This window comes from Levilactobacillus angrenensis (genome assembly GCF_003946085.1).
GTDB classification, from domain to species: Bacteria; Bacillota; Bacilli; order Lactobacillales; family Lactobacillaceae; genus Levilactobacillus; species Levilactobacillus angrenensis.
This window is the reverse complement of record NZ_RHOB01000019.1, coordinates 1-42813: the sequence shown is the minus strand read 5'-3', so window position 1 is coordinate 42813 and position 42813 is coordinate 1. Positions and strand designations below refer to the sequence as shown.

At 50.6% G+C, this 42813-nt stretch carries 41 protein-coding genes; 9 read left to right on the top strand and 32 right to left on the bottom strand.

The window, feature by feature from the left end:
* Window positions 1-240: transposase (locus tag EKM83_RS10600; RefSeq protein ID WP_164505654.1), on the top strand; the 240-nt coding region annotated here is incomplete at its 5' end.
* Window positions 241-345: 105 nt separating this feature from the next.
* Here EKM83_RS10600 and EKM83_RS10595 read toward each other — a convergent pair.
* The 4 genes from EKM83_RS10595 to rnz all read right to left on the bottom strand — a co-directional run bounded on the left by EKM83_RS10595 (window position 346) and on the right by rnz (window position 4679).
* The gene (locus EKM83_RS10595; RefSeq protein WP_125577246.1) at window positions 346-864 is read right to left on the bottom strand and encodes an adenine phosphoribosyltransferase; all 519 of its coding nucleotides are present in this window, start codon (window positions 862-864) and stop codon (window positions 346-348) included.
* A gap of 22 nt (window positions 865-886) precedes the next feature.
* Window positions 887-3202 (bottom strand): single-stranded-DNA-specific exonuclease RecJ, encoded by a 2316-nt coding sequence (gene recJ, locus EKM83_RS10590; RefSeq protein WP_125577244.1) that lies wholly within the window; start codon window positions 3200-3202, stop codon window positions 887-889.
* Window positions 3203-3339: 137 nt separating this feature from the next.
* On the bottom strand, window positions 3340-3729 hold the full coding sequence (locus EKM83_RS10585) for a lipopolysaccharide assembly protein LapA domain-containing protein (RefSeq protein ID WP_125577242.1): 390 nt from the start codon (window positions 3727-3729) through the stop codon (window positions 3340-3342).
* Window positions 3729-4679 (bottom strand): ribonuclease Z, encoded by a 951-nt coding sequence (rnz, locus tag EKM83_RS10580; RefSeq protein ID WP_125577240.1) that lies wholly within the window; start codon window positions 4677-4679, stop codon window positions 3729-3731. Before rnz ends, EKM83_RS10585 begins: the two co-directional genes overlap by 1 nt.
* A 209-nt stretch (window positions 4680-4888) precedes the next feature.
* Here rnz and EKM83_RS10575 point away from each other — a divergent pair, with 209 nt between their 5' ends.
* Both EKM83_RS10575 and EKM83_RS10570 read left to right on the top strand, forming a co-directional pair.
* Window positions 4889-5167 (top strand): hypothetical protein, encoded by a 279-nt coding sequence (locus EKM83_RS10575; RefSeq protein WP_125577238.1) that lies wholly within the window; start codon window positions 4889-4891, stop codon window positions 5165-5167.
* 13 nt (window positions 5168-5180) lie between these two features.
* The gene (locus EKM83_RS10570; protein WP_125577236.1) at window positions 5181-5930 is read left to right on the top strand and encodes a hypothetical protein; all 750 of its coding nucleotides are present in this window, start codon (window positions 5181-5183) and stop codon (window positions 5928-5930) included.
* A 193-nt stretch (window positions 5931-6123) separates the two neighbouring features.
* Here EKM83_RS10570 and obgE read toward each other — a convergent pair whose 3' ends face one another.
* A complete protein-coding gene (gene obgE / locus EKM83_RS10565; RefSeq protein WP_125577234.1) occupies window positions 6124-7419 on the bottom strand; it encodes a GTPase ObgE in 1296 nt (431 codons plus the stop codon).
* Window positions 7420-7506: 87 nt separating this feature from the next.
* Window positions 7507-9324 carry an excinuclease ABC subunit UvrC gene (uvrC, locus tag EKM83_RS10560; RefSeq protein ID WP_125577232.1) on the bottom strand — a complete coding sequence of 606 codons (1818 nt, stop codon included), beginning with the start codon at window positions 9322-9324 and terminating at the stop codon, window positions 7507-7509.
* 153 nt (window positions 9325-9477) lie between these two features.
* On the opposite strand from uvrC, the gene EKM83_RS10555 reads away from it, so the two are divergent.
* The gene (locus tag EKM83_RS10555) at window positions 9478-9666 is read left to right on the top strand and encodes an SPJ_0845 family protein (protein WP_125577230.1); all 189 of its coding nucleotides are present in this window, start codon (window positions 9478-9480) and stop codon (window positions 9664-9666) included.
* 138 nt (window positions 9667-9804) lie between these two features.
* Here EKM83_RS10555 and EKM83_RS10550 read toward each other — a convergent pair whose 3' ends face one another.
* The 8 genes from EKM83_RS10550 to rpsO form a co-directional block, all read right to left on the bottom strand.
* On the bottom strand, window positions 9805-10104 hold the full coding sequence (locus EKM83_RS10550) for a nucleoside triphosphate pyrophosphohydrolase family protein (protein WP_125577228.1): 300 nt from the start codon (window positions 10102-10104) through the stop codon (window positions 9805-9807).
* A gap of 2 nt (window positions 10105-10106) precedes the next feature.
* Complete coding sequence (gene yihA, locus EKM83_RS10545) at window positions 10107-10700, bottom strand: ribosome biogenesis GTP-binding protein YihA/YsxC (RefSeq protein ID WP_125577226.1); 594 nt, start codon at window positions 10698-10700, stop codon at window positions 10107-10109.
* A gap of 180 nt (window positions 10701-10880) precedes the next feature.
* Complete coding sequence (gene clpX, locus EKM83_RS10540) at window positions 10881-12137, bottom strand: ATP-dependent Clp protease ATP-binding subunit ClpX (RefSeq protein ID WP_125577250.1); 1257 nt, start codon at window positions 12135-12137, stop codon at window positions 10881-10883.
* A gap of 210 nt (window positions 12138-12347) precedes the next feature.
* Window positions 12348-13652, bottom strand: a complete 1305-nt coding sequence (gene tig, locus EKM83_RS10535) for a trigger factor (RefSeq protein WP_125577224.1) — start codon at window positions 13650-13652, stop codon at window positions 12348-12350.
* A gap of 267 nt (window positions 13653-13919) precedes the next feature.
* On the bottom strand, window positions 13920-15110 hold the full coding sequence (tuf, locus tag EKM83_RS10530; RefSeq protein ID WP_125577222.1) for an elongation factor Tu: 1191 nt from the start codon (window positions 15108-15110) through the stop codon (window positions 13920-13922).
* Window positions 15111-15308: 198 nt separating this feature from the next.
* Window positions 15309-16247: a hypothetical protein gene (locus tag EKM83_RS10525; protein ID WP_125577220.1), complete on the bottom strand. Its 939-nt coding sequence runs from the start codon at window positions 16245-16247 to the stop codon at window positions 15309-15311.
* Between the two features lie 70 nt (window positions 16248-16317).
* Entirely contained in the window at window positions 16318-18180 is a 1863-nt protein-coding gene (locus EKM83_RS10520; RefSeq protein WP_125577218.1) for a ribonuclease J, read from the bottom strand.
* Between the two features lie 205 nt (window positions 18181-18385).
* Entirely contained in the window at window positions 18386-18655 is a 270-nt protein-coding gene (rpsO, locus tag EKM83_RS10515; protein ID WP_125577216.1) for a 30S ribosomal protein S15, read from the bottom strand.
* Window positions 18656-18933: 278 nt separating this feature from the next.
* On the opposite strand from rpsO, the gene rpsT reads away from it, so the two are divergent.
* Entirely contained in the window at window positions 18934-19188 is a 255-nt protein-coding gene (gene rpsT, locus EKM83_RS10510; RefSeq protein ID WP_125577214.1) for a 30S ribosomal protein S20, read from the top strand.
* Between the two features lie 230 nt (window positions 19189-19418).
* Here rpsT and holA read toward each other — a convergent pair whose 3' ends face one another.
* The 17 genes from holA to pdhA form a co-directional block, all read right to left on the bottom strand.
* The gene (holA, locus tag EKM83_RS10505; protein WP_125577212.1) at window positions 19419-20447 is read right to left on the bottom strand and encodes a DNA polymerase III subunit delta; all 1029 of its coding nucleotides are present in this window, start codon (window positions 20445-20447) and stop codon (window positions 19419-19421) included.
* Window positions 20444-22705, bottom strand: coding sequence for a DNA internalization-related competence protein ComEC/Rec2 (locus tag EKM83_RS10500; RefSeq protein ID WP_225418660.1), 2262 nt, complete (start codon window positions 22703-22705; stop codon window positions 20444-20446). Before EKM83_RS10500 ends, holA begins: the two co-directional genes overlap by 4 nt.
* Window positions 22705-23184, bottom strand: a complete 480-nt coding sequence (locus tag EKM83_RS10495; protein WP_125577210.1) for a ComE operon protein 2 — start codon at window positions 23182-23184, stop codon at window positions 22705-22707. The genes EKM83_RS10500 and EKM83_RS10495 overlap by 1 nt, the downstream gene beginning before the upstream one ends.
* A gap of 47 nt (window positions 23185-23231) precedes the next feature.
* Window positions 23232-23936 (bottom strand): ComEA family DNA-binding protein, encoded by a 705-nt coding sequence (locus EKM83_RS10490; protein ID WP_125577208.1) that lies wholly within the window; start codon window positions 23934-23936, stop codon window positions 23232-23234.
* 161 nt (window positions 23937-24097) lie between these two features.
* Window positions 24098-25147, bottom strand: coding sequence for a SepM family pheromone-processing serine protease (locus EKM83_RS10485; protein ID WP_125577206.1), 1050 nt, complete (start codon window positions 25145-25147; stop codon window positions 24098-24100).
* Entirely contained in the window at window positions 25148-25633 is a 486-nt protein-coding gene (coaD, locus tag EKM83_RS10480) for a pantetheine-phosphate adenylyltransferase (RefSeq protein ID WP_125577204.1), read from the bottom strand. It abuts the gene before it with no gap.
* Window positions 25630-26193 (bottom strand): 16S rRNA (guanine(966)-N(2))-methyltransferase RsmD, encoded by a 564-nt coding sequence (rsmD, locus tag EKM83_RS10475; RefSeq protein ID WP_125577202.1) that lies wholly within the window; start codon window positions 26191-26193, stop codon window positions 25630-25632. The genes coaD and rsmD overlap by 4 nt, the downstream gene beginning before the upstream one ends.
* Window positions 26190-26483, bottom strand: coding sequence for a YlbG family protein (locus EKM83_RS10470; RefSeq protein WP_125577200.1), 294 nt, complete (start codon window positions 26481-26483; stop codon window positions 26190-26192). Before EKM83_RS10470 ends, rsmD begins: the two co-directional genes overlap by 4 nt.
* Window positions 26484-26505: 22 nt before the next feature.
* Window positions 26506-27660: an FtsW/RodA/SpoVE family cell cycle protein gene (locus EKM83_RS10465; RefSeq protein ID WP_125577198.1), complete on the bottom strand. Its 1155-nt coding sequence runs from the start codon at window positions 27658-27660 to the stop codon at window positions 26506-26508.
* Between the two features lie 682 nt (window positions 27661-28342).
* Entirely contained in the window at window positions 28343-30187 is a 1845-nt protein-coding gene (typA, locus tag EKM83_RS10460) for a translational GTPase TypA (protein WP_125577196.1), read from the bottom strand.
* 136 nt (window positions 30188-30323) lie between these two features.
* Window positions 30324-31115 carry an inositol monophosphatase family protein gene (locus EKM83_RS10455; protein WP_125577194.1) on the bottom strand — a complete coding sequence of 264 codons (792 nt, stop codon included), beginning with the start codon at window positions 31113-31115 and terminating at the stop codon, window positions 30324-30326.
* Between the two features lie 2 nt (window positions 31116-31117).
* A complete protein-coding gene (locus EKM83_RS10450) occupies window positions 31118-31408 on the bottom strand; it encodes a UPF0223 family protein (protein WP_125577192.1) in 291 nt (96 codons plus the stop codon).
* Complete coding sequence (locus EKM83_RS10445) at window positions 31408-32316, bottom strand: Rossmann-fold NAD(P)-binding domain-containing protein (RefSeq protein WP_125577190.1); 909 nt, start codon at window positions 32314-32316, stop codon at window positions 31408-31410. Before EKM83_RS10445 ends, EKM83_RS10450 begins: the two co-directional genes overlap by 1 nt.
* Before the next feature lie 203 nt (window positions 32317-32519).
* Entirely contained in the window at window positions 32520-33947 is a 1428-nt protein-coding gene (gene lpdA / locus EKM83_RS10440) for a dihydrolipoyl dehydrogenase (RefSeq protein ID WP_125577188.1), read from the bottom strand.
* Between the two features lie 7 nt (window positions 33948-33954).
* Window positions 33955-35271, bottom strand: coding sequence for a dihydrolipoamide acetyltransferase family protein (locus EKM83_RS10435; protein ID WP_125577186.1), 1317 nt, complete (start codon window positions 35269-35271; stop codon window positions 33955-33957).
* An 80-nt stretch (window positions 35272-35351) separates the two neighbouring features.
* A complete protein-coding gene (locus tag EKM83_RS10430) occupies window positions 35352-36329 on the bottom strand; it encodes an alpha-ketoacid dehydrogenase subunit beta (protein WP_125577184.1) in 978 nt (325 codons plus the stop codon).
* Between the two features lie 2 nt (window positions 36330-36331).
* Window positions 36332-37447, bottom strand: a complete 1116-nt coding sequence (pdhA, locus tag EKM83_RS10425; protein ID WP_125577182.1) for a pyruvate dehydrogenase (acetyl-transferring) E1 component subunit alpha — start codon at window positions 37445-37447, stop codon at window positions 36332-36334.
* Window positions 37448-37728: 281 nt separating this feature from the next.
* On the opposite strand from pdhA, the gene def reads away from it, so the two are divergent.
* Window positions 37729-38289: a peptide deformylase gene (gene def / locus EKM83_RS10420; protein WP_125577180.1), complete on the top strand. Its 561-nt coding sequence runs from the start codon at window positions 37729-37731 to the stop codon at window positions 38287-38289.
* A gap of 545 nt (window positions 38290-38834) precedes the next feature.
* Here def and EKM83_RS10415 read toward each other — a convergent pair.
* Window positions 38835-39338 (bottom strand): hypothetical protein, encoded by a 504-nt coding sequence (locus tag EKM83_RS10415; RefSeq protein WP_125577178.1) that lies wholly within the window; start codon window positions 39336-39338, stop codon window positions 38835-38837.
* 201 nt (window positions 39339-39539) lie between these two features.
* On the opposite strand from EKM83_RS10415, the gene EKM83_RS10410 reads away from it, so the two are divergent.
* The 3 genes from EKM83_RS10410 to EKM83_RS10400 all read left to right on the top strand — a co-directional run bounded on the left by EKM83_RS10410 (window position 39540) and on the right by EKM83_RS10400 (window position 42635).
* The gene (locus tag EKM83_RS10410; RefSeq protein WP_125577176.1) at window positions 39540-39758 is read left to right on the top strand and encodes a DNA-directed RNA polymerase subunit epsilon; all 219 of its coding nucleotides are present in this window, start codon (window positions 39540-39542) and stop codon (window positions 39756-39758) included.
* Entirely contained in the window at window positions 39755-41434 is a 1680-nt protein-coding gene (gene rnjA / locus EKM83_RS10405; RefSeq protein WP_125577174.1) for a ribonuclease J1, read from the top strand. Before EKM83_RS10410 ends, rnjA begins: the two co-directional genes overlap by 4 nt.
* 241 nt (window positions 41435-41675) lie before the next feature.
* The gene (locus tag EKM83_RS10400; protein WP_125577172.1) at window positions 41676-42635 is read left to right on the top strand and encodes a diacylglycerol/lipid kinase family protein; all 960 of its coding nucleotides are present in this window, start codon (window positions 41676-41678) and stop codon (window positions 42633-42635) included.
* The last annotated feature ends 178 nt before the right edge of the window (window positions 42636-42813 follow it).

Here is a 42813-nt window from a genome sequence, read left to right as displayed (position 1 = left end):
GAAGTTGAGAACGTCAGTCCTCAACTTCTAACAACCATTAAAACCTTCATTCAGAGAAAGCAACTCATTCAAAATATGACACAGTGCTCAATCTCTAATGGCCCCATTGAAGGTGTTAATCGCAAGATCAAGCAGATCAAACGAACCGCTTATGGCTATCGAAACTGGCTAAACTTCAGCTACCGAATCCAAATCGAATTCAAAATCAAGGTTCAAAAAAGAGGCCCAATTCGCAAGTGAATTGAACCTCTGGAAATATCCTCATCAACACCCGTTGACAAAGAGCCAAAAAAGGTGCCAACCACGAGAAATCCCCCGTGGCTGGCACCTTTTGCATCTCTTAAATTAGTATTCCATCAAGCTGAAGATGTCGTAACCCTTGAGCTTGTCGCGACCATGCAGGTCCTTGAGCTCGATCAGAAAGGCCGTTCCCACGACGATACCGCCGAGGTCTTCCACCAGCTGAATCGTGGCGCCAATGGTCCCACCAGTGGCCAATAAGTCATCGGTGACCAAGACCTTTTGGCCCGGCTTGATGGCGTCTTCGTGCATGTAGAGCGCGGATTGACCATATTCCAAGTCGTAGCTAGCCTTGACCGTCTTGCGTGGCAATTTCCCTTGCTTACGTGCAGGGGCAAAACCGATCCCCATTTCGTAGGCAACAGGACAGCCGACGATGAAGCCCCGGGCTTCGGGACCCACGACCATTTCAACACCCTTGTTCTTGGCATACTTGACGATTTCGTCAGTGGCGGCATGGAACGCTTCGCCGTCTGCCATTAATGGGGAGATGTCCCGGAACATGATGCCCTTTTCTGGGTAATCCGGAACGCTTGCAATGTATTTCGTAAAATCAGTTGCCATAAGATAAAGTTGCTCCTTTATTTTAGTCCAATGAGGCCTGCAGACGTTGCAAGAGGGTTGCGGTCGGACAAGCTAATAGCTCGCTTTCCGTCTGCATTTGCTGTTGTCTGAGTTGGTAACTCGGAGCGGTAGCCAAGTCCTTGTGCTCCGGGTGCGCCACGCCATCCATGATTCCGTGATCGATCGTGATGAAGCCACATTCGAAGAATACCTGAATCATGAAGACCAGCTGGGTCCGTGGAATCTGTAAGAAATTGGCCAATTGGTCCAGCTGATGGCCTATATCGACTTGTTGATGTGTTGCAATGAACTTAAACAGTTTAGCATATTGCGCGCGAGTTGGCATCCCTAATTGCGAAAGACTTTCTTTCTTGTACAAATAAGCTGTCACTTGCGTCGGCTTGAGTTGCTGTAAAACGCTGGTCAGATCCGCCGTAGCGTCCGGACAATCCACGATAAAGACTGGCGTGTCCGCCGCTACCGGCTGCTGGGCCGTGCCATCGAACAACAGTGCCGTCGCACCAGTTGGCAGTTGGCCCGCCAATTGTTGGTAAACGTTACGATGGAAGAACACGTAGACCCCGAAGGCCTGAAACATGGCCCGATGAAGCTGGGTCGTCCGCGCATCAACGACTGGCCGGGCCACCTGCTTGAGGTCCTTGACCATCACCTGCAGGGAATGCCGCCCTTGCCAAACATTGTCTTCAATGGCGCCTAACACCTCGACCGCTTCAGGGTCTGCCGTTAACGCCGGCACGTTTTTCCCGGCACCAAATTGGATGGCATTGAGCTGATGTTGGTCCTGGGTCAATTGAAATTTCAAATGGCTATGGTCTTGGCCAATGGCCTTGATCTGGGTCAACGTGGCTGCTTTAAAGGCAAATAGCGGCTGGGGATTATCCGGCCCAAACGGCGCTAATTTGGCCAGCTGTTGGTAGAAATCCATCGTCACGTCTTTAACGGGCAAGGCCGCTGCCACCAACAATTCGCTCGGACCGCTCTCCGTTAATTTTTGTTCAGCAGCCTCAGCATCTAAGGCGTCCGCCAAGGCCCCTAATTGGTCCTCAGGGACGGTCAAGCCGACAGCCATGTGATGGCCCCCAAACGCCGTCATCAGGTCTCTGTGACCATCTAACGCCGTAAAGAGGTTGAATGCGTCAACACTCCGACCCGACCCCTTGGCCCGGCCACCTTGAATATTCACCACCAGTGTGGGTTTCCCCGTCGTTTCGACAACCTTGCTGGCAACGATGCCCAGCACGCCTTCGTGCCAATCATGACCGCTGATGATCAGGGTTGGTCGCTGGGCGTGGTCGGCATCGGCTGCTTGCGCTAACGCCGCGGCGCTGATGTCTTTCACCAGGTCTTGGCGGTGATGATTCTTCGCTTCGGTTTCCTTTGCCAGTGCCGTGGCCCGGTCATCATCTAGCGTCGTTAACAGCTCCACGGCCGGACTCGCATCATCCAATCGACCGAGGGCGTTCAACCGCGGGGCGATACCAAAGCCAATGGATTGTTCCGTCAACTCGGCTGGTTTTAACCCGGCCCCTTGCATCAGCGCTTGTAAGCCCGGTCGTTCATCTTGCGCCAGCAGTTGCAGGCCGTAATAGACCAGGACGCGGTTCTCGTCGATCAGCGGTACCAAATCGGCCACCGTGCCAATCGCCGCGAGATCCAGCAGGTCTTGGGGGATCTCTTCGCGCAAGGCCTGGGCCACCTTGAAAGCCACTCCGGCTCCCGACAGGCCACCGAAGGGATATTCGGCTCCCGGATAACGGGGATGGATGATGGCATAGGCGTCTGGCAAGTCTTGGGGCAGCTCATGGTGATCGGTCACGACCACGTCGACACCGGCTTCATTCGCGGCCGCAATGGCGGCGTTACCGGCGACCCCATTGTCCACGGTCACGAAGAGTTGGGTGCCCGCCGCGATCAATTTCTGAAAGGCGGCGACGTTAGGACCGTACCCGTCCGTAAACCGGTTGGGGATATAGTAGTTGACCTTAGCGCCCATTTCATTGAGCGTTTCGTAGAGAATCGACGTACTCGTGACCCCATCAGCATCGTAATCGCCATAAATGGTGATCTGCTGGTCTTGGCCAATCGCGTCTTCAATCCGTTCGACCCCCTTGGCCATGTCGTGCAACAAGTTGGGGTCATGGAGTTGTTCGGGACCCGGGTTCAAAAACGCCTGAATCGCCTCTGCCGTCTGATATCCCCGATTGACTAAAATCTGGGTAATCGTCGGCGGCGTCCCCGTCTCTTCGGCCAGCTTGAGCGCCTCTTCTGACGGCTGGTTCACGTCCTTAATGTTCCAGCGATACTGTGCGGCAATCACCAACAACCATCCTTTCTATCCTTTATTTCTGACCAACCGTTGAAAAACAGAAACGGACGCCACAGAAATTAGTGCTGGTAACTCGCTAACTTCCGCAACGCCCACTCGTTTCAACGTTGACCTGTCACTGAACTGTTTTATTTGGTGGCTAACTTCGCCTGCAAGTCAGCCACCTGCGCGCGAAGTTCTTTGATCTGCTTTTCTTGTAACCCGGCTGCTTGTTTGCTGTTCGAATTCTGCAGCCGCTTGGTCAAACGATCATTTTCAGCTTGGAGCTCAGCCAGATGTTCACTGCTGGTCTGTTCCAGCTCCTTGTAAGCGCGGTTGTGCTGAACGGCATTGATGGTCGAAAATAAAATCATCAACACCGCCCCAATCAAAATGGACACCAAGAGAATCAAGATCAGTGGCCAGTGGACCGTGGTGAACCCAAAGGAAACGGGGACACTCTCCACGTTTAAAATCGCAAATACCGCCACTACGATGACCAATAAAATGCTGACCACAATCCGCCACTGATTTTTCATCACTTAGCACCCGCCTTGATTAATTTTTGAAATGGCACATCGACCGCGTCAAAGTCCTTGACGACCTTGGTATTCTTGAAGACTTCACGAGCCTGATGCTGTAGATCTAACGCCATTTTCCCCGTATACCGCGCGGAAATATGGTTCAAGAGTAACAATTTAACGTGCATGCGCTTAGCCAACTCGGCCGCTTGAATGTTGGTCGAGTGGTAATATGACCGCGCCAACTTACTTTCACCCTTGGCAAACGTACTTTCGTGGACCAAGACATCCGCGTTACGCGCCAATTTTTCTTCGCCAGGCGTCTGCCGGGTATCGCCTAAGATGGCCACGATACGACCAGGCTGCGCAGGGCCTAAAAAGTCTTGCCCGTTGAGCGTCCGACCATCCGGTAAGGTCACGGTTTGACCCGCCTTGAGTTGCCCATAAACTGGGCCTGAAGGAATCTTGGCCGCCTTGAGTTTCTCGACCTGCAATTCGCCGGGATGATCCTTTTCTTCGACCCGGTAGCCGAAGCATTCGATCCGGTGGTCGAGGTGCTGAGCGTAAACCCGGAACTTGGGGTCCTCGAAGACCAACCCGTCCGTCGTCAATTCTTGATAATGAATCTTATAAGATAACTTGGTCTCAGACACACGCAGGCTGACCTCGACAAAGTTACGAATCCCCTTGGGGCCGTAAATCGTCAGAGGCTCGTTACCGCCCTGAAATGACCGACTACTTAATAACCCTGGTAGGCCAAAAATATGGTCACCGTGTAAGTGTGTAATAAAAATTTTATCGATTTTACGAGGCTTCAACGTCGTCCGTAAAATTTGGTGCTGGGTCGCTTCACCCACGTCAAACAACCAGACGGAATTCCGCTCGTCCAGCAGGCGCAGGGCCGTGCTGGTCACGTTGCGGAACTTTCCTGGTGAACCGGCGCCGGTCCCTAAGAATTCAATTTCCATATTTTTTTCGTTCCTATCCTGTTTTTAAGTCCAAGCACTATTTTAGGGGATTTTCGCCCAAACCGCAACTTTTCCTTCCCCGATTCTGGTAAAACCTGTCACGGGTGGTGGGCTGGCCCACGAATTTTAAATTTTCCGGGTGCCAGCCTGGGGTTCGCCGGGAAAATTCGGTATACTGGGGTAAAGTCACTAACTGGGGAGGGAGTTCTTTGCGCCTCATCGATTTTAACCGTTCTACCATTGATCTACATCCGGCGCTTCAGCTATTTTGGGAACACGACCACGTGACCACGCCCATCGTCGACATCTTGCCGGCCACCCACCAGCGCATCCTGCTGCGTAGTGGCGCAGGTCAACCGTTGACCCTGGACCAATTACGAACGCGTTGCCAACAAGCTGATCCGCACGCCAATCTGTTCATGGCGGCGACCACCCCGATTCGCCTCTACGGCTATCGGCTCGTCCCCCACCAAATTTTATTAGGTTGAAAGGAGTTTTATCATGCGTTTGCATTCATCACTTGCCCTGTTGGGGCTGAGTCTTCTAGTTTTCGGCCTGGCTGGGTGCCAATCTAACGCCGACCAAAGTACCGCTAGCTTTAAAAATCATTCAGAAAAATCCAGCAGCTACAGCGCACCGAAACCGGACGCCGCTGTTACCGGATCATCATCGACTAAAAAAGAGGCCCAGACTTACCAACCCCAGACGGCGCAAACCAAGAGCGCCCACTACGTTAAGTCCGGCAAATTAAAGACGACCGGCCAGTACACATACGATAAGGTCGGCACCAAGCTCCAACTCGACCAGGTCACCCACCCCCAGACCACGATCAAGAGCGGGCCGCTGACTTATAAAGTCACCACGGTTCGCGTGATCAAAAACACAGCGAAGACGGCTGCGGCCAAACGGATGGCGGCCCAAGCCCTGAACTTAGCCAGCATCAAGAGCCCTTATTACACGATTCAATTGAAGTTCACCATCACCAACCGCGGCAAACGCGACGTGACCACCGATGGCATCAAGACGCTGCGTCTCAGCAAGAGCCGGCAACTCAACTCAGCTGGTCAGCTCAGTGACGCCAGCGCCGGTAAGACCATCCCCGCTCACGGTCACCTGACGACCTTTGCGACCGGCCTGGCTAGTGAGAAACGGCAACCAACCTTTAAGACGGTCAAGGTGGCCTTCGCCGCGGCTTACGCGGACAGTAAACAAGTCGTCGCACCGACCGGCTGGTTGAAACTGACCCTGTGACCTGGTCTCTGTTGACCACCTAGCGTGCCAACGTCAACTTCTCATGTTAAAACGAGTCGTTGACAGCTTCGCAGATTGAACTGGCCGCCTGTTGTCGCACTCTTTAGGAAAATCAAAAAATCGTCATCAAGGACGGGATTCGTTCCCATCGTTTGATGACGATTCTTTTTTAAGATTCATTTGCGTCGCCGGCCTAAGCCATGTACTCGAAGGTGAAGTCGTCAATCTTGACCAGGTCACCGTTCTTCGCGCCATGTTCACGCAACGAATCGTCGATGCCCATGCCCCGCATTTGCCGCGCAAACCGCAAGAGGCTTTCGTCGTGGTTGATATCGGTCATCTGGAACAGCTTCTCCAGCTTGGCACCGCCTAAAATCCAAGTGCCATCCTCGTCTTGATCGATGGTAAACTCGGCCTCTGGCTTGAACGTGTATTCCGCCGTCGTGGCCACTTCTGGCTGCTTGACTGGGAACTGTGGCGTTTCGGCCAAGATGTCCGCGGTCCGCCCCAGTAAGGGGGTTAGCCCATCATGCGTCAAGGCAGAGACGGCAAAGATCTCTGGCGTTTCAGCCAGTAATTGATCTTGCTTCAAGTCTTCCTTGAATTGGGCTAAGTTGGCCGCAGAATCCGGCATGTCCATCTTGTTGGCCACCACGATTTGTGGTCGTTTCAAAATATCCGGATCGTAGGTCTTGAGTTCCTCATTGATCTTCTCGAAGTCCTCGTAAGGGTTTCGCCCTTCCAAGCCACTCATGTCGATCAGATGCAAGATGACCCGCGTCCGTTCCACGTGCCGTAAGAATTGGAAACCTAAACCGACCCCGTTAGCGGCCCCTTCGATCAGCCCGGGCAGATCGGCCATCACAAAGTCACGGCCGTCCGGTAACCGGACCATCCCCAAATTCGGGACCAACGTGGTAAAGTGGTATTCCGCAATCTTGGGCTTAGCACTGGTGACCGTCGACAACAGCGTGGACTTCCCAACTGAGGGGAACCCAACTAAACCGACATCGGCCAAGACCTTTAATTCCAATTGTACTTCGAACTCTTGTCCCGGTTCGCCGTTTTCAGCGATTTCTGGTGCTGGGTTCTTGGGTGAAGCAAAATGAATGTTGCCCCGACCACCACGGCCACCTTTAGCAATGACGGCAGAACCGTCACTTTCCACTAGGTCAGCCATGACGGCGCCCGTTTCCAGGTTAATGACCGTCGTGCCTTGCGGGACCTTGATGATGGTATCCTCAGCACCGCGACCAGTCATAGACTTGATGGCCCCATTGCCACCGTTTTTAGCCTTGAACTTTCGGGAATACCGGAAATCCATCAGCGTCCGTAAGCCTTCGTCGACTTGGAAGATGATGTTCCCACCACGACCACCGTCACCGCCGGCTGGGCCACCGTTCGGCACAAATTTTTCCCGACGGAAGGCCACCATGCCATTCCCGCCGTTACCGGCCTTCACGTTAATTTTAACTTGATCTACAAACATAATTTTATTCCTCGTTTTCTAAACCAGCGTGTGCTGCTTTCTCAGTGTGACTCCTGCTAGCCAGTATACCGGCAAACGGCCGCCACGTCAAAGATTGGTTGGCGTCCGTGGACTTTTTATTTCGGCCGTCTCCGCTGCCAACGTCACGTGGATGGTTTGCGCCACGGTTTGACTGATGCCCAGTTGCCGCAGATCATCGACGTCCGCTTCCCCGATCTTCTTGGTCGATCCGAATTTGCGTAAAAGCTTATTACGGGTCTTCGGACCAACGCCGGGAATCCGGTCCAGTCGCGAGCTCAGTGAGTGCTTGGTGTGCACTTGCCGGTGGAAGGTAATGGCAAAGCGGTGGACCTCATCTTGAATCCGCTGAACCAGGTAGAAGCCCTGGCTCTTAGGGTCGAGGTGCACGTGATGGTCATCGGGACCGAACAACAGGTCAGCCGTCTTATGGTGGTCGTTTTTGACCATCCCGGCGACTGGAATGTGCAGGTCAAATTCATCGGCTAAGACCTCCTTGACGGCATTCATTTGAATGTCGCCCCCATCCATCAAAATCAGGTCCGGCATGGCGGCATGCTCCTTTAAGAGCCGGCCATAACGGCGCCGAATGACTTCCAGGGTGCTGGCGGTTTCGTCCGCGTGATCGACCGTGCGCAATTTATATTTCCGATACAACTTCTTATTGGGTTGACCGTCAACGAAGACGACCATTGCCGAAACTAGGTCGGCCCCTTGAATGTGGGAGTGGTCAAAGGCTTCAATCTTGTGGCCCGGGGCAATGCCCAAGGCATCGGTGATTTCCTTCATCGCCCCCGTGGTCTTGCTTTCATCCAGCTCTAAAAGCCGAAATTTCTCGTCTAAGACCAGTTTGGCGTTCTTACCGGCCATCTCTAGCAAATCACGTTTAGTCCCCCGCTGCGGCGTTCTGACAGGCACTTTCAGCAATTCCTCAATCACCTCATGGTCGATGCTGGCGGGCACTAAAATCTCGCGTGGCAGAACCGTATTTTTCCGTTGATAGAACTGGACGATGAAGCTAGCCAGCTCTTCTTCGGCCGAGTTGATGACCGGAAATAGCCGCTTTTCACGCTTCATCAGGCGTGCTTGGCGAATGAAGAAGACCTGAATCGACAGCCAACCTTTGTCCAGGTAGAAATTGAAAATATCCCGGGGCGTGTGGTCATTGGAAATGATCTTTTGCTTTTCCACGGTCGCTTCGATGTAGCGAATCTGGTCGCGCAATTCGGCGGCGCGTTCATATTCCATGTTGCCAGCCGCCTTGGCCATCCGCGTGCTAAGTTCCTTCTTGGCGTGCGCAACGTTACCATTTAAAAAGGACTTGATCTTGCGAATCTGGTGATCGTAATCGGCTTCGGGCACCTCTTTAAAACAGGCGCCTAAGCACTGGCCCATATGGTAGTACAGGCACGGCCGCCCCTGATACCCGGTACACCGGCGCAAGGGATAGACCTTTTGTAAGAAATGCATGGTCTCCTCAGCCGCATACACGTTGGGGTATGGTCCAAAGTAATAGGCCCCGTCCTTGCGAATGTCACTGACCAACAGGAGTTGCGGGTCACGTTCATGGGTAATCTTGATGTACGGGTAACCGGTCCCCCGCTTCAGCTTGATGTTGAAGTACGGTTGATGTTTTTGGATCAGCGTGATTTCCAGCAAAAAGGCCTCTTTGTCAGTCGACGTGATAATCGTTTCAAAGTCCACGATTTCGCTGACCAACTGGGCCGTCTTCCCGGTGTGGCTACTCTTGAAATAGGACCGCACCCGGTTCTTCAAGTTTTTCGCCTTACCCACATAAATAATTTGACTGTTGACGTTTTTCATCAGGTAACAGCCGGGAAGGCCCGGCAGTAACGCTAATTTATGTTCTAAATATTCCGATGCCAAGGAAGATCCCTCCCGTTTTTAATCGATATCATAAGCCTTTAAAGTATAGGACGAATGTCTGTTTGGTGCAAGCAAAACCCCCTGGTCGCTAGAAAAATGACAAATCGGTCTAATTCTGCTATGATTACTGAAAAAGCAAGGAGGTGGTTCGCTTTGGCATTAAAGGTTAAACGTCAAGACGACCTGGATTCCATGTTCGGTAAATTTGCCCAAATGGACCCAACGGATGTGAAGCGCGACAAGTTCTTGAAGCGCAACGATGAACACAAGAACGACAAGAAGGGTAAGGGCTTGATCAAGGATGACCAGATCAAGCACGAGCAAAAACACGAACACGACTAGGTTGTGAAAAGGACCCACACGGCGATTACGCCGCGTGGGTCCTTTTTTACTGTCTGTAAAGTAACTGGCAACATGACAGAGCTGGCCGCCTTACCGTCCATGCTTTAGCCCTAAGTCGCCAGGCACTCGACAACTAGTTTAGTGATTCGGTTGGTACCCATGTGGATACCGTGCGTTCAACCGTTTGATGTTGTCTTGAGCGACCTCATCGAAGTCGATATCGGCCCATTGGGAGATTTGACTGAGGTACCAGAGCACGTCGCCCATTTCCTTGACGATGGCGTCGTGGTCCATGTCCTTGCCGTGAAAAGTGTAGTTCTTGACCAAGTCCACGACCTGTCCCGTTTCGCCAGCTAAGCCTAACGCACAGTTGGTCAGGACTTGCTCGTTGCCGTACAGCGTCCGGTTGGCTGCTTTTTGATATTCGTTAAATTCCACGTTTATTCCCCCCCAAAGGCTTGTTGCTCAATCCAATTCCAAACGGCATCCTTGCCGATCTTCTTGGGTGCTGAGAACATGATGATGTTATCCGTATTTGGCAGGTCCATCGTCTTTTTGATCCGACTGACCGCCTGATTCCACTTGCCATGGGCAATCTTATCACTCTTAGTGGCCACAATCAGCGTTGGCAAGCCGTAATAGGCCAGCCAGCGGTACATCTGGACATCATCTTCGGTTGGGGCGTGCCGGGCGTCTACCAGCGAAACAACGCCCTTTAATTGGTCACGTTGGGTCAAGTAGGTTTCGATCATCGTGCCCCACTTTTCCCGTTCCGTCTTTGAGACCTTGGCGTAACCGTAGCCAGGGACATCCACAAAGTAGAGCTGGTCCTCCACGTTGTAAAAGTTTAGCGTTTGCGTTTTGCCGGGTTGACTCGACGTCCGGGCATAGGAATTCCGGTTGATCAGGACGTTCGTTAGCGAGGATTTACCCACGTTAGAACGACCCACCAAGGCAATTTCTGGGTACCCCGTGGTCGGGTACTGCACGGGGTCGACCGCGCTCATGACGAGTTCTACATGATTGACTTCCATTAGTTAGTCCATCCTCTCCAAAATATCTTTCACCATTCTAACACACAACGCCCCCGGAAATGGGGGAAACCTGTCAGGATTTTTGACCGCATTTGACCCAAGCCCGGTCCCACCAACGTTTGCTTCCCCATAAAAAAAGTGGCCGAAGATTTTCTCCTCGGTCACTTAATTGCTTCTAAATTAGGAAGCCTTTTGATCCTTTAAAACTAATTCAGGTTCCGCGTGATTCGTGACCGTATCGGCCGTGATGATGACCTTCGCCACGTCGTTACGACTTGGCAAGTCAAACATGATGTCACGCATAACGTCTTCGATGATCGACCGCAAGCCCCGGGCCCCAGTGTTGCGGGCAATGGCTAACTTGGCCATCTCCCGTAAGGCTGCTGGCTGGAATTGTAAGTCGACATTGTCTAATGACAACAGCTTTTCGTATTGCTTGACCAACGCATTCTTCGGTTCGGTCAAGATCCGGACTAAGTCGTTTTCGTCCAACTTTTCCAGTGCCGTCAAGATTGGTAACCGGCCGATGAATTCAGGAATCAACCCAAATTGCAGCAGGTCTTCCGGAATGACGTGTTGCATCAGGCTATCACCTGAGGCCAAGACGTCTTGTTCCTTGGTGTCGGCACCAAATCCGATCGTTTGGTCACCCAAACGCCGTTTTACGATGCCATCAATACCGTCAAAGGCCCCACCCACGATAAAGAGGATGTTGGTGGTGTCAATCTGAATGAATTCTTGTTGGGGATGCTTCCGACCACCCTGAGGCGGCACGTTGGCAATCGTTCCTTCCAAAATCTTCAGCAAGGCCTGTTGGACCCCTTCACCAGAAACATCTCGCGTGATGGAGACGTTTTCGGACTTCTTGGCGATCTTATCGATTTCATCAATGTAGATGATCCCCTTTTCGGCGCGGTCCACGTCGTAATCGGCGTTTTGCAGCAACTTCAAGAGGATGTTTTCGACGTCTTCACCCACGTAGCCGGCTTCCGTCAGCGTCGTGGCATCGGCAATGGCAAATGGCACATTGAGAATCTTAGCCAGGCTTTGCGCCAGGTAAGTCTTCCCGGAACCAGTGGGCCCGATCACCGCAATGTTACTCTTCTGCAGTTCAGGACCTTCATCGTCTGCCTGAGCCATTTCGTTGACCCGCTTGTAGTGGTTGTATACCGCTACGGACAACGTGCGCTTGGCTTCCGTTTGGCCAATCACGTACTGGTCAAGCGTTTTGACGATATCAGCTGGCGTTGGCACTGCTAAAGTTTCTTGCGCAGCATCTTGGCTGAATTCTTCGTCGATAATTTCCTTACAAAGGTCGATACATTCGTTACAGATGTAAACACCTGGGCCAGCAACGATCTTCTGCACTTGGTCTTGCGACTTGCCACAGAACGAGCAAACTACTGGGCCATTCGTTTCGTCGGTGTTTTCAAACAATAAACTCACCCTTTCTCTCCAGGCTTAAGCCTTAACTAAATGATTCTTTGGTTCAGTAAACCCATCGAACTAACTGGATTCCCCGTCAATCGTGTACTATACCACAGTTGGCGGTCGCTGAAAATCAATTCGCCTCGTCAGCCTGGAAATAACAGAAAACCGGGACAACAGCGCCTGTCATCCCGGTCAAGTCGTTAACTAATCGTTAAATTAGTCTTCGGCGTCCTTCTTCTTGTCTTGCTTAGCGGAGTCGGCAATCAAGTCAACGGCACTCTTGATGGCGATATCATGCTTCAGCATGTCATCGGAAAGGGCACTGCGAACAGCACTTTCTTCCATACCATATTGGGCAGCCAAGTCCTTGACTTCGGCAGCAACTTCGTCTTCGGAAGGTTCGATCTTTTCAGCTTCAACAACCGCTTCAAGAACCAGGTTGGTCTTGACCCGCTTGTCAGCACCGTCAGTGAATTGCTTACGCAAGTCGTCTTGAGTCGTTCCAGTTAATTGGAAGTACATCTTAGGTTCGATACCTTGTTGTTGCATGTTAGCCAGGTATTGATCCATTTGACGGTCGATATCATCCTTCAACATAGCTTCTGGGATGTCACCAATTTCAGCGTTATCAACGGCTTCGCTGATAGCTTCGTCTTCGATGGCGTCGTGAGCAGCAGCCGTCTTTTGTTCCTTCAGACGGTCCTTCGTCTTGGCTTGTAATTCTTCTAAGCTGTCAACGTCTTCGTCAACGTCCTTAGCGAATTCATCGTCCAATTCAGGCAATTGCTTTTCCTTAACTTCGTGAATGGTAACCTTGAAAGTGGCTTCCTTGTCACGTAAGTCTTCGGCTTGGTAATCCTTAGGGAACGTAACTTTAACGTCCACGTTTTCGCCAGCCTTGTGACCAACTAATTGGTCTTCAAAGCCAGGGATGAAGGAGTTAGAGCCTAATTCCAAGGAGTAGTTGTCAGCCTTACCACCGTCGAATTGCTTGCCGTCAACGTAACCGTCAAAGTCGATCACAACAGTATCGCCCTTAGCAGCGGCTTCGTCTTCCTTCAAGACTAATTCGGCTTGTTGTTGACGTTGCTTTTCTAATTCAGCGTCAATGTCCTTTTGGTAAACCCGCGTGTTTTGCTTCGTAACACTCAGGTTCTTGTATTCGCCTAACTTAACGTCTGGCTTAACCGTTACAACGGCCTTCAAAACCCAAGCCTTACCCTTGTCCATGGATTCAACATCGACTTGAGGTTGGTCTACGGGTTCGATGCCGGCTTCTTTAATGGCAGCATCGTAAGCTTCTGGCAAGACGATGTTTAAAGCGTCTTGGTACAAAGCTTCTTCACCATACATTTGGTTAAAGATTTGACGTGGTACCCGGCCCTTACGGAAACCTGGAACCGCTAAATTCTTCTTGGTACGTTGGAATGCTTTATCTAAGCCTTCCTTGATCTTATCAGGAGCAATTTCAAAGGTTAATTCGCCTTGATTAGCTTCCTTTTTTTCCCACTTTGCAGCCATTAATTTTCCCTCCGAAATGAAAAGATATTACTATTTACAATTCTAGCAATTGCATACTGTATTAGTGTACCTTATGCTACCCAAATTGTAAAATGATTTTTGCTGAAACGCCGTGAACGGCGCGGATTCTTTGCAATATTTTCCTAGAAAAATCACAAATTGAAAGCTCATCTGGTTCGCTGACCCCCGCACCATTTTTAGCCAAAACAAAAGGGCCCGAAAAGTTAACTTTTCGACCCCTCTTGGAGATACGCTAATTAATTAAAATTAGTCGTCAATTTCCGTAACGGTACCGGCACCAACGGTGTGGCCACCTTCACGAACAGTGAACTTCGTACCCTTTTCAATGGCAGCTGGTTGGATCAGTTCAACAGTGAACGTCACGTTATCACCAGGCATAACCATTTCTACGCCATCAGGCAATTCGATAACACCAGTGATATCAGTGGTGTGGAAGTAGAATTGTGGACGGTAGTTTGAGAAGAATGGCGTATGACGGCCACCTTCTTCTTTGCTCAAGATGTAGACTTCACCCTTGAACTTTTCGTGCGTTTGGATCGAGCCTGGCTTAGCCAAAACTTGTCCACGAACGACTTGTTCACGGTTGATCCCACGAAGCAAAGCACCAACGTTATCCCCGGCTTCACCAAGGTCCAACGTCTTCCGGAACATTTCAAGACCAGTAACAGTCGTCTTCAATACGTCGTCATGTAAACCAACGATTTCAACTTCGTCACCAATCTTAACAGTCCCACGGTCGATACGGCCAGAAGCAACAGTCCCACGACCAGTAATCGTGAAGACATCTTCAACTGGCATCAAGAATGGCTTGTCGTTTTCACGTTCTGGCGTTGGGATGTAATCGTCAACGATATCCATTAAGTGAAGGATAACCTTTTCTTGTTCTTCGTCGCCTTCAAGAGCCTTCAATGCTGAACCACGAACAACTGGAATATCATCACCAGGGTAATCGTATTCAGACAACAGCTCACGAACTTCCATTTCAACTAAGTCAACCAGTTCGTCATCGTCAACAAGGTCAGTCTTGTTTAAGAAGACAACGATGTATTCAACACCAACCTGGCGAGCAAGCAAAATGTGTTCACGGGTTTGTGGCATAGGGCCATCAGTAGCGGCAACAACCAAGATAGCACCGTCCATTTGGGCAGCACCAGTGATCATGTTCTTGATGTAGTCAGCGTGTCCTGGGGCATCGATATGCGCGTAGTGACGCTTTTCCGTTTCGTATTCAACGTGGGCAGTGTTGATCGTGATACCACGTTCACGTTCTTCTGGAGCAGCATCGATATCAGCGTAATCTTCGGCCTTTGCTAAACCTTTGTCAGCAAGTACCTTAGTGATTGCAGCAGTTAACGTCGTTTTCCCATGGTCAATATGGCCAATAGTACCAATATTTACATGGGGTTTAGTTCTTTCATAATGTTCTTTTTCAGCCATTAATGAAACCCTCCTGTATTTTATCGCAAGTGCAATTTGTCTTCCGAAGAAAACAAATCACCCTTTGCGTAAAATTATACTACTTCTTTTCAGAAAGGGAAAGCTGGAACCCTCCCAAAAAAGAATCCTTGACCAGTATATATGCTGAAGAATTATTTGTAAACTAAAATTTCACTCATTTTCGAGTTTTTCCGGATTTTAATGGTCAATTGCGCCGAAAAGTTCAGCCATATAGCGGTTCAGCGTCATTTGCCAGCTTTGCATGGTTTTTGTGTCCTGGTCACTGAGTAACGTCGTCAGTGGCAACCCGGCGATGGTTTGGACCCAAGCCACCGGAGCCGTGATGACCCGATCAATAAATGGATAGAGCATCATCAACTGTAACGTCACGGTCTGTTGCAGGTTGGCCGCTAGCACCGGATCCGTTTGCCCTAAATCATTTTGTAAATAATCTTGGATGGCCGTGGCTGCTTGGCTGTCATTGACTGGGCGCAAGTCGCCCGTGGCAACTGGGTAGAGCTGATCATCCAGCCAGTGGAGCTTCACGGTCTGGTCAACCCGCAAACGCATCAATCCCTCCAACAGGTCCGCCCGCAGTAAGGGATGTAAGAAGGGGTCGACCAGCAAGTACTGCACACCTTGCAAGTAGAGCTTAAGCGGCAGTTGGCGTGCACGTTCTAACCGCTGTCGTTGTTCGTTGAAAGGCACGTCGCCGAGATGGTAAAACTGCTTGGCGATGACCCGTTGCGTCGCGGCCAATTCTGTAGTCGCGGCGGCCTCGGCGACTTCAACTTGGGCCAATCCCCCGGCGCGCCAAGCGTCTGCTTGCGCTACCTGACAAAATTCACGAGCGAAAATAAACTGTTGATTCTTGAGGGCTACGTCGAGTCGCAACTGGAAATGCTGCGCGGAATCCAAATAAATCGGATCTTGTTCGGCGGCATATTGCTCGGCCAACAGGTACTTTTGGTCATGGTAGAGACTGGCGACCAAATAACGGTTCAATTCTGGCGTTTGCTGGTCGTGATACAGCGTTTCAAACAAGTCACTGGCTGTTGACCAGTGACGGTCGTCAAAGGCCGCTACGGCCCGTTTAAAGGCGTTATCTCGGGCGGCAGGACTGAAAAAATCTGACATGGTCGTTCCCCCTTCAAAAGCAGAAGTCAAAACGGACCACACCCACTACTAGCGGCTGGCCCGTTTCTCGTTAATCTTGTTTTTCAGCCGTAGCGGCTGGCTTGTTACTGTGCCGACGCTTGCGGTTCCGATGTGGCTTATTGTTCGCCGGTTGGTTAGGCTTAGCCGCCTTGGCCGGTTTCTTGGCCTTGTTCTTTGGCTTGGCCTTTTCTGGATCCGGCTTAGCGGTCTTGCCACCCTCCTTGGCCTTACTCGTGCTTCGCCGGTGATGCTGGTTGACTTCCATGATGACCGGTAAGATCACTGGCCGACGATGCGTTTGCTCGAACAAGTAGTGACTCAGATGTTCTCTGACGTCTTGTTTCAAGTGGCCCCAGTCAAATTCCTTGTTATCCAAATTGTTTTGAACAGCTTTGCGGATAATTTGGGCACTTTCTTGCATCAAGTCCTTGTTGGCCTTCACATAAACGAAGCCCCGTGAGGTAATCTTCGGGTCCGCCACGATTTGTTTCTTCTTGCGATCGATCGTCACGACCGCGATAAAGATCCCATCGTCTGCCAAGACTTTCCGGTCACGCAAGACGATGTTCCCAATATCGCCGACACCGATCCCATCGATCATGGTATCGGTGACATCAATGCCTTCACCTAAGCTCATTTGCCCGTTGGCGTAAGTCAAGACGTCCCCTTTGGCCAAAATAAAGATGTGGTCAGCCGGCATCCCCAGTTCCAACGCGGCGTTGGCGTGGGCGTTTAATAACCGGTATTCCCCTTGGATTGGGACCAAGTATTGGGGCTTCAATAAGTTCAGCATTAATTGCAGGTCCCGTTTGTAAGCGTGACCTGACGAGTTCAGCTCATCCGAAATGGCCTTGACCTCGCCACCAGCCCGGTAAATCATGTCGCGGGTCTGGGCCACCGTCGTGTCCATGGCGTGCGAAGGCGTGGTCGTGATGTAGACTAAGTCGCCTTCTTGAATGTTTAAGTCTTTTTCTTGTTTGTTGGCCATGCGTTGTAAGGCCTTGATAGGTTCGCCCATCTTCCCGGTCTGCAAGATAACCGTTTCACCCGGCTCAAGGTTGTCCAATTGGGCTGGCGTCACCAGTAGGTCATCAGCAAAGGACAATTTGCCTAATTTCATGGCCGTGTTCACGATTTTTTCCAAATCTTGACCCGTCAAGCAAACTTTGCGTCCCGTTTGTTGGGCGGCATCAAAGACTTGTTGGATTCGTAAGATGTTGGACGCCACACAAGCCACGATGACCCGGCCAGTTTGATAGTGGAACGTTTCTTCGATGTCTTCGGCAATCGTTTGCTCAGAAGCATTCATCGCGGGATTTTCAGCATTCGCGGAATCGCTCAATACGGCTAAGACCCCGGCTTGACCGATGGCCCCTAACCGTGCGTAATCCGTTTGATACCCTGGCTTGGCCGTTTGGTCGAACTTGAAGTCCCCGGTGTAAATAATTTGGCCTTCGTCGGTCTTCAGGTCGATCCCCAGTGATTCTGGAATCGAGTGCGTCGTAGCGAAGAAGGAAACGACCACGTCACCAAAGTCAATCTCGGTCTTTTCATCAATGACGTGAAAATCATCATAACCTTTAACACTAGGTTCAGCGGCAACGCCAATCTTCGCTAAAGCAATCGTCATTTCTGACCCAAAGACAGGAACGTTGAACTCACTTAAAAAGTAAGGCAGCGCACCAATGGCATCGGCATGCCCGTGCGTCAAAAAGACGGCAACGATGCGGTCCTTATTTTCCCGTAAGTAAGCCCAATCAGGAATTACCACGTCAATCCCCAAAAGTTCATTTTCCGGATACTTTAACCCACAATCTAAAATGTAAATTCCGCCGTTTACATCGACGGCATACATGTTCTTCCCGTTTTCGCGAACACCGCCAAACGGGATAATCTTAATCTTTGCACTCATAAGTTCACCTCAAGAATCTTCGTATAGTTTTAACAATCCTGACCAATATCGTCAGCATTTTCTGCTGGGTCGCAAAGCCCAGATTCGTCCATAATTAAATCTTTCTCCATTCTACCATACTTTAGCGGTGAGCAGTACTAAGATAACAATTGGGCAAAAGAAAAAGCCCCCAGCCATAATTGGCAAGGGACTCCGGTGCGGCGAATTAACGACGCAGACCTAAGCTCTTGATTAATTCACGGTAACGTTGAACGTCAGTCTTCCGTAAGTAAGCTAATAAGTTACGACGGTGACCGATCTTCTTCATCAACCCACGTTGTGAGTGGAAGTCTTTCCGGTGTTGTTGCATATGAACGTTGATTTCGTTGATATCAGCGGTCAAAACGGCAACTTGGACTTCAGTAGAACCCGTGTCACCTTCGTGACGAGCGTATTGCTTGATGATTTCGTTTTTCTTTGCTTGACTAATAGCCATGGTAAATATACCACCTTTCAAATAAGTGCCCGAAACTGAGTAAGTCGGCGGTGGCCGCCAGGCGAACTAAGTTAGGGGTTTGTGCTTGAGCACAGTTATCTACTATACGGGACTTTCGCGCAAAGTGCAAGTCTTTTCCCATTAACACCTATCAAGTAAAATTACTTTACATTTATCTCGACTAGCTATTGCATTCGTCCCTAGCCTTCTGTATAATAACATACGTTGAAATTAAGATTTCCGGTACTAAGGATTTCTCATTCGGAGGTGAAATTTTCATGCCAATTATCAAATCAGCAATCGAACGTGCCAAGACTAACGTTAAGGCCAACGAACGTAACTCAGCACAACTGAGCACGATGCGGACTGCCGTTAAGCGCTTTGAACAAGCTAAGACCGCTGGTGCCGACAACGCGGAAGAATTATTCCGCCAAGCTAGCGCCGCAGTTGACAAGGCTGCTTCAAAGGGCTTGATCAAGCGGAACAAGGCATCCCGTGACAAGTCACGGATGGCTGCCCGTTTAGCTAAGTAATCAATTAATCAAAACGATTAGATGATGCAATCAGGAGATCGACCATTTTACATGGCCGACCTCCTTTTTTGTTTCACTGATTTTAATGGACAGAATACGGTCATTTCGGGGATTACCGTGTAAACGCTGCTTTCGACCTTAGATCTCTCAGAAAATCAACGAAAAAATAGACCAAGCTCAGTACCAGACGACTATAAGGTGCCGCCACTGAACTTAGTCTAATTGATCTACTACGCCGCCTGCCCCGCAAATTGGGTCATGAACAACGAGAACAACATTTCTGGATCCATGGTCGACGACTTCATTTGTTGCTCGACGCGAAATAGTCCTAGATAGGCGCGATTCAAGTCAGTCAAGCGAAACCGACGTTGGCTCTGCAACGCCAGCTTGATGCGATACGGGTGGACCTTGAGGATGCTGGCGAGCTTGCCTTGACTGTAGCCTTGCTTAGCCAAGACCTTGGTCTGAATCAATAGGCGAAACTGCCCTTGCAAAATCGCATTTATCCGCAAGGGTTCTTCCTTAGCCTGCAAGAGTTCACGGTAAAGCGTCACCGCCCCCGCTGTGTTCTTGGCTAAGACCCGATTGACCAGGTCAAACACATTTTGCGTCAAAGTCTGTCTGACTAGGCCGGTAACGGCGTCTAAGTCAATCGTCTTTTCCGGCAAGGCAAATAGCTCTAGCTTCGGTAGCTCGCTCATCATCAAGGTGAGGTCAGCGTCCGTACGTTGGATCAGTTCATTCAAGGCTGCCGGTGCCATACTATAGCCGTCTTGTTTCAGCTGACTCGTCACAAACTGTCGAACATCACGCTCGGAGAAATTACCGATTTCAATCGTCGTGGCGACCTTCTTCAGCTGCTTGCTGACCTTCTTACGCCCGTCTAATTTTTCATAAGGCGCAAAGAAGACCAGGACCGTACTGGGCATGGGTGAGCCCAAATAGGTTTGTAGGCTGTCGATGTCATGGTCGACCTTTTGTTTCTTAGTCTCCCCCGTTAAAAACTGGGGATTGTCGATGCAAACCACTCGGCGTTCACCAAAGAATGGCGCGGCCATGGCGTCATCTAACGCGACTGCCAATGGCACCGTGTCCATATCATAGCTGGCAAAGTTCATGGTCTGTTCCTCAGTGGGAACGACTTGCTTGAATCCCGCCTTGAGCCGTCGTTGTAAATAATCCGCCTGCCCCAAGATCAGGTACACGTTGGCCAATTGCCCGCCAGTTTTTAAAGTTTTTAAGAGTTCATTAATTGTCACGATTCGTGTGCCCCTTTAAGTTTAGTTTGCCAATAGCCGTGTGCACCGCGGTAAGTGTAGCGAATCATCCCACTGGTCTGGGTGCTGACCGCCGGCACCCGAGCCGCACGTAGCGTCGCCAAGGTCTCCGCATTGGGATGCCCATAGCGATTCTGCCGGCCCGCGGAAATGATGGCCCACCGCGGCCGCAGTTGTGCAATAAAATCGGGTGCGGAGGCCGTTTTACTGCCGTGATGTCCTAATTTTAACACGTCAGCTTGCAGGTGTGCATCCGCCGCTAGCATTTTGCGTTCGCCCGCCTGGTCCAAGTCCCCCATGAATAAGAAACTCAGGCCGCCAAATGTTCCTTGCAGGGCTAGCGAATTTTCATTTTCCGCGGGAGCCGCGTGATACGGATGGCGGACCACCAGTGGCATGGCTTGGCCCACCTGTAGCGGCACCACCGGCGGGAGCTCTCCTCGCAAATGCCGTTGCCATGCCGGTTCCGCCTCCATCCCCGCTGGTACCAGCAGTCGTTTCACGTGTAATTCACTGAGAAATGCCGGCAGGTCACCGATATGGTCCGCATCGTGGTGGGATAAATACAGGTCGTCCACGTGGTCGATGCCCCGGCTTTTGAGGTAATTGATATTGGTCCGCATGGCCGCAAAACTTGGCGGCGTGGTCGGGACCCAGTCCGGTTGCCGAAAGCCCAGATGGCCGCCAGTATCGATCAGACTGATTCGCCGATTCAACGGCTCACGGATCAAAATACTGTCGCCCTGCCCGACGTCAAAATAAGCCACCTCCCCCGTCAGCGGTAAATGAATCGCACCGTAGACCAGGCCATAGCTCGCTAACAATCCCAGTAACCACCGTCGTCGCTGCTGCGGTGGCCGGGTAAAGAGCCACCAGGTCCCCGCCAACCACAGCCAAGCCACCCACCACACCGGTTTACCAAACGGAACGTTTCCAGGCAGTTGGGCCAGCCAGGCCAGACCCACGTCGAATTGCTGGAGGAGCCACGCGCAGGCTTGACTGACGACCGGTAGCCACGGATAACACGCCGTCCCCACCAAGGTCAGCGGCAATAGCGTCACGGGAAATAGCGGGACCACCGCCCAATTGGCTAACAGGGTCAAGCTATGCCACTGAAACACGCCCGTCAGCAAGCTGGGTAAGCCCAATAAGGTCAGACCGCCTTGGCGCCAGGCCCGTGATTCTCCTTGCAACAAGATGAGGCCTAACGACAAGCCATAACTCAGCTGACTCCCTAACTCAAACAACAGGCCAGGGTTCACGAATAGCCCGATCAAGAAGACCCCAGCCCAGGCATCCAACGTCCCGATTGGCCGCCGACACCGTTTACCAGCTAACTGGACGCCGCGCATCAGACAGGCCCGCAGTACGCCACTGCCGCTACCGGCCAAAATGAAATACGCGGGTAAGCCCAGCAACATCCCCCATTCCCAGTGCTCACGCTGAATCCGCAAATGCACACAGATCCACTCCACCGCTGCCAGCAGTAGCGCCACGTGCATCCCTGAAATGGCAAATAAGTGTAGCAAGCCGAGGCGCTGCATCCCCTGTAGCTCCGTCATGGTCTCCGCGGCCTTGGCTCCCGGCAACAGGCCCAGTGCATACACCCGTAGCGCACCGGGCAGCCGTTCACAGTAGTGGATCAATCGGGCCCGCCAGCCGTGCCACCAGTCGCTAAACCATTGCCACCAAGCCGTCGCCGCCACCGTCCGTTGCTGGACCGTCGTGAGTTTAAGCGTATTGACGATTCCCCGGTGACGCCAATAGGCCGCGCCATCGAATTGATTAAAATTTGTGGCGGGCAGGACCCCTTGTTGTTGGCCACTCACCCGCCACAGCGTGGGCCGCGTCAAGCGTTGTAGTGTTCGCAGCTCCGGGGCCGATTTGGCAACCCCGCGAACCGTCAACCGTTCCCCCGTCTGTAGATTTTGGCCAACAAAATAATATAGAGCCCCACGCACCACCACGGCATCCGGTTGGACACGCAAGGTCGCCGATACCTCTTGGGCCGCATCAAACGGGCGCTGCCGCTGAGTCAATTGCTGATCTCGCCACAGCCAAAACGCCCCGAACAGGCCCAGTAGAACCAACGTGGTCACCCAGGTCGGCCGAACACGCAACGTCCACACCCGCGCTAATAGCAACAGGAGTAAAACACTTCCAGCCCAGGGATGGCCGTTCACCGCTACACTCAACGCCGCCACGGGTAACACCATTAAGAAACCGTGGTTGGCCGCCACTAATCCTGTTTCGGTTGGTCAAGCGGCAACGTCGCCAGTAAGGCGGGATCGACCGTGACCTGATTCAGTTCCACGTGCTTCAACGCAATTAATTTCTGCGCGTACGGGTCATTGTGGTAATTACGCATGTACGTGATCTTACGAATCCCCGCCTGTAGCAGCATTTTCGTACACTGGAGGCACGGAAAATCCGTGACGTAGATTTCGGCACCGTCCGTGGCCTCACCAAACTTAGCGCACTGTAAAATGGCGTTCATTTCCGCGTGGATGGTCCGCACACAATGACCGTCCACGATGTAGCAACCCTCGTCTAGGCAGTGGTCGTCACCCGATACCGAGCCGTTATAGCCCGCCGCAATGATCCGCTTGTCACGGACCACCGTGGCGCCGACCGATAAGCGATTGCAGGTGCTTCTGGTGGAAATCACCAGTGCCTGTAGCATAAAGTATTGATCCCAAGGAATTCGTTCGCGTTTCACGTTGATTACCCCTTTACAAATTTTAGTTTTAAGTATACCACCCCTCATCAGGTGGTGAGCTGATCTTGTAAATTCGCCACGGTCTTTTCGCCAAAGCCGGGCACCTGCGCTAAATCGGCCACCGACTGAAAACTGCCGTGTTCCGTGCGATAGTCCACAATCTTTTGGGCCTTCTTGGCACCGACGCCGGTCAGCTGCTGCAGGTCGGTCACCGTTGCCGTGTTCAAATTCACTACGGTCGCACTCCCACTGCTACTGCCGGCGGTGGCGCCACTCGGACTGGTTGCCGGGCTACTGCCACTCGTCGCGGCGGCTGGGCGTTTTTCTCCCTTCAATGGCAAATACAGCTGTTGTTGATCCGTCAGTCGCGTTGCCAAATTAATCTGTTGGCGGTCGGCGCGAGCGACCAAGCCCCCGGCCGCTTTAATGGCGTCGGCCACCCGCATCTCCGGTGAAAACTGATAGAGTCCCGGATGGCGGACCGCTCCTTGTACGTCCACGAAGACTCGCGTATCGTGACTGCTGGCCTGACTAGTTGCCGTTGGTTGGGTCTGATTACCGGTCGCTAACGAATGACTACTGCTCCGACTGCTGGTCGTTGCTGGCGGAATCGCGGCGGGTAAGGCCGCGGGGGCCGGTTGCCGTAACATCAGCCACCCGCCCACCAATAACACACTGAGGCCGCCCAACACTGCTAACAACTGCTGACGCCGTGGCAAGGTCAACCACCAGTCTTGAATTTTTTGTCCCATCACATTGCCCCCTTTACGAATCAACTCCGTAAAAAGTGGCCGATATTTTTTTAGTTTCAAACTTTTTTTCTGATTCCCACCCTAAACGCGAAAAAGAGCTTGAGACAAAAATATCTCAGGCTCTTCGTTTCCTTTAAATAGCTGAAACGTGCACTAACGACTTAACGGTGCGTTTCCAAATATTTCACCGCATCGTTAAAGGTCTTGACCGGCACGACCTTCATGTTTGGCGCGTACTTCTTAGCGGTCGCTTTAGCTAGCTGATAGTTGGTTTGGTGGTGTTCCTCATACTTTAGTAACAGTTTGCTAGGCTTGACGTACGGGGCAAAGAAGACGGTGGCGCCCGCTTTTTTGGCGGCCACGATCTTCTTGTCGATGCCCCCAATTTCGCCGACATTACCGTCACCATCGACGGTCCCGGTACCGGCAATCTTCTGCCCGTGCCGGAGGTTTTGACCGGTGACCTGCGTATAGATTTGCAGGCTAAACATCAGACCACCAGATGGTCCCCCAATTTGTCCCGGGTCGACCGTGACTTTTGGCTTGGCCGTGACCTTGACGTTATCGGTCAGGGTGATGCCAATTCCCGCCTTCTTAGTTGGCAGACGCATCAGTTTGCGAGTCGCGTGGCGGGTCTTACCGTTGTGCTGGTAGGTAATCGTCGCAGACTGACCCACCTTTTGCTTTTGAATGTAGTGTTGGTAGCCGACCATAGAGTTGAAATGGCGGCCGTTGACCTTGGTCACGGTATCGCCCACCTGCAACGTCCCGGCAAACGGTGACTTGGCGTCCATGCTCAAGACGTAGATGCCCAAATAGTGGCGAGTCACCGACTTGTGCGCGGCCTTGTAGGCGGTATAAATCGATTCATTGATGGCACTTTGCATGTAGAAATCCTGTACCTTGTCGTAGGTGGCATTGCTTTCGCCACCGGTCACGTCATCCACATCTTCAATGCTGTAGATGGGATTCAGCTTTGCGTACAGATAACTGACGGGCCGGGCCTGTGACAGCGCGACTGACGTAATCATGTATTTTCCAGCGTGCTTGTCAGCGTGGCCTGGCATGTTGACGAAGGTCTTCAGATTATCCGCCTCACCCGGCCCCTCAATGTATTTGGGTAATGGTAAGAAGAAAAAGGCCAGTATCAGTAGTGTTAACCCCACTGTAAGAATAATTTGACGCCACTCTCGCCGCGTAAATTTGCCCATTTACTGGTCACCTGCCAGTCGCTCGACCATGGCGTGTGCCACCACGGGCGGTACCAGGTTGGTCAGGTCGCCACCGAAGCGCGCCACCTCACGCAATAAGCTGGAGGAGACGAACTGATACTGCGGTGCGGCCATCAAACAGACCGTGTCCACGTTTGTATCGAGTGTGCGGTTCATCCCCGCAATGCCCTGTTCATACTCAAAGTCCACACTATTGCGAATGCCGCGGACCAGCACGGTGGCGTGGCTTTCACGCATAAAGTCCACTGTCAAACCGCTCTCCACGCGCACGGAAACGTTGGGCATGGCGCGAGTCGTCTCTTCGATAAAGGCCACCCGTTCTGCGGTCGTGAACACCCCGCGTTTCGACGTGTTCTGGCCGACCGCAACAATCAGTTGGTCAAAGATTTTACTGGCCCGGGTGATCAGGTCCAAATGGCCGTTGGTCAACGGGTCAAAACTTCCTGGAAAGACTGCAATCGTCACTCGGCTTCACTTCCTAACCCATAAATCGTCAGTTCGGTAATCCCATAATCCCGCCGCTCGATGAAATCAAAACCCGCCACGTCATCTGGCAGTTGCGCCTTTTGGTCCGTCTCACATACGATGCGGGCCGTGGGCGTCAACAGGTTTAATTCCCGCAAACGCGTCATTTGCGCCACGATTTTTTGCTGGGCGTACGGCGGGTCAAAGAAGACCAGGTCAAATTGATCGCCCCGGTCTGCTAATTCTTGCACGGCCCGATTGGCGTCCCGTTTCAAAATTTCAAAGCGTTCCGGCGCCTTGGTCACAGCCACGTTGTCTTGAATCGTCTTGATGGCCGCGTATTGCCGGTCAATCAACACGGCCTGCTCGATGCCCCGTGAAACGGCTTCGATGCTCAGACCACCTGAACCAGCAAACAGGTCTAGACTCCGTCCGCCATCAAAGTACGGGCCAATAATGTTGAATAAGGCTTCCTTGACCTTATCCGTAGTCGGTCGGGTCGCCATGCCGGGCACGGCCTTTAACCGGCGCCCCCCAAAGTCACCTGCTACAATTCTCATTCGTCATCATCCTCTGTCTCTGATTTCTTACCGGCAGCCACTTCTTCGGCCACCCCGTTGAATGTCTCACTGATTTCTGGTCGCTGCGAGGCCACCACGCGTTTCACGAACCGCAACTTGCCTAACTGTTCAGATAAGCTCGCGACGTCTTCTCGATTGACGTACAACACCACGTAGCGCATCTTCTTCGACACGTACATGACGGTGCCGTAACGCTTGAGCTGGCGTGTTTGTTTCAGACTATACGTGTACACGATCAGACTCTGCCGTGCTTGCATTTCAAATGCCATGGTCTAACCTCCTTTAAAATTCTTAGTGTGTCATCCGGTAGCGTTTCTGCCGGGCGCTGATGTTCATGACTACCCCCATGACCAACGCTAACGTCCAAGTACTGGACCCCCCGTAACTGATGAAGGGGAACGTGACCCCGGTGATCGGTAGAAAGCCTAATACCCCACCTAAATTAAACGACGTCTGAATGGCCAAATAAGTCGCCGCGCCGTAGCAGACCAGTGATTGATAGGTCGAATTGGTGCGCACGCCCACCAGCACGGTCCGCAAAATAATAACAAACAGGAGCGCCACGACGCCCAGCGCGGTGATGAGTCCCAACTCCTCGGTCAAAATGGCCATGATAAAGTCGGTGTTGGGTTCGGGCAAGTACCCCGTCTTCTGGATACTATTGCCCCAGCCAACGCCAAAGACTCCGCCGTTACTGATGGCGTAGTAGGAATTGACTAACTGCTGGCCGACTCCTTGTGCATGCTTGAAGGGATTCAAGAAAGCCACGATTCGTTGTAGCTTATACGAATGTTGTCCCACTGACAAGCCAGATAACCAAGCTAAAAATGGAATCAACACCCCGAATCCGCCCACAATGGCCCCACTGAAAATCAGCTTCGCCAAACGCGAACTGAACCCACTGCTCAAAAATAATACGAACATAATGGCCCCGTTGATAGCCGCCCCCCCTAAATCGGGTTGCACAAAAATCAAGGCTAAAATAATCAGACACACCAGCAGTGGTTTGCGCATGGTCGACCACCACGTATAGGTCTGCAGATCATCTTGCCGGATTGCAATCGCGTTGGCCAGCCAAATGATAACGTAAAACTTAACGAATTCAGCCGGTTGAATGTTGATTGGTCCCAGATGAATCCACCCGGCAGCCCCGTTAACGGTTTGCCCGATGACCAGCAAAAACGCCAACGCCCCGTAGGCCAAATACCCGGCCATGCGTAGCAAGTTACGGTTTCGTAATTTATTAATATTCATCGCCACCATGAAGGTCAGAATCACCAGCCCCATAATGACATAGATTGTCTGTTTAAGTAAATAGCTACCCGGACTCCCGCCGTTTTGCGAGCCAATATCGGCACTGGCCGAATAGACCATGACGATACCAAAGACACTCAAAACGAGATACGGAACCAGTAACCAATAATCTAAATATTTTAACTTTCGCATACGATGAAATCGCTCCAAGTCTACCGTCAGTTGGCGGTAATCGAATGGTCTTATTATACTACACCAGGCTTTCCATTGGGAACCGTTAATCCACTTCCCCCGTTATTATGGGAATCTTAAAAAAACAACTGAAGGTTGAAAGATGAAAATCAGCCAGAAGCATTGTCACCGCGCGACTCATAACGTAAAAATTTGTCGTTTACAGCATCTTAGTGAGGACTGACCGCCTTACCGTCCACCAAATATGGGTTGGAACGCTTGGGCGGACGGGTCGAGCCAAAGGACGGTCTCGACACCTCGCTTTGAGCCGGAAACCCACGTCTCAAAGACGCCAGTTGTCTAAGCGGCATGAACCCGCGCCGCTAAGGCAACTCCCACGGCTGAACCCATATTTGGTGGACTCTCGGCTACGAGTGTACGTGCCAATAACGGTTAACTTAGCCCCAGTTAGTAGATGATTTAACAACTAGTCTTTAACTTACACCGCCTTCCTTATAATCACCAACAACGCCAGGCTCCTGGTTGACGCAGATCCTGGTTTCATTAGCCTTAGTGGACGAAAAGCTGACGCTCCGAGAGTCAATGTATTAATTCATCTTTCAATCTTTAGTAAAACAAAAAAACGGTAAGCCCCGTGAGTCACCCCACTGGTCTTACCGTTAAAGTTTTATTTAAGATTAAATTACTTCCGCGCAGCGGTCTTCCGCTTCTTGGCAGCCTTTTCCCGTTCACTCGTGTTCAGGATTTGCTTCCGCAGACGCACGTGGTCTGGCGTGATTTCACAGTATTCGTCATCGTTGATGAATTCCAGTGATTCTTCCAGAGACATCTTAAGTGGCGTCTTAACCTTGGCAATATCTTCTGAACCAGCAGCCCGGACGTTGGTTTGGTTCCGGCCACGGGTGATGTTAACGGAGATGTCGTTATCACGGCTGTTTTGGCCGATGATCATCCCTTCGTAAACTTCAGTCCCGGCTTCAGTAAAGATCGTCCCCCGGTCTTGAACGGCCATGATGGCATAAGTCGTGACCTTACCAGAGTTGATAGAAACCAAAGTCCCGTTGTGACGACCTGGGTTCCAGTTCTTGATAACTGGCAGATACTTGGAGAACGTGTGGTTCATGATCCCGTATCCACGAGTCAAGGACAAGAATTCAGTCGAGTAACCGATCAACCCACGAGATGGGGCCAAGAAAGTCAGACGCGTTTGGCCGTTACCAACGGCTTCCATGTTCTTCATTTCACCCTTCCGTTGAGAAAGCGTGTCAATGATTGAACCGGTGTATTCGTCTGGCGTATCGATTTGAACGGATTCAAATGGTTCGCAACGTTGGTTATCAATTGTTCTGTAGATAACTTCTGGACGAGAAGCTTGCAGTTCGTAACCTTCACGACGCATCGTTTCGATCAAGATGGATAAGTGCAGTTCACCACGACCGGAAACGATCCAAGCACCAGGGTTGTCAGTGTCGTCAACCCGTAAGGAAACGTCGGTGTGCAATTCACGCTTCAAGCGTTCTTCGATTTGACGAGACGTCACAAATTTCCCTTCGCGACCAGCAAATGGTGAGTCGTTGGTCCGGAAAGTCATTTGCAGCGTTGGCTCGTCAATCCGTAAGACGGGAAGTGGTTCCAACGTGTCAGGGGCCACAACAGTTTCCCCAACGTTGATTTCATCCATCCCGGAAACGGCAATCAAATCACCGGCTTTGGCTTCGTTGATTTCCAAACGCTTCAAGCCGAAGTACCCAAATAACTTGGTTACCCGGAAGTTTTGCTTGGAACCGTCAAGCTTCATAACTGTAACACTGTCACCGACCTTAATCTTCCCCCGGAAGATCCGGCCAATCCCGATCCGACCAACGAAATCGTTGTAATCGAGCATGGCAACTTGGAACTGTAAAGGTTCGTCACTGTTGTCAATTGGGGCTGGAATGTGCTTGACGATCGTGTCAAACACTGGCTTCATGGTGTGTTCTTGAGAGGAGATTTCTGGCTCGTAGCTAGAAGTCCCGTTCATTGCTGAGGCGTAAACCACTGGGAAGTCCAATTGGTCTTCGTCGGCACCTAATTCGATGAAGAGGTCTAAGACTTCATCAACGACTTCGGAAGGACGAGCGCCTTCACGGTCAACCTTGTTGATAACCACGATTGGGGTCAAGTGTTGATCGAGGGCCTTCTTCAAAACGAAACGGGTTTGTGGCATCGTCCCTTCGTAGGCATCGACAACCAACAAAACGCCGTCAACCATGCGCATGATCCGTTCCACTTCACCACCAAAGTCGGCGTGTCCTGGGGTATCCAAGATGTTGATTTGCTTGTCGCCATAACGAACGGCAGTGTTCTTGGACAGGATCGTAATGCCCCGTTCCTTTTCGATAGCGTTAGTATCCATGGCACGGTCTTCAATAGAAGTATGTGCGTCTAACGTGTCGGATTGTTTCATCATTTCATTAACCAAGGTCGTCTTCCCGTGGTCAACGTGGGCAATGATGGCAATGTTGCGGATATCATCTCTGATTTTCAAGTGTATTTCTTCCTTTCGTGCTTGGTGAATTAGATGGATCACGGCATGCTTACGTCTGTAAGTACGCTTATTGTAGCGTCAATAGCTGGTAAAGTCCATCCGTATCGGCCAGCCGCATAAAAAAACTGTGACAGGGTCACAGTGAGACGTCATCTTCTTCGATTTGGAGAATATCACGTTGCGCTTTTTTCGTCGCTACTAGTACAAGGTTAGATGATAACATATCGAGTGGTTGGCCGTCAATAGTTGAGACTTGAACCCCGAGTGTATTCATCAAGACTTGACCCGCGGCAATATCCCACGGCTTCAAATGTGAAATATACCCCAGGGTCTCCCCCTTCATGATATTGATCATTTCGATGCCAGCACTCCCGGAAATCCGCATGCCGGCACTCTCGTGAACAATCTTTTGCATGTGGGCGATGTCGTGAATGACCAAGGGGCCACTGGCACCAATCAAGCCATCAGCCAAGGCAATGTCGGCCGGTTTTCTGACTAGTCGTTCGTTGGCCCAAACGCCCCCCAGCTGCGGTCCACCATGGTACAGGACGTTGTTCATGACATCAAAGATGTAGCCCAACTGCCCCACACCATCTTGGTAAATACCAATCATGATGGCAAAGTTATCTTGTTGTTTCACAAAGTTCATGGTCCCGTCGATGGGGTCCACGATCCAGACCCGGCCAGCCAAACTGGTCAGCTGATCACCGAAGCCTTCTTCCCCCAAGACCTGAGCCTCAGGGTCTAACCGACGAATGCCGTCGATCAAAAATTTTTCGTTGGCCTTGTCCACGTTGGTCACGAGGTCCTTGCGACTTGTCTTTTCATCGACAGTCAGTGGCGCTTGCATCTTCTGCAAGACATTTTGCCGGGCCTCCTTGAGTAATGCGATGACGTCGGTATTTAATTGCTGCCAGTCTTGGGTCATGACTACGCCTGTCCTTTCATTTTGATTTGTCCTGATTCCGTGCGGGCCCGCTTGATCGTCCGGTAAATGCTGTACCCCGCAGCGGCCTCGAATTCCTTGTCTAATTGTTTCTCCTCGAACTTTTGGGGAACGACGGTTTGAAAATCCCGGTAGGCCGCCAGTAACGCGTCACTGGCTACCCCCTGGGGTAATTCGTAAGCGTCCTCGATCCGTTGATAAAGGGTCGTGACTGCCACGATATCGGCCGTCGACCAGTCCGGTTGTAATGGGTATGCGTAATTTTTGGGTTGCATTAGGCGTGTCCCTCCGTTTGGTGACCTTCAATGGTCGCAATATTTTCGCGTAAGGTGGTAATCGTTGCGTCGTAGGCTTGTTGCTCGTCTTCCGACAGGACCAAGTTCGTCAAATGCTTGACCCCGTTGACGTTGACCAGTACCGGCGAGGCAGCCGCGAAAACGGGCGTCTCAGCGTGAATATTGGTGACTGAAGCAATCAGTGGTTGATTGGCTAAAACCGCTCGCAAAAGCTGAATTAACGCCATTGAGCGCAACATCCACTGGTCCTCCTGCGCTTCTCGTTGGAGCCAACTCCCCATTTTGCCTAAATCATCTGCGCTGAACTGGGCATCTTCATTGGCCAAATACATCAAGATGGGAGCGGGTCCCACGTAGGTCCGACTCCATGCAACAATGGGATCAGCGGCCGTGCCGACCACGGCTGCTTGGACCGCTGCTGCGCCGACACCCAAACGTTCGGCTAACCGATACGTCAGCAACCGGGTCAGTGGGAACGTTCCCAATCCCCAGATTTGGCTCTGATTGAGGCCGGAGAATTTCCACGCAAAATAGGTCAGCAACTCGTCATGGGCCCCACAAAAGACCAGTTGCCCTTTGAAGCCATTTTCAACGATGCGGTTCATGAACAGCCGCAACTCAGCAACGGCCATGGCTGGGTCCGTCGTCTCAGCGGCTCGGTCTAAAATCACTAACCAGGTCGCCTGACCGTAATCTGCGGTCGTCCCCACCCGCAATGTCAACTGGGGACACAGCGCGCTGGCCACGACCAGAGCTTGATACCGCGGCGTATCGTCCGTCACATTGGGCATGACGACACAGTCGACCGGCAAATCGGCGACCATCAGCTGTCGAATGAGCCGACTGGACTGATCAAAGTTTCCCTGGACAATTAACGTTGGTTTCACGAGTGACCGCCTCCTCTACGAACAGTGCTTGTGAATTCAGTGTAACGCAAGTCATAATTCCATTATAAGTGAACGCTTCTGGATAGCAAGTTAGATTCTCCAAAAATCGTTGCTGACTATTCAGCAACGACAACTTTTTTGCCCATACAAAAAGGACCACCATCGCTGGCAGTCCTTTTCGTTTTTAACAATCACAAGCGACTTTAGATATGAGTTGGGAAGCCCATCGCAATATCAGCAGTTTCTTGGATTGGTTCGTTCAATGTTGGATGTGGGTGAATAGTCAAGGCAACGTCTTCAACGTTCAAGCCGTCGTTAACGATGATTGACAGTTCACCAGCCATGGTGCTGGCTTCAGGGCCAACCGCTTCGGCACCCACGATGTTCTTGTTGTCGTCATCCGTGTAGATGAACCGAACAAAGCCATCAGGAGCATCCAATGAAACGGCCCGTGCATTCCCAGCGAATGGGAACTTAGCAGTCTTGACCTTGATTCCCTTGTCCTTAGCTGCAGCTTCGTTGTAACCAACAGTTGCAATTTCAGGATCGGAGAAGCAGACAGCAGGCACACTCAGCCAGTCGTTAGCCGTCTTCTTACCGGAGATGGCACCAGCCGCAGTCTTGGCTTCAGCAAAGGCCTTGTGAGCCAATGCTGCACCAGGAACAGCGTCACCGACAGCCCAGATGTGTTCTGAGTCGGTCCGGCCTTGGTTATCAACCTTGATTTGACCATGGTCATTCAACTTAACCTTGGTGTATTCCAAGCCTAAGTCATCCGTGTTTGGCTTACGACCAACGGTGACCATGCAGTAGTCAGCCTTAATCGTAGATTCCTTGCCGTCGACAGCGTAGGTCACACTGACACTGTTGTCGTCTTGCTTGGAACTCTTAGCCATCGCGTTGGTGATAACGTCAACGCCCTTCTTCTTCAACTTCTTAAGAACAACGGAAACCATGTCCTTCGTGAAGTTAGGCAGAATTGAGTTCGTGCCTTCGAGGATCGTTACGTGAGCACCTAAGCTAGCGTATGCACCAGCTAATTCAGTACCAACGTACCCACCACCGATAACAACGAATTCCTTAGGGATTTCAGGCAAGTTCAAGCCACCAGTAGAATCGACGACCCGACCTTCAAACTTGAAGCCAGGGATTTCGATTGGGTGAGAACCGGATGCAATAATAATATTATTGAATTCGAAGGTCTGACCCGTATCAGTGGACATGAATTGCTTTTCACCCGTAGGCATAACCCGTAATTGGGTATCACTCAGGAAGACAGCTTCCCCGTTAACAACGTCAACGTGGTGCTTCTTCATCAGCATCTTAACGCCGCTGGTCATCCGATCAACGACCTTCTTTTGCTTCCAGTCCTGAGTCTTAGCGAAATCAATCTTAGCTGATTCCGTAGAAATCCCGTAGGTGGAACCGTCTTTAGCTTGTTCCAAACGGTGACCCGCTTGAATCAAGGCCTTAGAAGGTACACAACCAACGTTTAAGCAGACACCACCAAGGGTATCGGACTTTTCAACTAAAGTGACCTTTTGGCCTAATTCAGAAGCCCGAATAGCGGCAACGTAACCGCCGGGTCCGGCACCAATGATGACGGTGTCCTTTTTTTCAACATCTGCCATATTATTCCTACCCTTCCATTAACAACATTTCAGGATCATGTAACAATGCCTTCATGTCGTTCAAAATATTTTGAGCTAAGGCACCATCAATCAGACGGTGATCGTAACTCAGAGAAAGCTTCAACATGCGGCCAACAACGATGTCGCCATCTTCGTTAACAACAGGAGCCTTTTCAATCCGGCCAACACCTAAAATAGCAACTTCAGGTTGGTTGATAACTGGCGTGAACCAGCCACCACCGATTGAGCCGACGTTAGAAATCGTGACAGAACCACCGGCCATGGAAGCTGGGCTTAACTTGTTGTCGTAAGCAGCTTGGGTGTTTTCACTGATTTCCTTAGCGATTTCAAACATACCCTTGGAATCAGCTGCCTTGATGTTTGGTACATAAAGACCATCATCAGTGTTGGTAGCGATACCAATGTTGTAGTAGTGCTTGTAAACGATTTCCTGAGTCGTGTCATCAATAGATGCGTTCAATTCAGGGTACTTCTTCATAACAGCAACCAAAGCCTTAACAATGTAAGGTAAGAAGGTCAAGTGGATGTCCTTGTCAGCGGCAGCTTGCTTGTACTTCTTCCGGTTGGCCATCAAAGCAGATACTTCAACTTCGTCAAATGACGTTACGTGAGGCGCAATGTCCTTGGAAGTACGCATGCTCTTGGCAATGATCTTCCGCATTGGTGACATTGGTTCACGAGTTTCAAGATCTGGGTTGTCAGCGTTCCAAGGCTTGATAGCTTGACCCGTAACGGCCTTGCCACCAGCTTCGGCAGCTGGAGCAGCAGCGGCTACAGGTGCAGCGGCGCCATTGAAGTTGTCGATATCAGCCTTCAAAACTTGCCCGTGGTTCCCGGTTGGGGCAACCTGGGTAATGTCAACACCCTTGTCACGTGCGTATTGACGGACAGATGGCATTGCCATAACTAACTTGTTAGGATCTGAAGCAGCTGGGACACCAGTAGGAGCGGCAGCTGGAGCAGGTGCTGCTGCGGCTGGTTCTGGTTCAGGTGCTGGGGCAGCTTCTTCAGCTGGAGCATCGTCTGCAGAGTCGCTAGCTTTGCTCAAGTCAGCAGGGGTATCAGAACCATCGTCAATGACGATCAGTGGGTCGCCAATTTCAACAGTGTCCCCTTCTTGTGCAACAATTTGTGATACAGTACCAGCAACGGGTGATGGTAATTCCGAAACAGACTTATCGTTTTGGATTTCGACTAACGTGTCGTCTTCCTTAACTGCGTCTCCTTCTTTAACAAGCCATGAAGAAATTTCGCCTTCGGCCATTCCTTCACCAAGCTCTGGGAGTTTGAACGTATAAGCCATGGGAAAACTTCCTTTCTTTCATCTAATGCAGGATGTCTCCCACATCGTTAATTTTATCGTTTAATGTTTAGATGTTAATTTTAGTAGTTGAAGATTTCGCGAGCCTTAGCTTCGATATCATCGGAGTTAGGGATCCAGTCATTTTCAGCTTGGGCAAATGGGTAAACGCTATCTGGCGCAGCTACCCGGCCAATTGGGGCATCCAATGACATGATCTTGTCTTCAGCAATGTCTGATGCAACCACGGCGCCGACACCGGCCATCCGTTGTGCTTCTTGAATGACAACAACCTTGTGGGTCTTGTCGATTGAAGCGTAGATCGTATCAGTGTCAATTGGTGACAAGGAACGCAAGTCAATAACTTCAGCAGAGATGTTGTCCTTAGCTAAAGCATCGGCAGCGGTCAAAGCTTCGTTGACTTCAGCACTGTAGGCCACGAGGGTAATATCAGTACCTTCGCGAACAACCTTAGCGGAGTCCAACGGAACAGTGTACTTGTCATCTGGAACTTCATCCTTCATTGAACGGTAAAGTTTCAAGTTTTCCATGAACAGAACTGGGTCGTCGCTTTCGATAGCGGAGATAACCAAGCCCTTAGCATCGTATGGGTTAGCAGGTGTTACAACCCGCAGACCTGGGGTGCTAACGAAGTAGTTTTCCAAGTTATCGGCGTGCATTTCAGCGGTATGAGTCCCACCACCAAATGGTGTCCGGATAGTAACAGGGAAGTTCTTTTGGCCACCGAAGCGGTAGTGGTCACGAGCTAATTGCCCAACGATCCCATCCATTGCTTCGAAAGTGAAGCCCATGAATTGGATTTCAGGAATTGGCCGCCAACCGGTTAAGGATAAACCAATAGCTAAACCTAAAATACCAGATTCAGCAAGTGGGGTATCGAAGACCCGGTCTTCACCGTACTTGTCTTGTAAGTCAACAGTGGTCCGGAACACACCACCGTTTTTACCAACATCTTCACCGAAGATCAATGTCTTAGGATCATCCGCTAAGACTTGATCCAGACCAGAAGTGATCGCTTTGATATAAGTCATTTTAGCCATGATTACTTCGACTCCTTTGCTTCGAATTCTGCAATTTGTTTCTTAACGGCTGGAGTAGGAACATTGTAAGTCCACTTCAAGAAGTCAGAAACCTTTTGTGCAGGTGCTGCTTCAGCTTCCTTCATAGCATCCTTGAATTCGTCTTTGTATTCTTCAACTAACTTGTCTTCTTGATCTTGTGACCAAATACCCTTGTCAGTTAAGACCTTCCGCATACGAATCAATGGATCAGCATCGAACCAAGGCTTTTCTTCTTCCTTAGTCCGGTAACGAGAAGGATCATCACCAGCAGAAGAGTGAGCGCCGTAACGGTAAGTTAACGTTTCAATAACAACTGGACCATTACCAGCGGCAGCAAATTCACGAGCTTCCTTAGCAACTTCGTGAACGGCCACGATATCCATCCCATCAACTTGGACGGAAGGAACACCCATGGCAACGGCCTTTTGTGCTAACGTTTCAGCAGCAGTTTGCTTCTTCCGTGGAACGGAAATTGCCCAGCCGTTGTTTTGTACAAAGAATACAGCAGGTGCTTGGTATGCACTGGTGAAGTTAACACCTTCATACCAGTCACCTTGTGAAGTACCACCATCACCGGTGTAAACAAAGGCAACACGGTCTTTGTCGCCGTTCTTTTGGATACCCAAAGCAACGCCGGCAGTTTCAACGTATTGGGCACCGATGATAATTTGTGGGAACATCATGTTAGGGTTTTCGTGTTGGTTACCTTCAACATGACCCTTGGACCATAAGAAACCTTTTGCAACGGTAGTACCGTGTTGAATCATTTGTGGTAAATCACGGTATGCAGGTAACAGGAAGTCTTGTTCCTTAAATGCGGTAACACTTCCCATTTCACTGGCTTCCTCACCGGCAGTTGGAGCATAGAAACCGAGGCGACCCTGACGGGAGAAGTTCATTGTTTGTTCGTGTAAAGTACGCTCCCAAACCATTTTCTTCATGAAGTCAACAAGTTGGTCATCTGAATATTTTGCCAACGTGTCTGGATCAACAACCTTGCCATCTCCATTGATGACTTGAACCGGGTGCTTATACGGATCAGCCATCGTAGCTTTGATTTTGGCAAAGTCTACAATCTGTTTGCTTCCATTAGCCATAAGTAACACTTTCCTTTCACTTGATATGAAATTGTTAACTAAAAGTGAGTTAACGTTGCGTTTCCTGACTACGTTTAAAATGTACCATTTTTTCAGAAGTCATGCAAGCCCTTTCATTGGGACAAATAAAGGGATTCGGCCAAACCCCTACTCCCAGTTGTGATTATCCGTTTTCGTCTTTTTTTGAAAATAGTAACCGTTTTCTTTTCATTTCATTTCTTTTCGTGGATATGTTACAATGGAAAATAACTAGATTTAAATTTAAGCGGAGGTAATTGCTCGTGTTTCTCATGAAAGATATTGTCCGTGACGGCGACCCCGTCTTACGCCAAGAGGCTGCGGACGTCACGTTCCCCCTCTCAGCGGAGGATCAACAACTCGCCAAGGACTTAATGGAATACTTAGTGGTTTCGCAAGATCCAGAACAATGTAAGAAGTATGGTTTGCGGGCCGGTGTCGGCTTGGCCGCTCCCCAAGTGGGGGTCTCCAAGAAGATGGCATCCGTCTTGGTCCCTGCTCCCGAAGAAGGTGGCAAGTCACCATTTACCGATGTCATCATCAATCCGGTCATCGTCTCTGAATCCGTTCAGATGGGCGCTTTGACCGAGGGTGAAGGATGCTTATCCGTAGACCGTGACGTGCCTGGCTTCGTCCCCCGTCACGACCGCATCACCTTACGTTACTACGACGTTAATGGAGAAAAGCATCAGGTTCGCCTGAAGAATTACCCCGCTATCGTCTGCCAACACGAAATCGACCATATGCACCGGACGCTATTCTACGATCACATCAATAAGGACGAACCGTTCGCCCGTAACGATGACATGGTTATGATTGAGTAGTTACCACTACAGCATTTGGTTCAATCAAAATCATCTGGGAGCTTGGACAGTCTTGTCCAGGCTCTTTTTCGTTCACGACTAAATGGGTGTGGGCTGGCCGCCTACCGTCCACTAGAGATGAGTTGGAACGCTGAGGGCGCCAAGGAGCGGTCTTGGACCTCAAGTTTGAGTCGACATCCCCGATTCATTAGCTAGCCAATTCTAGTCATCCCCTAACCCTTACACGATTACTAACGAAATGAAATCATCTTTTGTAACCACCACGTTCCCTTCCTTAATCTTTTCTTTAGGAACGATACTGTCGTTCAAACCAATCGCATACGTTACTGACGGCTAGCTGAGTTGAACTAAGTCTAACTCACACAGTCAGTCTCCTATCTACCCGTCGGTCGCTCACCACTCTTCCGACAACAAAAAAGCCCCCTTGTCCCCGTTCAACCGGGGCAAAAGCGCCTAATCATCACGTTTGCTGGCGAATCAGCCGCAGCTAACGAACGTGTTTCTTCTATTATATTGTGATTATTTTAACAATCTTTAAACGTGACTTACTGATCGCGCATGGCCGGGTCATTAAGTTTCTTTAAATCTTTCAAGTATTCCACGGTAGATTCATTCATCAGATAGGCCACATCAACGTGCAGTTGACCCTCGTAGAGCCAAATATCACTGACCACAAACGCCGGACCAGCGACGACTGCCTTGATGTCATGGTCCGCACTAAAACTCGCTAGTGCCTCGTTGAAGGCCGCTTCCAGCTGGGGCAAGCGGCGTTCCGCGTCCATGCCAATTGGCATCGCGTATTCAAAGGCCATGACTCCTCTGCCCCAAACATCCGCGACCGTCACCGCTGATGAGATGTGGCATTCTTCTTCCGTCAACACGTCGTCATTGACCAGTCGTTGTAAGGCCGCTTTGACCGCCACATCTGTTTCATCCTGGGCATTACGCCGGACCATCCGGGTTGCCCGCTGCACGATCATTCGGTGAATCATCACATAAATAACCAGGGCAATGATGATGCCAATCACGATTTCTACTATTAGAGCCATGGCGTCTCCTCCGTTCACTTCACGCTAGTCTAATCATAGCATGTTTTCTGGTCCAGTGGTAATTCTATACAATCGGCTGAAACTATGCTAAAATTGTGCTAATTGTTGTGTAAGCAACCCGCAGTTCGGCAGAACATAAATAATCTATCGTTCTCTCACGAATCGATAAATTAAATCGTTTAAATTGAAGGAGTTTTGTCTGTGATTTACAAAGTATATTACCAAGAAGATAAGAAGCGGAATCCTAAGCGCGAGGATACGCACTCTTTGTACCTGGAGGCCGCAACCGAAGTTGAAGCCCGGGCACAAGTGGAAGCCCACACGGACCACAATATCGAATTCATCGAAGCTATCGAGGGCAATACCTTAGCTTACGAACAACAGAATCCGAATTACAAATTAACGGAGTTCACTGAATGAACAAGTTAAACGTCAAAAATAACGAGACCGCTATCTTTGGCGTGGGTGGACTTGGCGAAATCGGGAAAAACACTTACGGTATCCAATTTCAGGATGAAATCATCTTAATTGATGCCGGGATTAAATTTCCAGAGGACGAACTGTTAGGAATTGACTATGTGATTCCTGATTACCAGTACCTCGTTGAAAACCAAGCCAAAATCAAGGCGCTAGTGATTACCCACGGCCACGAAGACCATATTGGCGGTATTCCTTATTTACTCAAAGCGCTCAACGTTCCCGTTTACGCGGGACCGTTAGCCTTAGCATTGATCAAAAACAAGCTTGAAGAACACGGATTACTTAAATCGACTGAACTACACACAATTGACGATGACACTGTGCTCAAATTTCGGAAGATGAGTGTGACCTTCTTCCGGACGACCCACTCCATTCCTGATACGTTGGGAATCGCTGTTCACACACCAGTCGGCACCATCGTGGAAACGGGTGACTATAAGTTCGACTTAACACCTGTTACCAACCAGCCGCCTGATCTACAAAAGATGGCCAAGCTGGGCGACGAAGGCGTTTTGTGCTTAATGTCTGATAGCACGAACGCTGAACGCCCGATCTGGACGAAGTCAGAAAAATGGGTGGGTAAATCCATCCGCAAGATTTTTGACCAAGTCGAGGGCCGGGTCATCTTTGCCACTTTCGCTTCCAACATTTCCCGGATTGAGACTGCCTGTGAAACAGCGCTGGCTCATGGTCGGAAAATCGCCGTCTTTGGTCGGTCGATGGAAGCAGCAATTGTTAACGGTCGTGAACTCGGGTACTTAAACATCCCTGACGAAGCGCTCGTTGACGCCAACACGATTCGTTCGATGCCGGCGAACAAAGTCATGATTTTATGTACCGGTTCGCAAGGTGAACCCATGGCGGCCCTTTCACGGATCGCCAACGGAACCCACCGGCAAATTTCGATTCAACCTGGCGACACTGTCGTCTTCTCCAGTAACCCGATCCCGGGTAACACGATTTCCGTGAACCGGGTCATTAACGAACTGGAAGAAGCCGGCGCCAACGTCATTCACGGTAAGGTCAATAATATTCACACTTCCGGTCACGGTGGCCAAGAAGAACAGAAGCTGATGCTACGGCTGATGCAACCGAAATTCTTCATGCCGATTCACGGGGAGTACCGGATGTTAAAGATCCACACCGAGTTGGCAGAACAATGTGGCGTGCCACTGGATCACAGCTTTATCCTGCAAAATGGTGACGTGTTAGCGTTGACTCAGGATTCAGCTCGTGTTGCCGGTCACTTCACGGCTGGGGACGTCTACATCGACGGCTCTGGCATTGGTGACATTGGTAACGTCGTGTTACGCGACCGCCAATTACTTTCCGAAGAAGGTCTCGTGGTCGTCGTGGCCACCATCGACCTAAAGAACCAAGAAATCAAGGCTGGCCCTGACCTGCTCTCCCGGGGATTCGTCTACATGCGCGAATCCGGTGAGCTACTCAACGAAGGTCGCCGGCGGGTCTTCCAAACGATTCGTCGGGCCATGCGGAATCCGAAGGCCACTGAGGCTTCCATCCGCAACGCGGTCATTGATGACTTGCAAAACTTCTTGTTCGAGAAGACGGAGCGTCACCCGATGATTCTCCCGATGTTCATCATGACGAAGTAACTGCTTAAAGGTTCGAGACAGCTGTCCCGAACCTTTTTTTGATGCGCTTGGGCAATAGTTTTTCTCCGGAGCAGGCGAAATCCCTGACGCAGCCCCCCATTTTTGACACGCCACTAAGTTTCCGGATGAAGCCGTTGACCGGCCAATTTGTTACAACTATGGAAAGACTGCGATAATCACTAGGCACCCCGCACGTTTTCGTTTATAATGAAATGGACTAAAAATTGAGAGGAGCAGTACGGTGAGTGTCCAGTTCTATATCATCCTAAATGAACATGCGGGAAGCGGTCGCGCCGGTACGCTTTGGCCTCAGATCAAAGAGCGACTAGACACTGCTCAGGTCTCCTACCAACTAGCAGTTTCGGCCTACCCCCACCACACAGTTCTTCTAAGCGAGCAATTCGCGAAACAGCTCCCCGATGAACCCCACCAAGATTGGGTCGTACTTGCCATCGGGGGCGACGGTACCCTCCACGAAGCCATCAACGGCTTAACGAAACACCCACGAGACTATCCGATTCCCGTTAGCTACCTCCCGATTGGTTCCGGCAATGACTTTGCTAGAGGCGCTGGTTTGTCCCTGAAATGGGAAGACGCGTTTGACCAAATCATTCACTGCACCCACGCGATCAACTACGACGTGGGTACCTACAACGAAACCATTAAGCAGGAACGTGGCGTCTTCACTAATAATTTGGGAATCGGTTTTGATGCCGCCATTATTTCTCAGGCGAATCAATCCAAAGCCAAAATTTGGCTCAACAAGCACCATCTGGGGTCGCTTTCTTACCTAGCTTCGGCGTTAGATGTATATTACAACCAAACGGGATTCACCCTGACGGTCCACGTTGGCAACCAACGCGATATCTATCCGAACGCCTTCTTGGTAACTACAACTAACCATCCCTACTTCGGTGGCGGGGTGGGCATTGCCCCGGGCGCCACGATTACCGATCACCAGTTGCATCTCGTGGTGATTGAGAAGCCCAATTTCTTCAAACTACTCTGGTTAGCCCTGCGCTTGGTCTTTAAAAAGCATTTAACGTCCAAGGCTGTCCACTACTACCAGACCAATAAAGTCCACCTCACTGTGCCGGCCATTGAATATGGTCAGCTCGACGGCGAGGAAATGGGTGGCCGCTTCTTTGACGTTTATGCCGGCGTTACCCAATATCCATTTTGGTTTGACCTGACGATTTAACTGGTCAACCACGATAGAACTTAAAAAAAGGGTTCTAAAATATCTGTTGTTGGTAATCAACTTAATTGGTTACTGGCAGCGGATATTTTTGTATACTGTATAGAGTAAAAATGGGTACAAAAAAGGGATATAGTCGCAGATCTATGTCCATCCACTACCACATTTCAAGAGAAAGAAA

Excerpts from the sequence above, each read along its gene's own strand:
- EKM83_RS10595 (WP_125577246.1), bottom strand. The coding sequence starts at position 864 with ATGGCAACTGATTTTACGAAATACATTGCAAGCGTTCCGGATTACCCA.
- EKM83_RS10585 (WP_125577242.1), bottom strand. The coding sequence starts at position 3,729 with ATGAAAAATCAGTGGCGGATTGTGGTCAGCATTTTATTGGTCATCGTA.
- rnz (WP_125577240.1), bottom strand. The coding sequence starts at position 4,679 with ATGGAAATTGAATTCTTAGGGACCGGCGCCGGTTCACCAGGAAAGTTC.
- EKM83_RS10570 (WP_125577236.1), top strand. The coding sequence starts at position 5,181 with ATGCGTTTGCATTCATCACTTGCCCTGTTGGGGCTGAGTCTTCTAGTT.
- obgE (WP_125577234.1), bottom strand. The coding sequence starts at position 7,419 with ATGTTTGTAGATCAAGTTAAAATTAACGTGAAGGCCGGTAACGGCGGG.
- yihA (WP_125577226.1), bottom strand. The coding sequence starts at position 10,700 with ATGGAAGTCAATCATGTAGAACTCGTCATGAGCGCGGTCGACCCCGTG.
- tig (WP_125577224.1), bottom strand. The coding sequence starts at position 13,652 with ATGGCTGCAAAGTGGGAAAAAAAGGAAGCTAATCAAGGCGAATTAACC.
- tuf (WP_125577222.1), bottom strand. The coding sequence starts at position 15,110 with ATGGCTGAAAAAGAACATTATGAAAGAACTAAACCCCATGTAAATATT.
- EKM83_RS10525 (WP_125577220.1), bottom strand. The coding sequence starts at position 16,247 with ATGTCAGATTTTTTCAGTCCTGCCGCCCGAGATAACGCCTTTAAACGG.
- EKM83_RS10520 (WP_125577218.1), bottom strand. The coding sequence starts at position 18,180 with ATGAGTGCAAAGATTAAGATTATCCCGTTTGGCGGTGTTCGCGAAAAC.
- rpsO (WP_125577216.1), bottom strand. The coding sequence starts at position 18,655 with ATGGCTATTAGTCAAGCAAAGAAAAACGAAATCATCAAGCAATACGCT.
- rpsT (WP_125577214.1), top strand. The coding sequence starts at position 18,934 with ATGCCAATTATCAAATCAGCAATCGAACGTGCCAAGACTAACGTTAAG.
- EKM83_RS10490 (WP_125577208.1), bottom strand. The coding sequence starts at position 23,936 with ATGGGACAAAAAATTCAAGACTGGTGGTTGACCTTGCCACGGCGTCAG.
- EKM83_RS10485 (WP_125577206.1), bottom strand. The coding sequence starts at position 25,147 with ATGGGCAAATTTACGCGGCGAGAGTGGCGTCAAATTATTCTTACAGTG.
- rsmD (WP_125577202.1), bottom strand. The coding sequence starts at position 26,193 with ATGAGAATTGTAGCAGGTGACTTTGGGGGGCGCCGGTTAAAGGCCGTG.
- EKM83_RS10470 (WP_125577200.1), bottom strand. The coding sequence starts at position 26,483 with ATGGCATTTGAAATGCAAGCACGGCAGAGTCTGATCGTGTACACGTAT.
- EKM83_RS10465 (WP_125577198.1), bottom strand. The coding sequence starts at position 27,660 with ATGCGAAAGTTAAAATATTTAGATTATTGGTTACTGGTTCCGTATCTC.
- EKM83_RS10455 (WP_125577194.1), bottom strand. The coding sequence starts at position 31,115 with ATGACCCAAGACTGGCAGCAATTAAATACCGACGTCATCGCATTACTC.
- EKM83_RS10450 (WP_125577192.1), bottom strand. The coding sequence starts at position 31,408 with ATGCAACCCAAAAATTACGCATACCCATTACAACCGGACTGGTCGACG.
- lpdA (WP_125577188.1), bottom strand. The coding sequence starts at position 33,947 with ATGGCAGATGTTGAAAAAAAGGACACCGTCATCATTGGTGCCGGACCC.
- EKM83_RS10435 (WP_125577186.1), bottom strand. The coding sequence starts at position 35,271 with ATGGCTTATACGTTCAAACTCCCAGAGCTTGGTGAAGGAATGGCCGAA.
- EKM83_RS10430 (WP_125577184.1), bottom strand. The coding sequence starts at position 36,329 with ATGGCTAAAATGACTTATATCAAAGCGATCACTTCTGGTCTGGATCAA.
- pdhA (WP_125577182.1), bottom strand. The coding sequence starts at position 37,447 with ATGGCTAATGGAAGCAAACAGATTGTAGACTTTGCCAAAATCAAAGCT.
- EKM83_RS10415 (WP_125577178.1), bottom strand. The coding sequence starts at position 39,338 with ATGGCTCTAATAGTAGAAATCGTGATTGGCATCATCATTGCCCTGGTT.
- rnjA (WP_125577174.1), top strand. The coding sequence starts at position 39,755 with ATGAACAAGTTAAACGTCAAAAATAACGAGACCGCTATCTTTGGCGTG.